Genomic DNA, 55,687 nt, shown 5'->3' with positions numbered 1-55,687 from the left:
CTCGGAAAAATTCCGCCGCTGAAATAGAGCCCCATGAAAAACGGCCGGAACCGCAAGGGTTTCCGGCCGAGTTTCCGTGATGGCAGCGTCTCGCGGAGTCCGCCTCAGCTGTTCTTCTTGTCGACGCCGTGCCGGCCAAAGTCGGCGGTATCGACATCCTGCCCGGCCTCGATGATCGAACGGCGGACCGCTCTGGTGCGGGTGAAAAGATCGAACAGCTTGTCGCCCTCACCCCAGCGGATGGCACGCTGCAGATAGGCCAGATCCTCGGAAAATCGCGCAAGCATTTCCAGGATCGCATCCTTGTTGTGCAGGCAGACATCGCGCCACATGGTCGGGTCGGACGCAGCAATACGGGTGAAATCGCGAAAGCCGGAGGCGGAATACTTGATCACTTCCGACTGGGTCACGGTTTCCAGATCCGCAGCCGTGCCGACGATATTATAGGCAATGATATGCGGCAGATGCGAAACGATTGCCAGAACCTTGTCGTGATGGGCAGGTGGCATGGTGTCGACATTGGAGCCGATCGCCTGCCAGAAGGCCGTCAGCTTTGCAATCGCGCCTTCATCTGCGCCCTCTTCCGGGGTGAGAATGCACCAGCGGCCGCGAAACAGTCCCTCAAATCCGGCATCGGGACCGGATTTCTCCGTGCCTGCGATCGGATGGCCGGCGATGAAATGAACCCCTTCCGGCACATGCGGGCTGATCTGCGAGACCACCGATGTCTTGGTCGAGCCGACATCGGTGAGGATCGCCCCCTGTTTCAGGCCCGGTGCGATGGTCTTCGCAACCGCACCGGAAGCACCGACCGGAACCGAGATGATGATCAGATCGGCACCTTCGACAGCCTCGAGCGCTGATGTGGTGTAGCGATCACCAAGGCCAAGCGCCTGTGCCCGCGCCAGTGTTTCGGCCGAACGGGTGGAGACGATGATTTCATCGGCGAGGCCGAGCGCGCGGATATCGCGTGCCAGAGACGAGCCGATCAGGCCGATGCCGATCAGCGCGACCCTGTCGAAGTGAACTGCATCATTCATGCCGCATCGGCTTTCCGCCCGAGAAAGGCTTCCAGTGCTGTGATGACGCCGAGATTGGCTTCTTCGGTGCCGATGGTCATGCGCAATGCATTGGGGAAGCCATAGCCAGCCACAGCGCGCAGGATGAAGCCCTTCGACGTCAGATAGGCGTCAGCATCGGGTGCACGCTTGCCATCTTCGTCGGGAAAATGGATCAGAATGAAATTGGTGACCGAGGGCGTGACCTTGAGGCCCAGCGCCTCCAGCCGCTCCGTGACCAGAGCACGCCATTTTTCATTGTGATCGGCTGCCTTTGCGGTGAAGGCCGTGTCGTTGAGGGCGGCGGTTGCCGCTGCAATTGCCGGCGCATTCAGGTTGAAGGGGCCACGCACGCGATCAAGGGCCTGAACAATGTCCAGCGGGCCATAAAGCCAGCCGACACGCAAGGCGGCCAGACCGTAGATCTTGGAGAAGGTCCGGGTCATGACCGTGTTGTGGCTTTGCGAAACCAGCTCGATCCCGGCCTCATAATCGTTGCGGCGCACATATTCGGCATAGGCGGCGTCCAGCACGAGAACGACATTTGCCGGGAGCGCGGCCTGCAGGCGGCGGATCTCCGACATCGGCTGATAGGTTCCCGTAGGATTGCCCGGATTGGCCAGGAAGACCATTTTTGTCTTCTCGGTGACGGCGGCAAGAATAGCGTCGACATCGACGGCAGCGTTCTTTTCCTTCACGGTGACGGGCGTTGCGCCATTGGCCATGATCTGGATCTTGTAGACCAGGAAGCCGTGTTCGGTGATGATCGCTTCATCACCTTCGCCGAGATAGACGTGGCAGAGCAGGCCCAGAAGTTCATCCGAGCCATTGCCGCAGATGATGTTGTTGTAGTTGAGGCCGTAATTGCTGCTGATCGCCCGCCGCAGTTCGGAAGCCTGGCCATCCGGATAAAGCTCCAGCTTGCCGGCGATCGCCTTCATCGCTTCGATGGCCTTGGGGCTCGGTCCAAGCGGGGTTTCGTTGGAAGAGAGCTTATGGACCTTTGCGACACCCTCCGCGTGATCCTTGCCCGGAACGTAGATCGCAATGTCCATGATGCCAGGGCGGGGCGTGGGTTTCAAAGTCTCGGTGCTCATCTTTTCAAAAACCTCGAACAAGAAACGGCGATATGCCGGTTTCAACGGAAAAAAGGGTTTAAAGCGGAAGCGGCCGTTTGTCGAGGTGACAATGGTCCGCAACCGCTTATGTTACCGGACCTGTGCGGGTTGTCGGCACGCCCTGCGGGGCAAGGGCCGGTACATAGATGCGTTTTGCCTGGCGTTGTGCCACTGGAAGCCCCTGATAGAGCCGTTTTTGCGCTTCGACGATGATGACGCCGGAAAAGGCTGGCCACAAGGCGTGGCCGAGACGCTCGAAATTGCTGCGCAGCCTGAGGACCCAGCGGATTTTGGCGGGCGGAAAGAACAGCGCCTCGGCAAAGCTTCCGGGGGTGAAATTGGTCTGGCGCAACAGATCGGTGATCTGGCTGCGCGAATAGGGGCGGCCGTTGCCGAACGGCGTATGCTCCAGCCGCGCCCAGACGCCGCGCCGGTTCGGCACCACGATCACCAGCCGCCCGCCGGGTGCCAGCACCCGCCAGATCTCGGCAAGCGTATCGGCCGGGCTTTCGGAAAATTCGAGCGCATGCACCATCAAGAAGCGATCGATCGACGAATCGGGAAGCGGCAGCGCATCTTCCGCAACGAGCGCCGTTGCCGATGGTCCACCCGAGGGCCAGTTGAGAGCACCCTGAGCGGCAGGCATGAAGGACATGGTCCGTTCGGTTCCCTGTCCCAGCCGGTCGAGATAGGGAAGGCAATAGCCGAGGCCGACCAGCCGCTCATCGGGGAGTTTTGGCCAGATGGCCGACATGGCGGCGATGATCGACTGGGCGGCAAGGCGGCCGAGGGTCGAATGATAAAAGGCGCGGAGGTCGACAATGTCTGCGTTCATGACGCGGAGTTAATCGCGAGGTCGGTTGGACTTCAAGGGGGAAGTGACTACATTCAGGTCAAATCAGTGACCACGAGGAAATATCATGGCCCCATTGGAAATCGCCGTCTTCATCTGCCGTTCCGATAATTACGCCGTGCTTTTGCATGATGGCGAGACGGGGCGCACCCTTGCCATTGATGCACCGGATGCAGACGCGATCACAGCTGAGCTTGAGCGTCGTGGATGGCAGCTGACCGATATCTTCACCACCCACCATCACAAGGACCATGTGGAGGGCAATCTCCCGCTCAAGGCGCGTTATGACTGCCGTATCGTTGGCCCGGTGGAAGAAGCGCTTGTTATTCCCGGGCTCGACCTTGCGGTCGGTGAAGGGGACGAACTGGAATTTGCCGGGCGGCCCGTTGCCGTGTTTGAAACGCCTGGCCACACGGCAGGCCATATTTGTTACCATTTCGCTGGCGAGAAGCTGCTGTTTACCGCCGATACGCTTTTTGCCATGGGATGCGGGCGGCTGTTCGAGCGGCCGGCGTCAGACATGTGGCAATCGCTGTCCAAGCTCGTGACCCTTCCGGATGACACCGAGATCTATTTCGGCCACGAATACACGCTTGCCAACGGCTGCTTCGCACTCAGCGTCGATCCGGACAATCCGGTGCTGAAGGAGCGGGTCGAGGCCGTGGCTGCCTTGCGGGAGGCCGGTGAATATACCGCGCCGACAACGCTCGGGCTGGAGAAGAAGACCAATCCGTTCCTGCGTGTTGCCGACCCGGCCATCCGGGCGCATCTTTCCATGGAAACGGCAACGGATGCGGATGTTTTCGGTGAAATGCGAAGGCAGAAAGACAGCTTTTGAGCGGAGTGGCGGCCATGAATGCGCATGAGATCATTGCTATGCTCGGCATGGAGCGGCATCCGGAAGGTGGCTATTACGTGGAAACCTATCGGGATCTGTCCGATGGCAGTAAGCGTGGCGTTTCCAGCCTGATCTACTTTCTGCTGGAGGACGGTGATCGCTCCCACTGGCACCGGCTGCATACGGCCAGCGAAGTCTGGCACTTTTATGCAGGTGCGCCGCTGGTTCTGTCCCGCTTTGCCAAGGGCGGCATCAATGATGATCTCGTGCTGGGCATCGATCTGGCCGCTGGCGAGCGCCCGCAGGCCGTCGTGCCGGCCGGCTGCTGGCAGGCAGCGGAAAGTCTCGGAGACTTCACGCTGGTCGGCTGCACGGTGGCGCCAGGCTTCGATTTCACCGATTTTGAGTTGGCAGAACCCGGCTGGTCGCCGCGCGGGCCAGCCTGAGCGCCCGATCAGATGATCGAGGACTGAAGGCGGAGATTGCCCTTGCGGATTGCATTCGCCCGGATCTTGTCATGGCGTGTGATCACCGATGACAGCGGGCGTTCGCTGCCATACATCAGTTTCATCCGGGCGCTGTCGTCGCTGTCCTGAACGGCCTCTTCCAGAAGAACATGGAGTTCGAGGATTTCCGATTGCAGCCCTCGCAGGCTGGTATCGCAATCGTAGAGGCTGTCTCTTGCTGCCTTGAACAGCGCAAAGACCTCCGGAGGAGCGGTCCCCTTGATTGGTCGCAGCGCCTGTATGACGATGCTCGCCACGGCGGTCCGGGATGCGCCGTTCATGCGCTGTGCCGCATGCGCCAAGGCCATCAGAAGGGCGATCTCGCTCTTGACGTTGCCGCGCATGCGTTCGGTCTGATAAATCGCGTTGGCCGCCCGATGCAGCAACTTCGGTGTCGTCTTGTATTCGGACAGGCTTTCGGCCAGAAAGATGAGCTGATTTCGGATCTTGGCTTCAGGAATAGCGCGGACGGCCTCAAGAAAGCGGTTGAACTGGAGGGTGAATTCCAGTGTCGAGGGGGACCGGGTGTCGTGTCCGCTCGTCCAGGCTTCGACGATTTTCAGGAATGCAGTCTCACAAAGCTCAGCATCCGTCAGCCGGACAACCTCCCGCAGGAGGGCGCGCAAAGGTTCCGAATTCTCGCCGGTGCAAAGATGTCGTGCTGCCCGTGCCAGGGTGTTTTCAACCAGCATGACGCGGCTGGCTTCCGGAAAGCTCTTCATCTTCGACAGGGCCTGGCAGAATTTCCTGGCGATGTCGGCGGAGATGATGCGTTCATGCGCCGACTGTACATCGATGCCCCGGCGATCTCGGAAATCGAGATGGGAGAGGCGGCGCACGAGCATCATGAAGCGCGAGGACGGAGGGGTCGCAGTCTGAGCCGCCGTCTGGGCCGCGGAAAGCTTTCCAGGATTTTTCCGCGGCTTCACGGTCCTTACGATCGGGCTCTTGTGTATACCTGATCCGGAAGTAGATGATAGCGACATTAACTTGCAATCCTTCGGCGTTATTATCAGCGCCCACAGATCACTGCTTCGCTGGTATAGCGAAATTCAAAATTCAAATGTTGCCGTAGGATGACGGTTTTCAGGGTGAGGCGCCGATAGTGTAAGTCTCTGATCGACCGTTCAGATCGCCGATGCGCTAGTCCTGCCCGGTGATGGCGATCTGGATCCGTCCCGGTTCGGATCCGGAAAAGTTTGGGCCAAGCGCCGGATAGGACCATTCGCGACCGGCTGCGGTGAAAACATGCAGCGGTCTTTCGCAGGGTGTCGGGCTCGCAAAGCGCAGCATGTTTGCTGCCTCGGGGCTGCAAGCGTCGCATCTTTTCTGCAGCGCCTTGTTGAGTTCCTGCGCCTTGTCGGGGGAGGAGCCTCGCCGTCTGGCATATTCACTCAGCGACTTGGCGACGGCCCGGTAGGCGTCGAATGCCATCTCGTTACCGTCTATTTTTGTGATGGCTGGCAGTCGCGGAATGAGCTTTTGCAGCGTGTCGACCTGGGCGATGTTTTTTTCGCGGACATTCGCCCTGGCGTTGGGCTCCACAACACATATGGTTTCGGCCAGCCGGCGAATGAAGCCGGCAGAGAAATCTGCGGCTTGACCGGAATTGCTCTTATTGTCCCGGATGCTGTCATGCATCGTCAGCAAGGTGTCGATCGCCTGCTTGAGCTTGATGGGCTGCAGCTTGGTATGACCGAACAGTTCGACCACCGAATTGAGCTGCCGTGTGAGCTTGTCGGCGGGCGTTCCCGAGGCGGCATCAACAAAGCGCGTATAGTGGTTCTCGGACTGGGTTGGCGACAATGATGGCATTCTGTCGGCCGCCGCCCAATGCAGGGCGGCCTTGTCAAATGCACTGGCACTGATCGTCGGGCTCTCAATGTTGCGGATACTGCTCAATACTTGTTGCAGCGGCTTTGTGCTTTTTGCAGCCCGCGTGAGATCCCATGTCGCAGAAGCGAGATCCTGCTCGATCATATTTGGCTTTTCGGAATCCGGTGATTCCGTGAAGGCCCGACAGAGCGTTTCAAACCGGGTCTCGGCGTCGCGCAGCAGGGTGTCGCTCTTGCTCAGTTTGAGATCGCCAACCGGCCCGCGTCGGAAATACTGACCGAGGGAATCGCGGGTGGAAGGATCCAGCGGCGTCAGATTTTGCCGATTTACATTCGGTACCCGTGGCCGGAACAGCTCCGACCGCTGCGACTTCGTGTTTACTGGAGCCCGGTCGTCGATCTGTGCTTTGCTGGGTGTGTGTCTGGTGCCCGAGATGTTGTTATTTGTCATCGGTCGACGCTCCTCATGCTCATTTTTCGGTAAAACAGCATCAATCAGGCGTTATAACCAATTCGAAATTCCCGATATTGTCGCAAAGGGCGGGCCGCGCCGAAAACCGGCGCATAGTCCGTGCGGCGTAACGGTTAGCCCCTGGAAGGGCGTCGGGAGAAAATCATCTCTCGGGCGGCGAGCACGGCGCCGCCGGTGATGAGCGCGCAGGCGACCAGCACCTGCCAGGTGGGGCTGGCAAAACCGAAGGCGATCAGAATCAGGGTCGACAGCAATGGTGCGGCATAGCTGGCTGCGCCAAGGGCCTGAATATTGCCGCGCTTGACGCCGAAATCCCAGGCATAGAAGGCCAGTCCGACTGGAAACAGGCCAAGCCCGGCCACTGCGAGCCACTGGAAGGAGGTTGTCGGCCACACCGTCGTCTCAAACGCCATATGGGCAAGCAATGAGAGCACCGCTGTCGCCAGGCAGAATCCGGTGACAACATCGGTCGAAACCTTGTTGAAAGAGCGGGTTGCCAGTGAATAGCCGGACCATGTGAAGGCGCAGAGAAAGGCGGCGGCATAGCCCAGGAGATAGCTGCTGTCGAGGCTGAGGCCGCCATTGCGGGTGACAAGCAGCCCGGTTCCGGCAAAGCCCAGCAGGGCGCCGGCGATATGGTGCAGACCGAGCTTCTCACCCGGCAGGAGCGCCGAGCCGACCACGATCAGCAGCGGCCACAGATAGGCAATCAGCCCGGCATCGACGGCAGGCGCATTCCGCAGTGCTGTGAAATAGAGGAAATGATAGCCGAACAGCCCCGCAATGCCGGTTATCCAGACCTTGCGCGGCTGGCGCAGATAAGCGCGCCGTTCCGGCCTGAGCAGCAGAACAATGATGCCCGGAAGCGATCCGATGGCGAAGGCCATGGCGGAGAGCTGGAAGGGTGGGGTTGTTCCCGACGCAGCGGTAAACAGCGCCAGGACCGACCACATGATAATTGCGGTGAAACCGACCAGCGTTGCACCCAGTGTCATGAAACGCCGAACTTCGTCGCATAAATGGTGATCCGGCCAATCTTGAGCGGGATATGGGCCAGAACCGGGACGTAGACATTCAGCCTGTCATTGAGGGCGAACCAGACGACGAGCTCGGTCGAATGGGCAAGGAAATCGATATCTTCATCCTTGCGCTCAAAGCCGGCAATCGGGTGGAAGCGCATGGCGCAGCCAACCGCACGGCCGGAAAAGCCATCAGTGGAGAACGGGCGGCTGCCGGCGGGGGCAAGCTTGAGTTCAAGGCGGGTTTCACCATCAAAAATGGCCAGAGAACCCTGGCAGGGATTTGCAGATGCCGGCAGCATCATGGCCGAAAGCGGGTCGATAACGTTGCGCAGATGCCGGCTCGTGACCTCCACCCAGTTGGAATCACGCGGTCCAGGGTCGGGGGAAATGGTCGCTTTCGTGACGCGGCCATTGCGGTAATAGGCCAGATAATCGCGCGCATAGTCGCCGTCGCGATATTTGAGGCTGAAGCTCTTGGAATCGGGCCTGCCGTCTTTCAGGGCGCCTTCAACCTCGGCATCGACCTTGAGGGATGTGATCAATGTCCCGAGTCCGCTGGCCTGCACTAGGCCATCGATGGCGTAGTCATCGCCATTCAAAGTGGTCTTGAATTTGGCGTCAGCGATTTTGATGCCGGAAAATGAGATCGTGTAATCTGTCTGAAGAGCCTCACCCTGTGCCCGTGCCTGAGGCAGGAACAATGAGGAAAATGCAACAATTACAAAAGTATGATATATCGTTTTCAGCATCGCGCCGGCCCGCAAACCTATTCTTTAAAGGTAAGTCCCAATCCTTTATGTCGCAGCTGAAGGCAAAAAAACAGGCGCAAAATGGTCCCGTGCACCGAAAAAGAGATGCATTGCCTTGACCTTTTTTTCGCCTGCGACTATAGAACCGCAACTTTCCAATGACACGCCAATTGGATCGCGGGGCAAGGTTGTCTCGTTTTGAACCATCGGGCGCAGACGAAAATAGGTGAACCCATGTCCCGCACGTGCGAATTGACAGGCAAGGGCGTGCAGTCCGGCAACAATGTCAGCCACGCCAACAACAAGACCCGCCGCAAGTTCCTTCCGAACCTCTGCCAGGTTACGCTGATGTCCGAAGCCACCGGTCAGAGCTATCGTCTGCGTATTTCCGCAGCTGCTCTTCGTTCGGTTGAGCATCGCGGTGGTCTCGATGCCTTCCTTATCAAGGCTGATGAAAAGACCCTTTCGACGCGCGCTCGTCTGCTGCGCCGCGAAATCGTCAAGAAGACTGCTGAACAGGCTGCTGCCTGATCTGATTTCAGTCTTTATCGTGCAGAGGGAGCCGGCCGCTCAAGCGGTGCGGCTCTTTTGCTTTGGTTTCAACTGGTGGCATACCCCAGGATAAAAAAATGCGGCAATCAACGTTCGTTCTGATTTTCGGCCTGCTGATGGCAGGCGTCGTTCTGGCCTCCAACATCCTCGTCCAGTATCCGGTCGAAGGGATGTTTTACGGAATTTCGCTCAGCGATCTTCTGACATGGGGGGCTTTCACCTATCCATTCGCCTTTCTGGTGAATGATCTCACCAATCGCCGTTTCGGCCCTTCAGCGGCGCGCAAGGTGGTGGCCGCCGGCTTTGTTGTCGGTGTTGCCTTCTCCTTCTACGCCTCGGTGCCGCGCATTGCGATTGCCTCCGGCACGGCCTTTCTGGTCGGTCAGCTGCTCGATGTGACGCTGTTCAACCGGCTGCGGCGCGGAAGCTGGTGGCATGCCCCGCTGGTGGGGTCCGTGATCGGCTCCTGCCTTGATACGGTGCTGTTCTTCTCGATCAGCTTTGCCGCCATTTTCGGCTTCCTCGGCGCCAATGATGAATTCGCGCTCGGTTTTGCGCCGCTTTTCGGCGTCTTCCCTGTTGCCGAAATACCGCGCTGGGTGTCGTGGGGGCTGGGCGATCTGTCAGTCAAACTCGCCTTCTCGCTCGTCATGCTGCTGCCCTATGGGGCGCTGATGAGCTTCATTCGCCCGATGCAGCCGGCGACCGCCGGCTAAGCGCAAAAGACTGCCTGTTGAAACCAGATGAAAAGAGCGCCCCTGGAGGCGCTCTTTTTGTCTTCAATATCGCTTCAGGAGCAGCCGCTTGATGCGTGGATTCAACGGGCTAGCGCGTCCTTTGTGCATCCGGATCGATGCACGGCTCTCTAGAGAGCGGCCTCCACGGCGCCGCGCGGGCCTTTGTCCGTGATGGCGTCATAGGCTTCCAGCACCGCCTGTTTGAAGGCGTGGCTTGTGGCAAGCGCCGGCGGGAAAATCTGCTCAATGGCGGCAAGGCGCTCGATCAGAGCGGCGCCGGTATAGTCCCCCGCCAGTGTCAGCAACTGGTCGGCCAGATGGTCGTTTATCTTGGCGCCCTTGTCGGCGGCCTCTTCAAGGAAGTGGCACCAGCCAGCGATGGTGAGCGCCAGAAGCTTCCAGTCCGTGCCGCGTTCCAGGTGGATGACCACCGACTGAAGGATGCGCTGCGGCAGCTTCTGGCTGGTATCCCATGCGATCTGGGCGGTGCGGTGCTTGAGCTCAGGATTCGAGAAGCGCTCGATCAGGCTCGTGGCATAGGCATTGGTGTCGACGCCGGGCAGGTCCGGCAGGGTGGGGCGCTGTTCGGCCAGCATCAGCGTCAGTGCCGCCGTGCGAAACAGGCCGTCTTCCATGCAGGCGGCGATGGTTTCATGGCCGGCAAGCCCGCCCAGCATGGCAAGGAATGTGTGCGAGCCATTCAGCATCCGGAGCTTCATCATCTCAAAGGGCGTGACGTCGTCTACCAGCATCGCCCCGCTTGCCTCATAAGGGGGGACATCGCCGGCGAAGTGATCTTCGATCACCCACTGGCGGAAGGGTTCGCAGACAATGCCGTTCGGATCTTCGACGCCGTCGTTGAGATCCTGAATGAGCTTGCGGCCATGTTCGTCGAGGGCGGGCACGATCCGGTCGACCATGGTGACCGGGAAGGTGCAGTTCTCGCTGATCCACGCGGCAAGTGCCGGATCAAGGCGTTCCGCAAAGGTCAGAATTGCGATCTTTGCCAGCTGGCCATTGTCGGGCAGATTGTCACAGGAAAGGATGGTCAGCCCGCCGAGACCCTTCTGCCGCCTGAGAGCGAGCCCGGCAACGATGACACCGATTGCCGTTTTTGGCTGATCCGGTGTTTCAAGGTCTGCCCGGATGCCCTTGTTGTCGAGATCGAGCGCACCGGAGGAGATGCAATAGCCTTTCTCGGTAATCGTCAGTGCCACGATCGCCATTTTCGCGGCGGCAAAATAGCCAAGCAGGGTGTCGATGCCGTCGCGGCGCGGGTGACAGGTGCCGATAACGGCGCCGATCTTGCGCGCGGTCACGCCGCTGCCATCGACTTCGGCAACCGTGTAAAGACCGTCGGCATCATCAAGGGCTGTCAGTTCTTCCGCGCCCGAATTGAGTCGGACGGCGATCACGCCGAAGTCTCCGCCCGCTTTGTTCATGCCGTCTTCGAGGTAGACAATCGGGTGAGCGCGGCCAAAGGCGCCGAAGCCGAAGTGGAGAATGCGCGGGACGAGCGTCGCGCGATCATAGTCTGAGGCAATTTTCTGAACCGTCATGGTCGGTCTCCGCCGGGTTGATTTGAGGTCCGTCAGGATTGGCGGCTGGTGCAGCTCCGCTGCAGGCGTCCCCGCTATCGGCATAGCTGGACATCAGTCTGCGCTCAGCGGGTGCCAGAAAAACTGACAAATAGCAAGAGCTGGACGCGGCGGGAAGGCCGCGTGGTCCTCAGCCGGGCGAATTTCAGGAAAAACGAATTTATCTTTACACAATACAGCGGAATTATATCAGCCCAGCTGATAGGTGGCGGCGACTAATAAGGGTGTGCTCTGAACCTGAAGCGTAGCAATTTTTAAGGAAGCACCACGATGAATCCTGTCACTACGCAGTCCAGTACTCAGACTGGTGCTTACGATTGGAGCCATAGCCCGGCCCCGTCGGCTCAACCTGCTGCAAACAGGTCTGCGCCAGGGCCAATGCCGGGGCAGCCAGTGACGCTGATCCCGGGACAGCCGGTGACGCTGATACCAGGGCAGCCGGTGACGCTGATGCCAGGGAATCAGCCGGCCTATCTCATTGCGCATCCTGAGCCGGCGCCATCCTTGTGGCGGGGACTTTTGTCGTTCATATGCCCCGAGCTCAGCCTGCTCCATAACCTCTTCTCCCTCCAGCAGATCATTCACCGTCTGTCGATGGAGCTTGAGGCGCTGATTCAGCAGCAAAAGCAGGGTTACGCGCAAGGGCAAGGCGGGGGTGGCCCGTCTGGCCAGGACAGTGTCTTTGCTGAACCTGCACGGCGCCGGTCTCAGGCCGGGCCACAGCCGCCGCAGCGACACGCCGACCCAGCGGCCACGGCGGGGCATTCTGCCCGTCAGCCGCAGCAGGTCGTGGCGGGAAATCCCGATGCCTTGTCTGACCTACTCTTTGAAGAAGATCCAGACAGCACGGATGTGGCGCGCAAGGGCCCCGGGCTCGGCAGTGATGCGGAACGGGCTCAGCAGATGAAGGGCTGGCGCCAGAACATTGCTGAAGACCCCCTAAATGGTGCGCACGAAATGTGCTGCGACATCGAGGAGGAACTCAATTTCGCGGCACAGGACGGGAAGCTCCCGGATGCTTCCATTGCCCATTACGGGCAAGCCCTGTCATTGCTCGATGGCGTCAGGCTTGGCGCGGATGAAGGCGAGCGGCTGGCTCAGCGTGGAATAAAGCTGGTCGGCAAGCTCTTTGCTGTCGGACTTTCGGTGCAGGACCAGGGATTGCGCCAGGCCGATCATGGTGCGGTCGGGCCGAGGGGCATGTCGGGCGTGGATATGGCGACGACAGCCGCAGGTGGTGACGATGATGAGATATATTTTGATGCCAAAGATCACTTCGACGCCGAAACGCCCCTCGACCATGACGGGCAGGGCGCTGCCGCGCACGGAGATTATGATTTCAGTCAGGAGACACCGGTCTTCTGGCGTGATGAGAATGGGCGCATGAATGTCGATCGATGGGGCCCTTCAGGGCGGACATCGGTGCCGGCCTTTCAGCTTGGTGGTGACGTTGACGAGGCTGGCCCTCTGACGCCGTCTGCGCGCGTTGCGGGGACAACAACGGGTCGCGAGGCGCCAATGTCGGCGACGCTGCAGGTAGGGCCCTCAAGCCTGGCGGTGGCGGGCAGGAAGGCGGGCGCTGAGCGTGCTTCTGGATCCGTCTTTGCTGAAGGACAGAGCAATAGCGCGCGAGCGGTTGCCAACAGCAGCACGCAGACTGAACGCCCATCATCGAAGTTTGGCGCGGGAAATATTGGCAAGCTCAAAAAATACCGTAGCAGGATAAATGATAAGATCAATTTGAATAATTTGTTTGGGAAATTAAAATCGTCGATTAAAAATGTGAATGTTAAAAATACGTAAGATTAAATACAAGCGGTATATGAAAATACTATTTCTCTAGAGAGGGCGTTTCTGCGAGATACATATATAACAAAACAACTACGCGAATTGCGTCAGCGGCCGGAAGTCAGCGAATGGCAAGTTTCATTGATGTGGGCGATAATGATTGCAGCCGTCTGGCCCCTTCATCATTGCAGTGCCGGTGTGAAATCGGTGTCCAGCATCAATGCCGGAAGCAGGCCGTGCAGGAGGTATAAGATGGCGACCAGTCTCAACAGTATTTTTACAAGAATCGCCAATACATTGAGTCGTCCCAGCACGAGGGCGCCAACTGTGGCGAAGGTGACCAGCCGGGCTGCCCAAAGCGGGCAGGACGTCGCCAAGCTGAAGCAGAGCCTTGTGGCGCAGAATGCCGTTGCCCGTGATGCGCTGGCCAATCTGCAGCAAAAGCAGCTTGAGATGAAGCAGCAGAGCGCCATTCGGCAGAAGGTGGTTTCCCTGTCGAGCCAGATCGCCAAGGACAGTCCCGGAGAGAGCTATCCGAAAGCCATGCGCTTTACGGAGGCGCTTGTGGCCCGCAGCGAATCCGGCAGGGGCACGATGGGCCCGGCAACCGCCCGGCAGCTCAGCTCTCTCGTCAACAGCATGCATCCGCACCGGCTTCCTGCCGGCGAGCGTGCGATCTTCACCGAGCAGCGCGACCTGATGATGAAAAGACTGGATGCGCTTGCAAAGGGCGGGCTGTCTTCCAGCATGCCCAACCTTCAGCACATCCCCGCTTCGACGGCCTCGGCGGCAAGCCGGCCTCAGCCGGCGATGCAGCGTTCCGCCTCGGAGCCAAATCTGGCCAGCCGGCCGGCGCAGCCAGCGATGACGCGCTCGGCCTCAGCCCCAAATCTGCGCAGCAGCAACGCCGCGGAAGGGCGCGAGATTGCCAATCAGAAAATGACCTGGGCAATTGTCATGCGCAATGACAAGGTTGGCGGCAGCAGGCTGATGCTGAACGAGATGAAAAATGCGCTGGACTTCCCGAAGAATGGCAAGCCGCTGTCGGAAAACCAGCGCCGTCATTTCGAAAGCATGCTGGAAAAGATCCCCTATCAGAAGATGACCGACACCGACCGGGCCAACTGCTTCGATCTCGAAGCGCAGGTCAGGCAGCGTATGCGGGAAAAGTGATCCCGGACCATGATGTCCGGGATCAAGGTGCCACGCTCAAAGGCTGACCGTATCGCCATTGCCAACGGTTTTACCATTGATGCTGATTGCACGCGTCTCACCAGCGGGAAGCAGAATGCGGGCGGTCTCATAGGCCGGCCGGAAATCACCCTGGCTTGCGATTGAAAGCGCAAGGCCGTCTGCGGTGCCGGACAGGCCGAAACGGGTCACCCGCCGGGCCTTGTCCTGCTGCCAGTCGATCGTCCGGCCGTCATCTTCGAAGGCAAGGCTCTCGGCGGCAAAATCGCCTGGTACCGGGAAGATCGCCAGCGTGCGGCTCTTGTCGGCCTCGGTGCTGGCGCGATCGGCGCCATCCGTGAGGGTAATCACCGCGCCGGCGCGGACAAAGAGCGGCATGCTCTCGAGCGTGACGGGCAGGGTGACCTCGGTTCCGGGCCGATGGTAGCTGCCGCTCCAGAAATCCCACCAGCCGGTTTCGTTCTCGGGCAGGTAGACGACCCGTTCGGTGGCACCCTTTTCCACCACATTGGCAACCAGAAGATCGCGGCCGATCATGAAATCATCCGTTTCGGCGAAGGTCTTCGCATCCTGCGGATGATCGAGGAAGGTCGGACGCAGCATTGGTTCATGCGCCGTGGTGGCAAGCCAGGTCAGCGTGTAGAGATAGGGCGTCAGCCGGTAGCGGAATTTCAGCGCGTCGCGGATCAGCGGCAGGATCTCGGGATACATCCACGCCTCATTGGCCGTGCCGTCATCATTCCAGGAATGGATGGTGAAACGCGGATGGAAGATGCCGTTCTGGACCCAGCGGACGAAAAGCTCCGGTTCCGGCTTGGGGCCGGAAAAACCGCCGACATCATGGCCGACATTGTAGATGCCTGAGAGCGACAGCGACAGGCCCATGCGGATATTGTAGCGCACGGTATCCCAGCGGGTGTAATTGTCGCCGGTCCAGGTCTGGACATAGCGCTGAATCCCGGGGCAGCCGGCGCGCGAGATGAGGTAGGGGCGTTCCTCCGGTGCAAAGGCCACCTGTGCATCGCGCGAAGCGCGGCTCATCAGCATGGAATGGAGCGGACGGATCAGCGCGATCGGGATCTCGTTGCCGAAACCGTGGCAGCGGGCGCCGTCGTCCCAGATCTCATATTCGTTATTGTCGTTCCAGGTGCAGGCAATGCCCTTCTTCAGCAATTGCTCGGTCACGCCTTCCTTCCACCAGGCGATGGTGGCCGGATTGGTGAAGTCGAGATGGGCACCGCTGTCGTCCCAGTAGACCGCATCGGCATAGGAATTGGTCTCGCTGTCGGTCACGAACAGGCCGGCATCCAGCGCCTCGGTGAACCGTGGGTGGTCCTGCAGCAGCGCCGGCTTGATATTGGCGATCAGTGTCAGCCCGGCATCGGCGAACTTTTTCGTCATCGCCTCCACGTCAGGAAATTTCTCGTAATTCCAGTTGAAGACATAACGCTTCGCGCCGATCGACGTGTAGCCGGATGACATCTGAAAGCTGTCGCAGGGAATGTCATGCTCGGCAAGCTTGGCGAGGAAGCCTTCAAGCTCTTCCTGTGCATTCGGCCGGTCGGTATAGGCCATGGTCGAGCCGGAATAGCCGAGCGCCCAGCGCGGCATGAAGGCTGAACCGCCGGTGAGCTTGGTATGGCCCTTGACAAGATCGAGTACATCCGGCGCAAAGGCGAAATAATAATCGAGGTCGCCGTCAAGCGCGCGATAGGCGCGGAAGGGCTTGTGATAATTGTCGAGCTCGTTGCCGAGATCGAACCAGCAGGTGGCAAGATTGTCGTAGAAAACCGAGAATGAGCCGGCATCCGGCGTCACGGTGAAGGTGACGGGCAGATGCTTGTAGAGCGGGTCCGTCGACCTGGCATTATAGCCCATGGCGTCGAGATTGCGCATTTCGTAGCGGCGGCCGGAGCGTTCCAGATCACCGGATTTCTCGCCGAGCCCGTAGACGCGTTCGCCCGGCTTGCGCAGCAGGAAATGGCTGGCGCGGTGATCGCGAATGCCGAGCATGTAGGCGCCGGTCGGGCGCTCTTCGGCGAGAAGCGCAAAGCTGCCATCAGCCTGCCTGGCTTCCCAGCGCATGGTCAGCGGATTGGCGATCGACAGCCGCAGCGTTTCGGTTGCAAGCGTCAGGCTCTCGCCGTCTTCCACGGTGAAGTCGGGCAGGGTGAAGCCTGACAGGTCATCACGCGAACGGCCTTCAAAAGCCACATCCTCTTCCGGAGCGACCGACCAGGTCCGGTCGAGACGCCAGTTGCCGTCCTTCTTGAGGCAAACCCGGAAAAGCGCGTCTTCCAGGACGGTGATGACGAGGCTGTGGCGGCCATCGAGGAGGAGCGTGACGCCATGAGCGTCACGCGATGAGAGGGTCCAGTTCTTGAGAGTACGCATTGTCTTTTACCCGGCATATCCGAGGAACAGCCGCGGCAGTGCCAGGCTGATGAACGGGATGAAGGTGACCATCATCAGAACGACGATCAGGGTGATGAAGTAGGGGATCAGCGGCTTGATGACTTTCGGAATTGTCGTTCCGCCAACCGAGCAGCCGATGAACAGGGCCGATCCGACCGGCGGCGTGCAGATGCCGACGCACAGGTTGAGGGTCATCATGACGCCGAACTGAACCGGATCCATGCCCAGCTTCTGAACGACGGGGAAGAAGATCGGCGTGAAGATCAGCAGCGCCGGTGTCATGTCCATGAAGGTGCCGACGATCAGCAGGACGACATTCAGGATGATCAGGATCATGATCGGATTATCCGACAGGCCGAGCATGAAGTCCGAGATCATGTTGGGGATGTTGCCGAAAGCCATGGCGCGCGACATGGCGATCGAGCAGCCGATCATCATCAGCACGACGGCAGTGGTAACGGCCGATTCCAGAATGATTGACGGCAATTGCTTGATCGAGGTTTCGCGATACCAGACGAAGGCGAGCAGCAGCGTGTAGACTACGGCGATGGCCGAGGCTTCGGTTGCCGTGAAGATGCCGCCGATGATGCCGCCCATGACGACGATGACGAGGCCGAGCGGCAGGATGGCATCGAGGCCCTTCTTGATGAACTCAATGACGCTCGGGCGCGGCTGGGTTGGGTAGCCGCGACGCTTGGCGATGACGCCAGCAACGATCATGATGCCGAGACCCATCAGAATGCCGGGGATGTATCCGGCAACGAAGAGCGCTGCAACCGAGGTGCCGCCGGTGATCAGTGAGAAGACGATGAAGGTCGAAGACGGAGGGATCAGCAGACCGGTGGTGCAGGATGCAATATTGACGGCGGCCGAATAGGACGGGTCATAGCCTTCCTTCTTCTGCAGCGGTGCCATGACGCCACCGACAGCGGCGGCAGCCGCAACGGCCGAGCCCGACAGCGAGCCGAACATCATGTTGGCGAGCACGTTCACATGCGCAAGCGAGCCGGGCAGGGCGAAGCCGATGACCTTGGCAAAATCAATGAGGCGCCGGGCAATGCCGCCGCGGTTCATGATATTGCCCGCAAGGATGAAAAAGGGAATGGCGAGCAGTGTGAAACTGTCGAGGCCGGATGCCATCTGCTGGGCGACGATGAAATAGGACTGATCGATGCCGACAAAGAGCATGAAGGTGACGGTGGCGGCAACACCGATCGAGAAGGCGATCGGAACGCCGAGCACCATCAGGATGGCAAAGCTGCCGAACAGCACGAAGGGTGAATAGGCTGCAAACATGAGAGCTCCTCCTCAGTCCAGCGGGCCGCCGGCCTCAGCCGCGGCTTCCCCTGTCGGGGCCTGGCCATGCAGCACCCGAAGGGCCATCTGCACGCAATAAAACAGAATGATCGCGCCGGAGACCGGAATGGCGACATAGATGTAGCCCATCGGTATCTGCAGCGACGGCGAGACCTGACCATGCATCAGTGTGCGGGCCACCAGCGAGCCGCCGCCCTTCATCATGACGAAACCGGCAAACCAGGCGATGATGGCCAGAACCACGATCTGTGCGGTCTGGCGCTTCCAGCCGGAAAGCGCCGGCGCCAGAATGTCGATCGCCAGATGGCGCCCCTGGCCAAAGGTGTAGGCGCCACCGATCAGCGCCAGCCAGATGAAGGAAAAGCGCGCGATCTCGTCAGTGTAGATCGATGGGGACTGAAGGACGTAGCGGCTGAAGACCTGCCACACGACGCAGATGACGAGGGCGGAGAACCCGACAACGATCACGAAGCGAAGGAAAATGTCCACCAGGAATGCGATGCCGTCAATAAGGCGGCTGAATATGTCGGTTTGCCGTGGTTGCTGCATCCGACCCTCCCTTGATTTCTGAATCGGTGCCCGAAGACCTTTCAACGGGAACTGTCAGCCCTAAACATGCCGCAAAGTGAAAAATTGGTCAACCAATTATCTGAATGTGGTTGACAATGGGCGAAAATTGGTCGACCTTTTTCACCAGCCGCCATAACGAGGGCACCCCAAGGCGGTGTTTTTCAAAAGGTCCTGCGGGTGCCGGGAGGAAGGACACATGAAACTGATTTTGAAGCTTGCGCTTGTTTCGGGCGTTGCAGCCATTGCCTTTGCCGCGTCGGCAGAAGCCCGTACCCTGCGTTTGAGCGACAACAACACGCCTGATCACCCGGTCAACAAATCGATCGAAATGATGAGCGACCGTCTTTCGGAGCTGACGGATGGACGCTGGGACATCCAGATCTTCCCGAACGGACAGCTGGGCACCCAGCGTGAATCGATGGAAATGGTGCAGAGCTGCGCGCTCGACATGGCCAAGAGCAATGCGTCTGAAATGGAAGCCTTTGACGAAGCCTATTCCGCGCTGAACCTGCCTTATCTGTTCGTCAATGAGGATCATCAGTTTGACGTGCTGACCGGCGATATCGGTCAGGAAATCCTCGATTCCTCGTACAGCAAGGGCTTTCAGGGCGTTGCATGGCTGATGGAAGGCGCCCGCTCCTTCTATGGCAACAAGGCGATCAACACGCCGGATGACCTGAAGGGCATGAAGATCCGCGTTCAGCCGAGCCCGTCGGCCATTCGCATGGTCGAGCTTCTGGGCGGCAGCCCGACGCCGATCGATTATGGTGAACTCTACAGCGCGCTGCAGCAGGGCGTTGTCGATGGCGCTGAAAACAACCCGACGGCCATGACCGACTCGCGGCACGGCGAAGTGGCGAAGTTCTTCTCGGTCGATGAACACACGATGATCCCCTCCGTGGTGGTGATTTCCTCCTGTGCCTGGGATGCCATGTCGGATGACGACAAGGCTGCCTTCAAGACCGCTGCCAAGGAAGCTGCCAAGTTCCAGCGCGAACAGTGGGATGCGATCGCCAATCAGGCCATGGAAGACATGCAGTCCCAGATGGGTGTGACGGTCAACCAGGTCGACAAGGCGCCGTTCCAGGCTGCGGTGCAGCCGATGTATGACGAGCTTTCGACCAAGTCGCCGAAGGTTGCCGATATGGTCAAGCGCATTCAGGAAGCCGGCAAGGCTTACAGCGCTCAGTAAGCCGCGTCTGCGGCTTGCTACATGAAAAATGGCTGGCGGAGGAAACCATGCTTGAGCGTTCGGCAATTGCGGAAAATGCTCTCCAGGCTTTGCATGATGAGGACTATGACCGTCCCTTCAACCTGCAGAATCTGAACCATGAAACGATGATTTTCATGGGCGGGCGTGATGTGATCTCCCTTGATGGAGAGTGGAATTTCTGCGTCGATCTGCTCGACACGGGCCTCCGCCAGAAATGGTTTGCCATGGACCCTGCCGATCCTTGTGATCGGCAGGAGCCGTGGGACTACGATCCCTATATGGGCGAAACAGTTCCCGTTCCGTCCTGCTGGCAGATGCTGCAGGAGAAATGGTATTTCTTCGAAGGCTCGGCCTGGTACACGCGGGCCGTTGATTTCACGCCGAAGGCGGACAAGCGCTTTTTCCTGCGTGTCGGCGCGGCGCAATATGACTGCAAGGTGTTTCTCAATGGCCAGTTCATCGGCAACCATTATGGCGGCTCGACGCCTTTCTTTGCCGAGCTGACGGATCAGCTGCAGCAAGGGCGCAACTGGCTGATGCTCTGCGTCAACAATGTCCGCACCACCGACCGCGTGCCGATGCGCAATACCGACTGGTTCAATTATGGCGGCGTCTATCGCGAGGTCTCGCTGATCGAGACGCCGAAGACCCTGATCCGCGATCTGTTCGTGCGCCTCAATCCTGATCCGCTGGTCAATGACATCGACGTGTCCATTGCGGCAGAGGGCGCTGACTATGCGCGGTTCGAGATTGCCGAGCTTGGCATTGCCGTCGATATTCCGCTTGAAGGCGGAAAGGGTACGGCTTCGATTCCCGCAGCCCCGCTCTTGTGGTCGCCGGACCGGCCGAAACTTTACGATGTGGTGCTGACGGCAGGTGGTGACCGCGTGTGCGACCGCATCGGCTTCCGCCGTATCGAGCGGCGCGGCCGTGAACTGTTTCTCAATGGCAGGCCCTTGTGGCTGCGTGGCATTTCCGTTCATGAGGATGATGCCGTGCTTGGCAAGGTCGTCACCGAAGACGATCTGAGGCGTCGCTACGCGGATGCCAAACAGCTCGGCTGCAATTATGTGCGGCTCGCCCATTATCCCCATCACGAGCGGGCGGTGGCGCTGGCCGATGAGATCGGGCTTCTGCTCTGGACCGAGATCCCGGTCTACTGGGCGATTGATTTCGACAATCCGGCAACACTGCGCGATGCCGAAAACCAGCTTCTGGAAATGGTGAAGCGTGACCGTAACCGCGCCAGTGTCGTCATCTGGTCGGTCGGCAACGAAAACCCCGATACCGATCAGCGCCTTGCCTTCATGCGCCATCTGGCGGATACGGCGCGGGCCAACGATCCGACACGGCTGATCGCTGCGGCCTGTCTCGTCAACCATCACAAGCTGAAGATCGAGGACCGGCTTGCCGCCCATCTCGATATTATCGGCATCAATGAATATTACGGCTGGTATGACGAGGATTTTTCCGAACTGCCGAAAATCCTTGCCAATTCGCAGCCGGACCGCCCCGTGGTCGTGTCGGAAACCGGTGCAGATGCCGATATCTCCGACAAGGGCCCGAAGGCCGGCCTGTTTTCGGAAACCTATCAGGCAGAAGTCTATCGCAGCCAGATCGCCACATTGAAGGAACTTGATTTCGTTCGTGGCATGTCGCCCTGGATCCTCTACGATTTCAGGACCGAACGCCGCCAGGGCATCTACCAGCGCGGCTTCAACCGCAAGGGCTTGATTGCCGCAGACAAGGCTACCAGAAAGGAAGCCTTTGCAATTCTGGCATCGTTCTATCACGCGATGGCCGAAAGGGAGGCCAAGGAATGGGAGACGCTGTAAAACGCCGCTATCAGGAGGTTGCCGAGGCGATCCGTGCCGAGGTCGCGTCTTCGACGCTGAAGCCCGGCGACCGGCTGAAGACGGAGCGCCAGATGGCCGAGGAAATGGGTGTCAGCCGCTCGCTGGTGCGCGAGGCGGTGATCACGCTGGAGCTGGAGGGTCTGGTCGAAGTGCGGAAAGGGTCAGGCATCTATCTTGCCGAACCGGCCGCCGAACCCGAGCCGGAGGTCGCTGCCGATGACAGCCTGACCGACGATATCGGCCCCTTCGAGCTGTTGCAGGCCCGCCAGCTGCTGGAATCCACCATTGCCGCTTTTGCTGCCGAGATGGTCTCCATGGCCGATATCCGCCGCATGCGTGAGGCGCTCGATATGGAGCGCGAGGCGATCGAGAAGAATTCCGATGATGGCTATGCGGGGGACGAGCTGTTCCACCGGCTGATTGCAGAGGCAACGCAGAACTCCGTCATGGTCGATCTTCTCGACGAGCTCTGGGCCAAGCGCAAGAAGAGCCGCATGTGGGCGCAGCTGCATATGCGTGTGTTCAACAGTGATTATCGCCGCCGCTGGCTGTCTGATCATCGCGCCATATTGCAGGCGCTGCAGATGAAGGATCCGGCGCGGGCGCGCCAGGCCATGTGGCAGCATCTCCAGAATGTACGAGAAACGCTGATGGCGCTTTCCGATGTCGATGATCCGGCCTTTGACGGCTTCGTATTCGGTTCGGATGAAATCGGCCGGATCGTGGGATAGGCGCACAAGCGCGGACTGCAACAAACAGGGAAGTCTTCAGGCAAGGCTTCGGAAGAACAACAGGAGTTGACGATGAAGGAAAGCTGGCGCTGGTTCGGACCCAAGGATCCGATTTCCCTCGAGGAGATCCGCCAGACGGGGGCGAGTGACATCGTCACCGCCCTGCATGAATTGCCGAATGGCGTGCTATGGGAGCCCGAACTGATCGAAAGCCGGCGCGATATGGTCGCAGCCAGCGGTCTCACCTGGTCGGTGACCGAAAGCATTCCTGTTCATGAGAAGATCAAGACGGCCGAGGCCGGCTGGGAACAGCTTGCCGAGACCTGGGGCCGTTCGGCGCAGAACCTGGCCAGGGCCGGTATCAAGACGATCTGCTACAATTTCATGCCGGTGCTCGACTGGACCCGCACCGATCTGTCCTATCGTCTTGAAGATGGCGCGCGTGCTCTGCGTTTCGATTATGCTGCCTATGTCGCCTTCGATCTGTTCATCCTGAAGCGCAAGGGCGCTGAGACCGACTATTCGGCCGCCGATATTGCCCGCGCCGAAGCGGCCTATAAGGCCATGACCGAGGCTGATCAGGAGAAGCTGGTCCGCAACGTGATTGCCGGCCTTCCCGGATCTGAGGAAAGCTATACGCTCGATGATTTCCGCGGCCAGCTCGCCCGCTATGATGCCATCGACGCCGAGGCGCTGGCCGAGCAGCTGACCAACTTCCTCAAGATCGTCGTGCCGATGGCTGAAGAGGCCGGTGCCGTGCTGGCGATCCATCCGGATGATCCGCCGCGTCCGCTGTTCGGCCTGCCGCGTGTCGTCTCGACGGTGGCCGATATGGACCGCATGGTCGCTGACGTGCCGTCGAAAGCCAACGGCTTCACCTTCTGCACCGGTTCCTATGGCGTGCGCGCCGACAATGATCTGCCGGCGATGCTGAAGAAGCACGGCGATCGCGTCTATTTCCTGCATCTGCGCGCCACCAAGCGTGAAGAGGATGGCATGAGCTTCCATGAAGCGCCGCATCTCGACGGCGATGTCGACATGGTTGCCGTCGTCAAGGCCGCCCTCGAGGTGGAAAAGGCGCATGGTCTGCAGATCCCGTTCCGGCCTGATCACGGCCACGCCATCCTCGATGACCAGACCCGCAAGACCAATCCCGGCTACCCGCTGATCGGGCGGCTGCGCGGCCTTGCTGAAGTGCGCGGCATTGCCCGCGCACTCGCGACCCTCTGAGCCACTCCTCCCAGGAGGCCGAAACGCCCCCGGCTCAGCAATAACAACAAACGGGAAGGGTTTCAGCGCCGTGAAACCCTTTCGCTTCTCCCCCCCGAAGCTATTCCGGCCGCCCCAAAAGGGCGGCCTCATTTTTTCGTGCGGCCGGGAAGCGTGCGAAAGGCTGCCTTCATCGTTCCGGCAGGCCAGTCCGGGTGATCCGCTGCCGCCTGTTTCCAGGCTCTTGCCGTGCGGCGATAGGCGCCGGGCGAGGCGATCAGCGGAATATGGGCCAGTTCGAGGTGAAAGCCGTTGACCGGGTCATCGAAGAAGACAGCGTAGTAGCCCGGTGCGTAGAGCGGATATTCGGCTGGCGGATCGGACACGGAAATGCCGCGCGGTAGCAGAAAGTCACGGTGGAACCGGTCAACCTCGCGCCGCCCCGTGGCCCAGAGCGCCAGATGGTGCAGGCCGGTGGCACGGGCTTCATGATCGAGCCTGCCGCCGGAGCGCGCTGGCTGGATGCCGATATAGGAATGCGGGAAGGGAAAGCGCGCCATGTAATAGGTGGAGCGATAGCCGAGATCGAGGGTCCAGAAGCTTTTATAGCCGAGCCAGCCGAACATTTCGTCGAAGAAAGCAACCGATCTTTCGTAGTCGAGGACCGACAATTCGATATGATTGACGCCGCGCCAGCGCATGTCTTTCTCCCTCGTCCGGTGATCGGCGCCGTTGACGCCGCGTGGTTTCAGAGCATATTAGACCAGTGGTCTAAAATTGACAAGGAAGGGTTTTATGGCCGTTGAAAGAGCGATGGCGGAGGGCGATTGTGCAAGGCAGCGGCTTACCGCGCTGAAACCGGCGCGGCGGGCCGCACTTTATGCTGCCGCCCGCAGCGCCTTCCTCGCCGATGGCTTCGAGGCCGCCTCGCTGAACGTGATCCTGAAGACGGCCGGTATCTCGAAAGGGCAGGCCTATTACTATATCGAAGACAAGGCAGATCTGTTCGCTGCCGTGATTGCCGAAGCGCTGGCGGTACTCGGCGCGCGTCTCGGTTCACCGCTGGGCGATGATTTTGATGGCGATGCGGAGGCCTTCTGGGCTGCTCTTGGCGCCTATATGGGGCGGCTGTCCGTCACCCTGACCGACGCGGCTGATCTGGCCACGCTTGGCCGTCGTCTCTATGAGAGCCCGGCGAGCCTTGCCGCCGCCGCCGGTCCGGTTGCAGAGCTTCATGCCGCCGTGGCAGCACTGCTGCGTGAAGGTCAGGCCTGCGCCGCCGTTCGCGATGATCTGCCCGAGGGCCTTCTGGTTGCCGTAGCGCTGGCGGCGGCAACGGCGATCGACCGCTGGTTTGCCGAAAACTGGGCGTCACTCGATGCTCAGGAGGCCTTCAGACTGAACCAGGAAAGCCTGATGATGATCCGCAATCTGGTGGCGCCGGGCGAAAAAACGCAGTCAGGGGGATGACGGCGTCTGCGAACCGCCCGCCAATTTCCGGGCGCTCTCAGCGTTCCAGAGCGAATTCCAGCATCAGGGTTGACTGAAACGGGGAGGCGTTGTCGTCGGAGACGAGGATCAGGCTCAGGGATCCATCAGGGCGGCGGATAAGGTCCATGCCTTCCATATTGTCGATATGGGTCTCGCGGCCGGAGGCCTGCATGATGACCGGCCCGTCGACCAGCGCACCGGGCCGGATGGCGGCTCCGTCAATGCGGCGGATGCGCATGTCGATCCCAGCCAGAAGCGAGAAGCGGCGCTCCAGCAGCAGCACATCGCCGCCGGGCAGGAAAACGGCGTCGGTCACGTCGAAGCCGTTGGTTTTCACCACCTTGAAAATCCCCTTGTCGGGGCCTTCAATGATGGCCGCGAACAGATGTCCGTCGGCATCAACACTTTGCTCGGTGACGGTGATGACCCGGCCCTTGCCATCAGCGGCAAGCGCTTCGAAACTGCCATTCCGGCGCAGTTCCTTCCGCGGGACCAGAAAATTTGGGCCGGGCTTTGCCGTGGCGGTCTCAAAGCCTTTCAGCGGATAACGGTCGATCCGGTGCTCGCCTTCAAAGCCGACAAGCAGCTGGTCGCCATCGATGGCGAGGCTTTCCGAATCCATCGCCGATTTGCCGGCATGGACCCCCTTGCGGTTTTTCATCGGGCTGATGGTCACATCGCGGATACCGGACAGCCGGCCGTCGGCCGAACGGGTGATGGCGCCCGTAATCCAGGTGCCATTATCGGCAACGGCGATGAAATGCTGGCCATCGGGCCGGAAACGGATGGCCGAGAGTGACTGGAACGCGGCATTCGGCGAGGCGAGTTTCAGCCCGCCAAGATAGGTCAGCCGGCCAAACTGGGTCTCGCTGCCCTCAAGGGCAAAATGCGGGATCGGCGTTGCTGCGACCGGGACCGGGCCGGAAAGAGCCGGCGCGGCGGCAACCGCGACGGCAAAGCCGAGACAAAGGACGAAACGGCCGATCAATGTCCGCGTCGTCCGCGGCCCTGGGCCTGCTGTTCCTCGAACAGGGCAGCCAGCTGTTCGGTCATGGCACCGGCAAGCTCGTCAGCATCGACAATGGTCACGGCGCGGCGATAATAGCGCGTCACGTCATGGCCGATACCGATGGCAAGCAGTTCGACCGGTGAACGGGTCTCGATCTCCTCGATTACGGCACGCAGGTGCTTTTCCAAGAAATTGCCGGGATTGACCGAAAGCGTTGAATCATCGACTGGCGCGCCGTCGGAAATCATCATCAGGATGCGGCGCTGTTCGGGACGCCCCATCAGCCGGTCATGTGCCCAGATCAGCGCTTCGCCGTCGATGTTTTCCTTGAGCAGGCCTTCGCGCATCATCAGGCCGAGATTGGTCCGCGACCGGCGATAGGGCTGGTCAGCGGACTTGTAGATGATGTGGCGCAGATCGTTGAGCCGGCCGGGAGCGGCGGGCTTGCCGTCCTCGAGCCATTTCTCGCGCGATTGTCCGCCCTTCCAGGCCTTGGTGGTGAAGCCGAGGATCTCGACCTTGACGCCGCAGCGTTCCAGCGTACGGGCGAGGATATCGCCGCATGTGGCGGCAACCGTGATCGGCCGGCCGCGCATGGAGCCGGAATTGTCGATCAGAAGCGAGACCACGGTATCGCGAAACTGTGTGTCGCGCTCCATCTTGAAGGAGAGCGCCTGCATCGGATCGATGATCATGCGGGTGAGCCTGGCGCTGTCGAGATAGCCTTCCTCGAGATCGAAATCCCAGGAGCGGTTCTGTTTCGCCATCAGCCGGCGCTGCATGCGGTTGGCAAGACGGCCGACCGCACCCTGAAGATGGGCGAGCTGCTTGTCGAGATAGGCGCGCAGGCGCGTCAGCTCTTCCTGATCGCAGAGCTCTTCTGCCGTGACTTCCTCGTCGAACTCGCCGGTGAAGACCCGGTAGTCGAGTTTCTCGTTCAGCTCGTCAAAGGGCGTGTTGGGGCGCTTGGTTTCGCCCGCCACTTCCGAATCGGGATCGGCATCGTCATCGAGATCGGTATCGGCCACTTCCGCGCCGTCGAGCTCGCCCTGATCCATCTCCTCGTCGGCGCTTTCGCTATCTTCTGCGGGACTGGAATCCTGTCCGGCATCTTCCTCGACATTCTCATCGTTCTGGCGGTCTGACCGCGGCTGGTCTTCCTCCGACATTTCTTCAGCGTTGTCGTCGGTTTCCAGATCTTCTTCGGTATAGTCCTCAGCCAGATCCATGGAGGACAGCATCGAACGGACGACGCGGGCAAAGGCATGCTGGTCCTCGATTGCTTCACCGAGGCGGTTGAGGTCGACGCCGGCCTTCTGTTCGATGAAATCGCGCCAGAGGTCGAGCACATGGCCGGCTGATTCCGGCGGCTTTTCACCGGAGAGCTTCTCGCGCACCAGCATGGCAATCGCTTCACTCACCGGAGCGTCATCGCGCTGGTCGATGGCGGCGAAATTCGCCTTGTCATATTTCTCGGCATGCATGGCGGACAGGTTTTTTGCCATGCCGGGCATGCGCCTGGCGCCGATCGATTCCACCCGCGCCTGTTCGACCGCGTCGAAGATCGCCTGGGCATCCGGGCCGCCCGGCGACATCTGCGCATGGGTGACCGGATTGTGGCAGGAACTGCGCAGCGCCATGGAATCGCCGAGCCCGCGGATCACCGCAAGCTCCTGCAATGTCGGCTTCTTGGAGAATTCCGGCAACCGGATCTGGTTGCCGGTCATGCCGGGCCGGTCGTGCGAAAACACGACCTCGGTCTCCTGATCGCCGGAAACCGCGCGCACGCAGCCGGAGATCGAGCGGTGCAACGGCTCGAGGTCCACCGGCGCATACGGATTGGTCTTGTGATTATCGCCGCGTCCGGCCATGGGTTTTACCTCAGGCGCTCATGACGACGTTGGCGGCGCTTTCCTTCAGTTCGGTGCCGAAGGCGCGCTGGTAATGTTCAGCCACCAGGGTGCGCTCCAACTCGTCGCATTTGTTGAGGAAGGTGACGCGGAAGGCAAAGCCGATATCGGTGAAGATCTCGGCATTTTCCGCCCAGTTGATCACCGTACGCGGGCTCATGACGGTCGACAGGTCGCCATTCATGAAGGACGAGCGGGTCATGTCGGCGACGCGGACCATGTTGGAAACGGCCGTGCGGCCTTCCTCCGTGGCGTTGAAGCTCTTCACCTTGGCGAGGATGATGTTCACCTCTTCCTGATGCGGCAGATAGTTCAGCGTCGTGACGATCGACCAGCGGTCCATCTGCGCCTGGTTGATCTGCTGCGTGCCATGGTAGAGGCCGGTCGTATCGCCGAGGCCGACGGTGTTGGCCGTTGCAAACAGACGGAAGGCCGGGTGGGGGCTGATGACGCGGCTCTGATCGAGCAGGGTCAGGCGGCCGGAGGATTCCAGCACGCGCTGGATCACGAACATGACGTCCGGGCGGCCGGCATCATATTCGTCGAAGACGAGCGCGACATTGTGCTGATAGGCCCAGGGCAGAATGCCGTCCTTGAATTCGGTGACCTGCAGGCCATCCTTGACGACGATGGCATCCTTGCCCACCAGGTCGATACGGCTGACGTGGCTGTCGAGGTTGACGCGAACACAGGGCCATTTCAGCCGGGCAGCAACCTGTTCGATATGGGTGGATTTGCCTGTGCCGTGGAAACCGGAGACCATGACGCGGCGATTATGGGCAAAGCCGGCGAGAATGGCGAGCGTGGTGTCGCGGTCAAAGAGATAGTCCGGGTCGATGTCGGGGACATAGGGGTCGTCGGCGCTGTAGGCCGGAACCTCAAGGTCGATATCGATGCCAAAGGTTTCACGAACCGAAACGGTCGTGTCCGGTCCGTTGGAATAATCCAGTTCAATCTTGCTCATCATGTCTCCGTCGCGGCCCAAGCGTGGGGGTCGCCTTCAGTCTTGCCGCAGTTAAGCCATGGGCCTAACAGAAACCGGCCTGCTTCAGCAATTGGTAGGCCTGAATAACGGCGCGAAATCTTTCTTCCGAACCGCGATCGCCGCCATTCGTGTCCGGATGGTGCTTCTTCACAAGCACCTTGTACTGTTTCTTGATATCACTCGCCGTGGCCGATGCGGTCAAGCCCAACGTGTCGAAAGCTTTCGCTTCCAGCGTCTTCAATTTGCGTTCAGGCTTGGAAGACCGTGGAGAAGCGCCGTCACCGTCATGAACGAAGCCGAAAGGATCGCGCATCTTGTTGAAAGAGGCGGCGCTTCCGGAGCGCTTGGAACCGTTCAGCGGCGTCTGGCGCGCCGCACCATTGACGCCGACGGTCCAGGTCGGGCGGTGACCGGTCAGCGCTTCCTTCTGGTAGCGGGCGATTTCGCCGTCGGAAAGGCCTTCAAAATAATTGTAGCCCTTGTTGTATTCCTTCACGTGCTCAAAGCAGAACATGAAGAACTTGCCCTCGGCATTGCGGCCGACGGGTGCACGGTGATTGGCCGGCTTGTCGCATCCGTCCCACTGGCAGATGGGCGCAGACGTCTCTGCCTTGGCTTGAGCCGGGCGTTTGCGCCGCGTACGGAGGCGGTCGAAATATTTGGAGTCGAGATTCATAGCGGCTGATTATGACCCTCAGTGCCTTCGACAACAAGAATTGACAAAGGAGTTTGTTGCTGGCTTTGTGAGCGGTTATCCTGCGGCGCGCAAAGCATGTTCAATCAATGGAGAAAATGATGTCGGCAAAAACCGTGATCGAAGAGAAACTTCAGGGCCTCTTCAACCCGGAACGCCTTATCCTGATGGATGAGAGCGAAAGGCATGCCGGTCATTTTCATGAGCCGAACGCACCTGAGATCACCCATTTGCGCGTTCGGATTGTCTCGTCCCAATTTGAAGGGATGAGCCGCATTGCACGGCATCGTGCCGTCAATGAGGCATTACAAGAAGAAATTGCCGCGGGGCTTCATGCCCTGGCAATCGAAGCGGCTGCCCCCGGAGAGGCAACACGTTGGTAAGCTGACACTGGTGCATTGACCTGAAGACCGTCTCCGATTTTCAGATCAATGCACCAGACAAAAATTCACTGGGCTAAAGCGTTGCGGCCGCCTCGTCGCCGACGGGGCGGATCCTCAGCTTGGTGATGCGGTTCTTTTCCCGCTTCATAACGATAAAACGCTTGCCGTAAAAGGTGAAAGCCTGACGTTCTTCAGGAATTGTCTGGCTTTCATGGATCACCAGGCCGGCAATCGTGGTGGCTTCCTCGTCCGGCAGGTTCCATTCAAGCGCCCGGTTGAGGTCGCGGATCGGAACCGTGCCATCGACGACGATCGAACCGTCTGCCTCCTGCTGCACGCCGGAGATCTCCAGATCGTGCTCGTCGGCGATGTCACCGACGATTTCTTCGAGGATATCTTCCAGCGTGACGATGCCCTGCACCTCGCCATATTCGTCGACGACGACGGCGATATGGACCTTGCGGCGCAGAAAGGCGTTCAGCTGGTCCTTCAGATTGGTGCTGTCGGGCACGAACCAGGGTTTCTGCGCAACCTTGACGATATCGATGTTGAAGGGCGTTGCGCCAGGTTCCGCCAATGCGCGCGACAGGTCCTTGGAGTGAACCATGCCGATGATGTTGTCGATCGAGCCGCGCCAGACGGGCAGGCGCGTATAGGGGCTTTCCAGCACGGTGCGCACGGCAAGCTCCGGCGGATCCTCGGCATTGACCGCACGCATGGCGGTGCGGTGGATCATCACATCGGAGACTTCCAGTTCGCCGAGGTCAAGAACGCCACCGAGCCGGTCACGGTCGGCCTTGATCACCGAACCTTCCTTGTGCAGCAGATCGACAGCGCCGCGCAGCTCATCCTGCGCCGAGAGCATCGAGCCGCTTTTCGACAGCGTGACGCCAAAGGCGCCGAGGATCATGCGGACGATGAAATTGACCGCGCTTGAGAGCGGACCGACCACCAGCACGACAATGCGCACCAGCGGCGCGACGAAGAGCGCGAAGCGGTCGGTGGCCGAAATCGCCCAGCTCTTCGGCAGCACTTCGGCAAAGACAACCAGAAGCGTCGTCATGATCAGCGTGGCGTAGGCCACGCCCGAATCGCCGAAAATTCCGAGAAACAGCGTTGTCGTCAGCGACGATGCGAGGATGTTGACCAGATTGTTGCCGATCAGCAGGGCGCCGATCAGCCGGTCCCGCCGCGTCGTCAGCTGATTGACGGTTGCCGCGCGCTGATCGCCCTTCTCCTCGAGCGAATACATGCGTGCCCGGGAAACCGCCGTCAGCGCCGTTTCCGAGCCGGAAAAGAATGCCGATATCACGATCAGCGCGAAAACGATCGCCAGTGTCGTGCCGTAGTCGGCGAGAAATTGCGTAATGTCACCCATGACCATTGGGATGCTTGTCCGTCAGAAATGCCAGAACTTCAGAGGCCGGAACATCGTCTGCGATGAAGGCTTCGCCGATGCCGCGCGTGAGAATGAAGGTCAGCTTGCCGCCCTTGTTCTTCTTGTCCTGTCCGATTGCCTGCATCAATATATCAGGTGGCGGCAGTGCGCCGTCAATATCACTCATGCGCGTCGGCAGCCCCGCTTCACGCAAATGTTTCGCGATCCGCACGGCATCATCGGGGCTGGCGAGGTTCATGCGGGCTGAAAATTCATGCGCCAGCACCATGCCGATCGCAACGCCCTCGCCATGAACGAGCCGGGCGCTGTCGTAATTGGTCGCCTTTTCCAGCGCATGTCCAAAGGTATGGCCAAGATTGAGCAGCGCCCTTGCGCCGTTTTCGCGCTCATCGGCCGCAACCACGTCCGCCTTTGCCCGGCAGCTGACCGCGATCGCCTCGGCGCGCGCATCGGAGCCCGCAAAGATCCCCTTGCGATTCTTCTCAAGCCAGTGGAAAAAATCAGGCCGGTCGATCAGGCCATATTTGACGACTTCGGCATAGCCAGCGGCAAATTCGCGGTCACTCAGCGTGTTCAATGCACCGGTGTCGGCCAGAACCAGGCCTGGCTGGTGGAATACGCCGATCAGATTCTTGCCCTGGCGGGCGTTGATGCCGGTCTTGCCGCCGACCGATGAATCGACCTGCGCCAGAAGTGAGGTCGGGACCTGAATGAAGTTGACGCCGCGGCGGACAATGCCGGCAGCAAAGCCGGTCAGATCACCGATCACGCCGCCGCCGAGTGCGACCACGGCATCGCCGCGTTCAATTCTGGCGTCCAGCACTTCGTCGACGACGGTCTGGAGATTGTCGAAGCTCTTGGTCTTTTCGCCGGCTGGCAGGGTCACCGAAAAGGTTTCGATGCCATCGGTCTGCAGGCTCTCGCTCAACCGGTCGAGATAAAGCGGCGCGACATTTTCATCGGTGATGATCGCGACCTTGCGGCATTTCAGCCGCGCGAGAATTTCGCCGCCGGCATTTTCGATCAGTCCCGTGCCGATCAGAATGTCGTAGCTGCGCACGCCAAGATCCACGCGCACAATCTTCCTGTCGTCGAGCATGTCACTCACGATTTTGTCTCCGGCTTTTCATTATAGAGTGCAGCGAGCGCCTTCAGCACGTCACGCATCACGGTTTCCTTGCGAACATTGCGCGACATGACGGTGATCTCGGCGAGCCCATAGACCGGATAACGGCTCTCCATCAGCGCCCGCAGCGTTTCCTTCGGATTTTCGGTCTTCAGCAGCGGGCGGGTCGAACGGCGTCTGACACGGTCCCACAGTGTTTCCAGATCTGCCTTCAGCCACATCGACAGACCCGCGCTGGCGATCATCTCGCGATTGACGGGATTGATGAAGGCGCCGCCGCCGGTTGAGACGATGGCCGGACCTTCCGTCAGGATGCGTTCGATGACGCGTGTTTCAAGCGCGCGGAATTCCGGTTCGCCGTATTTTTCGAACAGTTCCGAAATCGACATCCGCGCGGCCTTTTCAATTTCCGCATCGGTGTCGATATAGGGAATGGCGAGCGCATCGGCGACCATCTTGCCGATGGCGGACTTGCCGGCGCCCATCAGCCCGACGAGAATCAGATTACGCCCATCAAGGCCGCGCAATGCCTTCTGGCGAAGATTCAGAGGACCGGTTTCTTGTATTGCGTTCATCTCGCGCCCATTCTTTTGGCTCACCTATCGGCAAATGCACGGTAAGCGTCAAGGGATTGCGGCACATATTGCCATCTGGATACGGGAAAAGGGTAAATGGCGGCAGATTTGTCGGGCGCCCATGTGGAAGCCTTCATCGAAATGCTGAGTGCCGAGCGCGGCGCGGCGGTCAACACGCTGGAAGCCTATCAGCGCGATCTTGATGATCTGCGCGATTTTCTGACCGATCGCGGCGTCGTGCTGGACAAGGCAACCTCCGATGATGTGCTGGCCTATCTCTCCGATATGGCAAAGCGCGGTTTCGCCGCCACGTCACAGGCAAGGCGCTTGTCGGCCATCCGTCAGTTCTACCGCTTTCTCTATGCCGAAGGGATGCGCGGTGACGATCCGACGGGCATTGTCGATACCCCGAAAAAGGGCTGGGCGCTGCCGAAAACCATGTCGGTGGCGGATGTCGACCGGCTCCTCGACCAGGCGCAGCGCGAGGCCGCTGAAGCGGGGGATGCGGGCGAGCGACTGGCACGGCTGCGCATGGCCGCGCTGATGGAAACGCTTTATGCCAGCGGTATGCGGGTCAGCGAACTGGTGACGCTGCCCGCCTCCGTCTTGATGCGCAAGGGACGTTTCCTCACCATCCGCGGCAAGGGCAACAAGGAACGGATGGTGCCGCTTTCGGCGCGGGCGATTTCAGCGCTTGAGACCTATGGTGCCGCGCTTCGGGCCGCCATTGCTTGCGGCGATCTTGCGGAAAGCGAATATCTGTTTCCCTCCGCCGGTCAGGAAGGCTATCTTTCGCGCCAGGTTTTCGCGCGCGAACTGAAAGGGCTGGCAGCCCGCGCCGGGTTGAAGGCATCAGGCATATCGCCACATGTGCTTCGCCATGCGTTTGCCAGTCATCTTTTGCAAAATGGCGCGGACCTGCGTGCGGTGCAGGAACTGCTTGGTCATGCTGATATTTCTACCACGCAGATCTACACCCATGTGCTGGAGGAAAGGTTGCGGGAACTTGTGGAAACTCATCACCCCCTTGCAAAAAGTGCAAAAAAACGGGATTAAGCGGCAATCTGTATGTAAATGAGAGTAAGGGATGCTCTCCCGGACGGCCCTTGGGAGACAGCAGAAAGCGTAAACGAATGTACAGCTATCTCGATTTCGAACGACCCATCTCCGATCTGGAAGCCAAGATCATTGAGCTGAAAAAGATCGCGGGGGAAGACGAAAGCATCGACACCGCCGACGAGGTTCGGCGCCTGGAAGGGCGCGTCACCGAGGCGATGAGCGACATCTACTCGAAGCTTACTCCCTGGCAGAAGGCGCAGGTTGCCCGTCATCCGCAGCGGCCGCACTTTATCGATTATGCCAGGCGTCTGTTCACCGAATTCACACCGTTGTCGGGTGACCGCAATTTTGGCGATGATGCCGCGATCCAGACAGGGCTTGCCCGCTTCCGTGGTCGCCCGGTTGCGGTGATCGGCCAGGAGAAGGGCCACGACACAAAGACCCGAATCAAGCACAATTTCGGCATGCCGAAGCCAGAAGGCTATCGCAAGGCGATCCGGGTCATGGATCTCGCTGACCGCTACAATCTGCCGGTGATATCGCTGGTGGATACGGCCGGCGCCTATCCTGGCATCGGCGCCGAAGAGCGCGGCCAGGCGGAGGCGATCGCCAAGTCCACGGCAAAATGCCTGTCGCTCGGCGTTCCGATGACCTGTGTCGTCATCGGGGAAGGCGGCTCCGGCGGGGCAATTGCCATCGCCGCAGGCAACCGTGTCTACATGCTTGAGCATTCGATCTATTCGGTGATCTCGCCGGAAGGGGCCGCTTCGATCCTGTGGCGTGATTCCGCCCGCGCCAAGGAAGCCGCGACCAATATGAAGATCACCGCTCAGGATCTGCGGGCGCTCGGCGTCATCGACAATATCGTGCCCGAGCCCGTCGGCGGCGCGCATCGCCATTCCGAGACCGTCATCGATTCCACCGGCGATCAGATCGCCGAGGCGCTTTCGTCGATGGACGGCATGTCGCCGGATGAACTGCGCAATGACCGTCGCGAGAAATTCCTGGCGATCGGCCGCAATCTCTGAACGATCAGCTGTTCAAACATGACAAAGGCCACGCCGATTGCGTGGCCTTTCTTGTTTTGGCGTGCAGGCCTGCGCAATTTCCGTTCTCTTTTGCGTGAGCCGGGTCATTCTGACACGTATGACGCTAGCGGCGCACCGGAAAACACGATAAATGGGGCATGCGATTTGTTGCCGCGGGTGGGGACGCGGCGGCCAGGCGCTGAAATGTCATTTGTCAAAACCGATCGGTGAACATGACTGCATTGAAGAAAAATTTGATTGCGGTTAACGATTTTTGAACATTGGCAGTGCATAAGAAAGGACCCAGGCAGGCACGATGCATTGCACTGAGGGCGAAATTCCGGCAGGTTTCTGTTATGCGACTTAACCCACTCATCCCTCTGCTCTTTGCCACCGTAGCATTGACGGGATGCAACAGTTTCTTCGATAGTTCCGCCTTCTCCTCCGTTCAGGAGAAGATGAACTATCCGTTGCCGACCAAGATCGAGGCGCGGATGCGCGCCAGCGATATGGACAGGAATGCGCCGATCACCATCCGCATCTTCAAGGAAGAAGGCGTGCTGGAGATCTGGAAGCAGAAGCGCGACGGTACCTATGGCAAGCTCGAATCCTATGAGATCTGCGCCTGGTCCGGCAAGCTCGGCCCGAAGAAGAAGGAAGGCGACCGTCAGGCGCCGGAAGGCTTCTATCCGCTGACGACCGGGCTGATGAACCCTTATTCGAAATATTTCCTGGCCATCAATACCGGTTATCCCAACCGCTATGACAGTGCCAACGCCCTGACCGGCAGCAATCTGATGATCCATGGCGCCTGCTCTTCGGCCGGCTGCTATTCGATGACGGATGAACAGATTCTGGAGATCTTTGCCTTTGCGCGTGACGCCTTCAAGGGCGGCCAGCAGTCGATCATGCTGCAGGCCTATCCCTTCCGCATGACCGCGGCCAATATGGTGCGTCACCGCTATAATGAGAATTACGATTTCTGGGAAATGCTGAAGCCCGGCTATGACTATTTCGAGGTCACGCAAAAGCCGGCCAAGGTGGATGTCTGCGACCGAAGCTACGTCTTCAACGAAAAGCCGACCGATGCGGGAACCTTTGTTTCGTCCGCGCAGTGCCCGGCCATGGTGACAACGGTTTCGGCGGATGATCAGGCCAAGCTCGACGCCTATGAGGCTGATTACCAGAAAGACTATGACAAGGCACTGAAGAAGAATGCCGATATGGTCTGGATCGATCCGACGGAAGCTCAGCGCAAGGCGCTGGTTGCCGATACGCGTCCCGATCCGACCGATGCGCTCTATCAGCCGACCGGTCCCTCGCTTGAAGCCGGGCGCTATCTGACGGTCGAGCAGTACCAGGTTGCCCTTGCCCAAGATGGCGGGAAGACCATTCCGACGATTGATGTCCTGACCCGGACGGCGGCGATTCCTGATGGTCCCGACGCTGAAAGCGCACAGGATGCTGCCGTCGTAACCGCACTTGGCGATGCTGCCGCACCGGAAAAGGATAGCGGCTGGCTTGCCCGCCTGCTGCAGATGGCGCAGGGGAACAATCAGGCCGATGATACTCCGTCGCTGCGCGACAGTATCCCTGCAGGTCTGGCGACCGGTGACACGGTGGCGGCCCCGACCGACGTCGCTTCGGCCGAAGCACCCTTGCCGCCGGTTCCCGATGTTCCGGTTTCCTCGGCGGTTCCCATTCCGGAGCCAAGCCCGCTTGCCGCCTATGCGCAGGTGGATGCCAACAAGGGTGACCGCGAGAAGAAGCCCTTCTGGAAGTTCTGGTGACGCCGGGCTCCGGCGCGGCTGAAACACTGGATCTTCGCGGGCTGAAATGCCCGCTTCCCGCTCTCAAGACGAAAAAGCGCCTTGCCGGCCTTGAGCCCGGCGCTTTGCTCGTTGTGCTCACCAGCGATCCGCTGGCCGTCATCGATATCCCGCATCTTTGCCGTGAGGATGGTCACGCGCTGGTGCAGCAGGAGCGCGCTGAAGGCTATGACCGCTTCACGATAAGGCGCGACGTCAGCCGGGTTTGAAACCGAAGGCTGAAAGCGGGTTCTCGGTAAGTGCCGTCCGGTCCGGCCGATCAATGACCGGTCTGCCGAGAAAGGCGTCAAACAGATCCCGGACCACATCTTCCTTCAGATCGGCGGTGATCAGCACCAGCCGGCTCGTCGGTTTTTCACCGGGCGGCCAGGCTTTCAGCCGCACGGGCGGATAGATGATCTCCTGGACGCCGTGAATGGCGACGGGCAGCGCCTCGCCCTCAAGCGCCACAACACCCTTCATCCGCAGGATGGACGGGCCGTGACGGGCGGCCAGCATATCGAAAAAGGCCATCAGATCGGCACGGGCGATCGGACGCTCGCAGTTAAGCGCGAAAGACCGGATATGGTCGCCATGGCGGTTGACGTCGTGGTGATGATGATGGTGCGCAGCATCGGCTTCGCTCAGCCATTGGCCGACCTCAGGCTGGCGCCGCGCTGCATCGAACAGGCCGGCGGCGAGAAGCGCAGCCTGCGGATTGCTCAGCTCTGCATTGTCGAGCAGTTCTGCATTGGGGTTCAGCGCGGCAAGACGCTGTCTCAGTGCCAGTGTCTTTTCCGACGCTGCAAGATCGGTCTTGGTGATGATCAGCCGGTCGGCGACCATGGCCTGACGCACGGCTTCTTCGTGGTTCTCGAGCGTGGCGAGCCCGTTTTGCGCATCGGCGAGCGTGATCACACCATCAATGGCAAAGGCTGCGGCGATGGCCGGATGGGCGATCACGGCCTTGAGCACCGGTACCGGGTCGGCAAGGCCCGTTGTCTCGATCACGACACGGCTGATGGGGCGGATCTTCTCGGTCTGCATCCGGTCCAGCAGATCGGCAAGCGTATTGATCAATTCGCCGCGTACACTGCAGCACAGGCAGCCATTCGACAATTCAACGATGTTCTCGCCGGATTGCTCGACAAGCAGGTGGTCGATGCCGATCTCGCCGAACTCATTGATGATGATGGCTGCATCCGACAATGCCGGATCGGTGAGAAGCCGGTTGAGCAGTGTGGACTTGCCGGCACCGAGGAAGCCGGTGATGATGGAAACGGGTATGGGACTGGTAATCTGGTACATGGTGCCAAGCTTTACTGCGCTGGCCGTGCATAGGGAAGGGGGATCGTCTTCAACTGGTCGAGTTCGGCGGCGGCCATGTCGGTATCATTCGGAAGCCGCTTGGCCGGTACAGTGGTGTAATCCTCAGGCAACGGCTTCAGATAGGGCGAATTGAGCGGATAATTGCCATCTTCATCAATCACGCCGATCCGCGCCTGAATGGCCTCGGGCGTGCACATGGTGGATGAAATGTCGGCGACGGTCTTGTCGACATCGGGGCCGGGACGGAATGCACTCAGCAACGGGCCGTTCTCGCTTGCGACCGTCAGGCCGGACTGAAGCAGCCTGGCGGACGTCTCGGTCCGATCAGGGATTGAAGAGGCACCGAGGACGACGCTGACGACGCTATGGCCGTCCCGCTGCGCCGTGGAGACCTGATTGTAACCGGCGGCACAGATATAGCCCGTCTTCATGCCGGTCGCGCCATCGAAGGTCGACAGCAGAAGATTGGTATTGCGGTAGCGGCCGCTATCGGCTGAGATGCCGGGTATGTCGAAGAAATAGGCAAATTGCGGGAAGTTTTTCTGCAGCGCCATGGCCAGCGCGGCCATGTCACGTGCCGTGGTATACTGACCGTCCTTCGGCATGCCATTGGCATTGACGAAATGGGTGCTGTTCATGCCGAGTGAAGCGGCCGTGGCGTTCATGCGCGCGACGAAGGCCTGTTCGCCACCCGGTTCGTTTTCGGCCACGGCCTTGGCCGCATCATTTGCGGAGTGGACGAGCATCATTTTCAGCGCGCTGTCGAGGGTGATCCTTGTGCCGGGCGAAAAGTACATTTTCGACGGCGCTTCATTGGCCGCAGCTGCCGAGACAGTGATGGGCGTGTCGAGGCGCAGCCGTCCGGCCACCAGATCCTCAAAGACGAGATAGGTGGTCATCAGCTTGGTCAGTGATGCCGGATACCATCGCTTGAAGGCTTCATCGGCAAACAGGACGCGCTGGGTCTTGGCATCGACGACGATATAGGGATTGGCGCTTGCGCCGGCTGCCGGCAACTGGGCCATGACAGTCAGCGCCAACAGGGTCAGGGGAAGACGCCGCAGCATCCGCGCTATTCTGCCTGTCATGGGTTTTCCGCCGCTCAATGTCACTGGCCCCTCTTGCGATGGTTTTCTTTATACATCAACTCGGCAGATGCGAAAGCATGTTGCATGTTCGGCTCTGGCGTCCCACATTGCCGCTTTGGACTGAACGATTTCAAATTCGGGTTTCCCTATGCCTTTGCTCAATTCTGCTGCCGCCATCGCCAGTGAGGCAACCGCCTGGCGCCGTCACCTGCACCGGAATCCGGAATTGCTTTACGAAGTTGGCGACACTGCGGCCTTCATTGTCGAAAAGCTGACGGAATTCGGTGTTGACGAGATTGTCGAAGGGATTGGCAGGAGCGGCGTGGTCGGCGTTATTCACGGCAAGGGCGCAGGCGGAAGAGCGATCGGTCTGCGCGCTGATATGGATGCCCTGCCGCTCGAGGAGAAGACCGGCCTCGACTGGGCGTCGCAGCGGCCTGGCCAGATGCATGCCTGCGGCCATGACGGACATATGGCGATGCTTCTGGGGGCTGCACGGCTGCTGGCCGATCGCCGGAATTTTTCCGGGACAGTGGTGCTGATCTTCCAGCCGGCTGAAGAAGGCGGGGCCGGTGGCAAGGCGATGATCGATGACGGGCTGATGGAGCGCTTCAACATCGCCGAAGTTTATGGCATGCACAATTACCCGGGGATCCCGCTTGGCCAGTTCGCAATCCGCTCTGGCCCGATCATGGCGGCAACCGATGAGTTTCAGATCATTGTCACCGGGCGCGGCGGCCATGCCGCCCAGCCGCACAAGGCGATCGATCCGGTGGTGATTGGCAGCCAGATCGTGCTTGCCGCGCAGACGATCGCCTCGCGCATGGTGAGCCCGATCGATGCGCTGGTGGTCTCGATCACCGAATTTCACGCGGGCTCGACCCACAACATCATTCCCGATCAGGCAAGGCTGGGCGGAACCGTGCGTTCCTTCACACCGGAAAACCGCGATCTTGCCGAAGAGCGTCTGAAGGCAATCGCAACGGGGATTGCCGCAGCCCAAGGGGCAAAGGCGGAACTGCGCTACAAGCGCAACTATCCGGCGACCGTCAATCACGCGGAGGAAGCCGTTCACGCCGCGGATGCGGCCATTGCGGTTGCCGGGACGGATGCGGTTGACACGGATTTTGGTCCCTGGACGGCGGCCGAGGATTTCTCCTATATGCTCGAGAGCCGGCCCGGTGCGTTTATCATGATCGGCAATGGCGACAGCGCCGGCCTCCATAACGCCGGCTATGATTTCAATGACGATGCCCTGCCTTATGGCATCTCCTATTGGGTCACGCTTGCCGAGCGCCGGCTGCGGGCCTGATCCCGGGTGCTGCAGGTCGAGATGAAGCACATCGGATTTTCTCCCGGCGGGGCTTTCCTTCGCCATTAAGCTTTTGTATGGAGAAGGTCGAGTGGTCCCGTAGCTCAGCAGGATAGAGCATCAGATTCCTAATCTGAGGGTCACGCGTTCGAATCGCGTCGGGATCACCAAAGATTTCAATCAGATAGTCTATCATGCGTTCCTACACGTTCCGAAAGGCGTTCCTACACGTCTGTTTTCGGTGTGTTCACGGTCTTTCTGCGGGCGACGCGAAGCTCCGCGACATGGCGAGTTTTCTCCAGCGTTTTGCGGTTGTAGCGAGTCGTTGTCTGGATGTTTTTATGGTTCGCATGGTGCCGCAGGTGTTCGATATCGGCACCTGCATCGGATCCCTCCGTCACGCCACCAGCGCGGCTATCTCGGTTCCAAACGTCTTTCGGAACGCCTGCTTCCGTCGCTACCTCGCGCCAGATCTTGTAGAAATAGCGATAGCGATAGGGAAGTCCGGTTGTCTCTGATTTTATGACTGGCCCGACTTTTTCATCTTGCGGGATCATATCTAGCAGTTGGCCAAGCATTGGGTAGGCGCGGGTGTCGTGTTCGGCTGTCTGGCCGGTTTTGCTTGTTGGCTTCGAAAGTACGCCATTGGCGTCGATGTGCGACCATAGCAAACCGTCGACCCATCGCTGGCCGCGATCGACGATACCTCCAGCCACCGGGCCATGGGCCTTTTCCCAACGACCAATCACATCGATCTGCCGGAGCGTTAGGTCGAACTGGAGAGCTTGAGCTATAGCTATCGATAGAAGTCCTTTTTTGGCGGCAGTTTCGCAGATGGCTTGTGCTTGATCATAGGTGATCGACTTAGTGCGCGCCGCTGGGGCAGTGAACTCCATGCCGGAAAGAATTGTCGACAGTCGAAAGCAGTCGGCGATGTTCATAACTACGCCGAACTTGATAACGATACGGAGTAGCTGCATGGCTTTGTATGCTCGGCGTTGGCGTTCCGGCTTTCCTGAACTCGTAGGAAGTTTGAAATTATTATACCAGCGAATGAAATCGAGTCCGGTTAGTTTTCCCAGGCGGCGTGCGCCGACTGATTTTTCCAGAAGTCCAAGACTCTCATCGTACATTGCACGCGTATTCGCCTTTACACGATTGTAAGGGCTCTCTGGTGTTGTTTGGTAAAGACGGATTAATGACTTTAGCGTGCCATCATATCGTTTGTTTTGCCCTTTGTCCTGTTGCGACAGCCACTCTTTCAGTTCTGCGGTTAGGATAGTGCAACGATGCCTGATTTCGTCTTCATCGCCGTGAACGCGAACGGTCTTGAGCGGATAGCCTGCAGTGTCGCGGGACACTGCCGACGCAACCCAATAATATGCGACCGTTCCATTTCCTCTTCGCCTTACTTTGAGGCCAGTTGCTTTCAGTTCCATGTTTCTTCTCCATCCAGGCCGGGAGTGGCCTGCATTGCAGATTCTATCAGTCCGTAACGACGATTGAGAAAGGCTTCGCATGCGGGCCAGTAGCGGCGGTTGAGGAAGAGTGGATCCGGCGTTGGAAAGCCGGACTTCGTAAGCGCGGGAAGTGCTGCCTTCAATTGGCTAGTGGAAAGCCCCATCCTGGCGGCGATCTGCGCTTCCGTTAAGAAAATCGCATTTGAACCGAGCGTTCGCTGCCCCGTGGTTGTCATCTAGTTTTTCTCCAAATTTCAAATTGATTGACCATCTGCCTCCAACGATGAGCGGCATCAGGATCGGTGTTCAACTGACTGCGGCTCCCAATCGAGAGTATCGACCGCACCCGCGTCGCGGCTGTCTTCTCCGTCGCTGGATGCGGCAGGTCGTGCTGTTCGATCAAAAATCGCATGAAGGCTGGCTCGGCGCATTTCATGGCGCATTCGGCGGCATAGTCCTTTGCGGGCTTTCCGCCTTTGGCCTCAAGCGCCTGCTTTAGTCGTTCGATTTCCTGTCTGCGCTCGGCGTCGCGCCTTGCGGCTGCATCAAGCATGCCGATCAGATCAGCCGGGATCTCGATATGTCTGCGGATCAGTTCGCTGTTGTCTGCGGGGCAGGTCGCGGGGAGAGAGCAGATGATCTCCGGCTCGTCCGGACCTCTGACCTCAAGATGCATGCCGGCGGTATCGGCCAGAATATCCGCCAGTGGGACGGCCCGTGATATCAGTGCACGGTATCTGTCGAGACGGTCCCGCGCCGGAAGGCGGTTAGCCATTGTTGTTCGCCTCATTCAGAAGATGTGCCGGGATAGTCTTGAACGCGCTGACCAGCGGACGCGAAACAGGACCTACCGAGTTTTCACCTGACCGACCGTGGAGAGCGCCTGTGAGAGCATCATGTTTCGTCACAGCTACACCCCCGAAGCTGCTGCAAGTGCCGTTTCAAGAGCGGCGAGCTCGCGGACGATGAGAAAGAGAGCAAGACCACAGCCAGCAATGACCGAAGACAGAGCCACTCGACGCAGGAAGATGCAGTCTTCCATGGTGAGGGGATGGGTATGAGCGATGAAGTGGAGGTTCATGCTTCACCGCCTTTCCGGGCGTCGACTGCAGCGCAGATACGGGAAACGAGACCATGTTTGCCGAGCGTGTCATCGAAGCGCCGCCAGCGCAGGCCGTCGGGATAGACAAGGGCGTCGAAGGTCAGCTCCGAGGGCGCGAGATGGGGCGGCAGATATCCGCCATTCGGCAAGGCCGGTGCCTCCGGGCTATCGGTCTCATCAATAACGCGCGGTGCTATTCCTTTTGCCGAGAACATGCCGCCGGGGCCGAGTTTCGCAAACTCGAAGTCTTCGGGCTCGATCGCCTCATCAACGACATCCCAGATCTGGTCCAGATTGCCCCAGACAATGCCGTGCAGGTGTTTGGTTGTTGAGGATCTTACCAGGTAGACGCTCATTGCATCCTCCGTTCCGTCTCATGGTTACGGCAGATCGATTGGCGCAGTTAGTTGGCCGTTCAGTCTGTAGGAGAACGGTACAATGGGATATATCCCGCAGTCAACACAAATTAAGGGATATATCCCTCAAAGAGAATTGGACTCATTGAACTCTTGCAAGCTGGTTCACTGCAAGGGTGGGCATTTTTGTCTGAGTGATGGAGGAATCAGGCCGGGAAGGTGAAGAGGGTATGTCTTACCCTGCCGATTATGGTCAGTGGATTTGTCGGGTAGATAGTCTTGTGTTCGCGATTGGTCGACTCTGGCTCGAGCCTGTCGGGATCCTGGCGGAAGCGTTTATAAGTTGCGTCTCCGTCGTCCGTCGCGAAGACATAAAAGCCGCCGTCAATTGCTTCGCATTCATTGCGGTTCACAAAAATGATGGATCCGGGCGGAGAGTAAAGATCCATCGAATCCCCTTCGACCCGCAAGGCTATCCAGTTTCCATTTCGCAGACTGTTTTCTGGAAGCTCAATATATTCTTGTGACCTTACTGTTGCCCCATTGGGTTCCGCCAGTTTTCCGGCACTAATAAAGGAAACTACGGGCACGAGTATTTTTCGACCGGGGGAGGGTTCGCCATATGCCAGCCAACCTGCACTGCATCCCAGAATATTCGCGATACGACCAATAGTGTCCAGGCTGGGCATGTTCGCTTTTCCACGCTTCCAGTCGCGGAAAAGGTCTGGTCCAAAATCTGCACGCAAGGCGAGTTGCCGGAGGCTTATCTTCTTAGCTCTTGCCTCGGCCTGAATTCGCTCAAGTATTTTGTCGAGTGTGCTAACCATGTACGGGATTTATCCCGTAAATTGCGCATATACAAAAGCGGGACATACCCCTTGACAAAATCGGGATATGTCCCGCATTTTGTATCCATGGAAAGCATTGCTTCATTTCTTCTGCTCATAGAGCGCTTTTGCGGGACAGCCCATATTGCTGAGGCGACGTTGTCGTCTCGGCTGTTTAATGACGGCAAACGAATACCAGCGCTTCGTAACGGTAGTGATATCGGCGTGTTGAGGCTGGACCGGGCTGTCGAATGGCTTTCGGTTAATTGGCCAGCCGGGGCAGTTTGGCCCGAAGAGGTGGGGCGTCCTGCGTTCGGAACGCGGGAGGACTTTGTATGATTTCCTTTTCCCTTCGCGCGCACCGGGCAGTGATATCTTCGGCCTGTTGCTGCACGCGGCATCGGACCGGCATTTTCCTCCCGGCCGGTCGATGCGGGGTGCGCCGGAGCAGGCGACAGTCTGGTCTGCTCCGGCGCTGGTTCCTGGCTCTGGCTTTATTCGCCGGTCCGTCACCCTCGTGTCCTTTCCGGCTCCGCCCGCCCTAGGGGCACTGCCTGACTGAGCAGACCCTAAACCACGATCCATCGTCCCGCCATGGGAAACGACGCCGGGTGTTCCCCGGCGCGCATGGCTTTTTGCTGCTTTCGAAAGGGAGAGACATGGCCGAAGAGCCCTCCATCGATCCGTTCATCCTCGCCATCCGCTGCGCCCAGCGCGACCTGATCAAACGGGCAGGGGGGATTGAGCGCGTTGCCCTCATCACCAACCGCTCCACCAGTGCCGTCGGCCGCTGGAACGGCAAGCGCGATACCGACATCATGCCGATCCCGGTGGTGCGGATCCTTGAAGAGGATACCGATGCCCCGCTGGTGACGGAGGCAATGGCGGCTGCCGCGGGACGCAGGCTGACGGAAGCGGATGAACGCAGCCGGGTGGCGTTGTCGCTGATCCAGTGCATGGCGGGCGACCAGGCAAACGAAAGCGAACTGATGAGCACCATCCTCGAGGCGCTGGCCGACGGCCATGTGACGCCTGCGGAGGCGCATCTCTGCCTGCAGAAACTCTCCGACAAGGAAATCAGCGAGGACCGGCTCAAGCGCTGCCTGATCGGCGCGATTGCCGGCGGTGGTCTTTCTGTGGCCGGCGGGAGGGCCGCGCGATGAAGGGCAGCTTTCCCTTTGCCGAACCACCAACCCACCGGGTTGTGCGTGACGAGATCCGGCCCCGGACAGATGCCTGCAGGCCAGAGATCGGACTATCTCAGCCGCAGCCAGGCACAGCAAAGGTGCAGGCGGCACATGATGCACACGCTGCACACGATGCACTGAGCGAAGAGGCACTGGACGCGCTGTGCATGAAGGAGATCGAAGCGGCGACGGACTGGCGTCGTCGCTTCCGCAGCTGACCCCCGTTCCGCTCCGGTGTCCCGCCTTAAGATTTGGGCGGGCATCCCGAACGGAAAGGAGAGGTCTTGTGAAGTACTGGGACCGACAGGAAATCGAGGCGATGTCGGCAATGCGCCGGGATGGCAGGACGCTGACGGCGATTGCCGGGGCGTGGGGTGTCTCACGCATGGTCATTGCCGGTATTGCCCGCCGCAATCCGGACCTGTTTCCGGTGCGGCAGAAGATGTCCGCGGAGGAAAAGGCTGCCGCCGCCGCCGCTGCCGCTGCCGCGCGCAGATCGAAGGCCGCAAAGCTGCTGGTGAAGCGGAAGCGGAAGCCGAAGAAGCCAGCACCAGTGGCAGAAGCGCGGTTACGCAAGCTGATCCCGGTTGAGGCCTATGACACACAGCATATGCAGCTTCCCGGTCAACCGACGGTACGGTTTATCGACTGCGGCGAATTCCAGTGCCGGCTGGTGCTGACACCGGGCGGTGAGCGGCTCGGACCGGATGCCCCATGCTGCGGAAGGCCGGTGGCTGAGGGCGCCGCCTACTGCCCGGAGCATCAGAAGCTGATGTACCGGCCTTATGAGAAGCGAAAGGTGCCGGCCGGCCGCGGACAATGGGGCGGCTATGCCGGGGCTGTCACGCGGGAGACTTCCGCATGAGTGCCACAGCCGGACCGAAAGGCGCTCCCATCCGCCACTTCGAACGCACCACCGTCAGCCATGGTGCGGGGCTTGCCGGAGCGCTGCGGATTGTCTGCGGCTGCTGTGAGGCCAGTGGCTACGCGATCCTCAGCACCGCTCTTCGGCAGGATGAGCCGGACACCATCAGGGATCACTTCCGCGCCGGCGGCTGGAGGGTCGGTGCGACACCGGCTGAAGACCGGTGCCCGGCCTGCCGGCGCAGACCACCCGTCACAAACCGCATGAAAGGACAGGATATGGCAGCAGTAAAACCGCGTAAGGCAGCAATGACCACAAAGGCCTTTGCCGTCAGACCGACAGCACCGCCTGAGGCCGCCACCGCACCGCAGGCCGATCCGCCGCCGGCCATGGACCGGGAAGACCGGCGGATCATCACCGAGAAGCTGGATGATGTTTACGGAGACCGCGGCTATCAGGGATCATGGACGGATACGACGCTGGCCCGGGATCTGAATGTGCCCCGGGCATGGGTGAGTGAGGTCCGCGAGGCCTTCTTCGGCCCGGAGGGAAGCAATCCTCTGCTCGATGAATATACGGAAGCAAAGGCCGGCTTTGACCGGCTCCATGCCGGCTTCATGGCGGCGCGCAAGACCCATTGCGAAGAGCATGACCGGCTGCTGAAGCTGGCCATGGATCTCTCCGGCAAGGCCGATGAGATCGTCCGGATCGGCAGGCGGATCGAACGGGAACTCGGCTGATGTCGGATCCCTGGCTGAAGTTCTTCACGACGGACTGGCGGGCCGATCCGGCGCTCAGAATGTGCAGCATGGCAGCGCGCGGTCTGTGGATCGAGCTGATCTGCCTGATGCATGAGGCCACCCCTTACGGACATCTTCTCGTCAGCGGCCGTTGCCCGGCAGACGCGCAGATCGCCGTGCTGGCAGGCACAACGCCCGACCAGGTCACCGCATTGCTCGGCGAACTGGAAACGGCCGGTGTGTTCTCCCGCACGAAAGATGGCACGATCTACTCGCGCAAAATGGCACGCATGGCGAAGAAGGCGGCAACGGCGCGCAGGAATGGCCGCAGGGGTGGTAATCCAAGTCTTTCAAAAGACACGGATAATCAGCCGTCGGATAACCCCCGGCTTAAGGGTGGGGATAAGCCCCAGAAGCCAGAAGCCAGAAGCCAGATTAAGAATACCGTTCCTGACGGAACGGACGCAGGGGCGTCTCAGCCGGAGCGGGTCGACTACCGGGACCGGCTCTGGGGAGAGGGGGTGGCGTCACTGATGCGCCAGACCGGTCTGACCGAGGCACGCGCCCGTCCGCTGATCGGCAAATGGTGCCGCACAGCCCGTGACGACTGCCGGCTGATCTTCGAGCGGATCGTCAGGGCTGAGGCCGAGCGGATCGGGGATCCGGTTGCGTGGATTGAGCAATCGGTCCGCCGTGCCGCCCAGCCACCGCCGGGCCAATCCGCTCCGTCACGCTCCGATCATCTCCGAGAACACAACAGGCGGGTGCAGGAAACCCTCCGCAAGCGCATGAGGCAGGACAATGGCACAAGAGATGCAGACGTCATCGACATCGACAGAAGCGACTGGACGGTTGAGAGCAGCGCTTGAACCGGCAGGCGAACATCGCGCTGACCTGATGCTGGCCAGGCTGATGCAATACGGCTTCGTCGTGCCGGACAGCATCGCTGCGGAACTGGCACCGGAGCTTTATGCCGGTGTGCTCCGTGACAAGCCCGTCGGGGCGATGCGGCGTGTGTTCGAGAACCTCCGGCTCGGCCGCTATGAGCGCTTCCGCTCCTTCCTGCCAAAGCCGGCAGAACTCTCCGCCCTGATCGATGATGCCGCCCGCCATGACCGGGATATGCTCCGGATCGAACGCGAACGGCTGAGGGGTATCGAAGAACGGCGCCAGCTGTCGGTCACGATCTCGCCGGAAGAGCGGCAGCGCCGCCGGCAGAAGGCGGCAGAGGTCCGGGCGATGATGGCAGGCATTGCCGCCAGCCGGACAGTGCAAGCGGCAGGAGAGCATGATGACCAGCGCTGAGGGCGATGACCGCAGGACGGTGCGCCGGGCCTTCCTGAAGTTCTACAGGCAATGGCCGACCTTCGGCGATGACAGTGACGAGCGGGCCTTTGCCGAGTGGCAGGGGCTGTCTGTCGAAGACAGGGAGAGGGCCTCCTCGCTTCTGCCGGCCTTCCTCACCCTGTCTGCGATGGAGGGCAGGACGGTGAAGTTTGCCGCCAGCACCTATCTCAGGGGCAAACGCTGGCAGGAGGTTCCAGACGGGATGGAAGCGCCGGCGACCGGTCCTGCCATTGCTGCCACTTTCGGCAAGGCTTGGATGGCTGAACGCTTCATCCGGCTTGCAGAGCCCTGCACACCGCTGCCACCGCTGACCCGGTTCCAGGAGCATGAGATTGCATCCGGTCGGGCGGATCGTGATGCCCTCCGGCATGAGCGGATGCAGAAGATGGGCTGGCCATCGGTGAATGCGATGCACGAGCAGGCACTGCGTTATCCGGGCCGGGGTGTCCGGGTGTCTCCGGAGACCGTGCTGCTTGGCGCGGACTTTGAGCAGGTCCGGGTCGGAAGCGCTCTCTGGCGGGCATGGGAGGCTGAGCACAGGGGACGGGGTTATCCGTGGCTGCCGGGCACGGGCAGGGCGGAATGGGTCTACTTCCCGCCGCTGAACGCGGCAACGCCAGAGGCAGCGCTCAACGGCTTCTTCGGCAGGCTTCAGCGGATCGGGCAGAGCGGGGTGGCGGCACAATGAGGATGGCAGCAATGATGACGGCAGCGGCAACGATCAGGACGACGGGCAGCATTGAAGCGGAACTGGGTGAGCGCAGCCTGCGCAGGCTGGAGCGGGATGAGGCGGCCCGGCAGATCCGGCGGGACGAGCAGGGGGCGCTTGCTGCAGACACGGCGAGCGATACGGCATGCTGGTATGTGGCCGCAGTTCATCCGGGACACGAGCAGGAGACGGAAGCTGCCCTGACGGCAATCGGAGCTGAGGCGCTGGTGCCGATGCGGCGGGGCAAGCGACGCAAGCGGCGTGGCAGGATCTTACCGCCGCAGGACGAAGTGCTGATGACGGGCTATGTCCTTGTCCGCTTTGTCAGCACGGCAAAGGCTTTGAGGGGATTGCTCAGGCAGGAACATGTCACGGCAATCCTCGGCGGGTGGGAGACGCCCTATGCCATATCTGCCGATGCGATCTCGGCGCTGATGCGCAAGGCTGACAACGGTGCCTTTGACTATGAGCGGCTAAGTGATGTGCAGGTTGCTGCAGGCGAGCAGGTCACAGTCGAAGAGGGGATCTTTGCCGGGCAGGTGGGGACGGTGGTGACAGCCAATATGACAGGCAAGGGCGATGTCGTCATCGAGGTGGATCTGTTCGGACGGATGACGCCGATGGTCGTGCCGCTTGCTGTGATCAGCAAGGTCTGAGGCGGCCAGCTGCAGACGGCTGGCCTCAACAGCCAGCGACGACAATTGCGAAGAGCGGGTCGCTTTGGTGATCCGCCCTGTCTCACCCCGAAAGCCGCCTCACAGGAAAACCGCGGGTCCTTCCCCGGGCCGGTGGCCATGCGGGTATTTGGCACCGCGCGGTCTGCCCAGTCTGAGGCTAAATTCAAAGCCTAAAGTCAGGGCTAAAGTTTAGCGCAGGCTAAAGTCAGTCGGACAGGCCGAAGGCGGGAAGGGGGCCGGAACCGGTCTGGCGGCTTTTGGCTTCCAAGATGGCGGTAGCGGGCGTTCTCCATGCACGTTTAGGAGCGAGATGAAACTGCTCAAAAAGTCACAGAACCAGCGGCACTTAGACAGGGTTAACCTTCCGCCGATTCGTTGTTTTTAAACTGTGGGTGACGGAGTTGTCCAAGTTGTAGGGCGCCGCTGGCCTCGCTATCTTTAGTATAAAATGAGGGTGTTATGACTGACGACGATTTTTACGCATCGCTGAACGACGATAACGAGATTGCTTTCACTCAGGTCGTCGAAATGTTGGACTCCAAGCTGAGAGAAAACATAGCATCCCTCGATGACCGTGATGATCCTAGGTATTTTCAGCAGGACTACATGAATAAAGTTGTCGCAGCCGCTGGGGCGCTGGAGGTTGACGAGATAGCCAATTTCGATGTGCCCCCAATACAGCACGATTTCTCCGGAGCTTACGACGAATTCTCTCTCGCGTTGCAGCGCTTTGTTATGAAGGTTTCACTTCGAAAAGTTCGAACGGGGAAGGTCTATTCGGTGGAACTGTCAGCGGCCGATAAAGAGCGTGTCCATGGGTATGTCAAGAAAATCCGAAACATACTTGAGGGCGCAGACCTGGACGAAAGAAAGAGGAACTCTCTTTACGCAAAGCTGAATGCGTTCGACGCTGATGTTGACAGGGCACGGACACCGTTCAACAACGCTATGCTCATGGCACTTGACGTCGCGTATGTCGCGAAGGCTTATGGTGAAGCCCTAAACCCGCTCAGCGACCTTGTTAAGCGAATTAATGACCTTTTGGCATCTGCGAAGAGCAAGGAGCCGGAGGCGGCTCAGTTGCCGCCTCCGGAGCAAAAGAAGAAACTCCCTCCACCGCCCAAACAGATCGAAGGACCAAAACTCTCACGAGACCTTGATGACGATATCCCGTTTTGAGCATAGTTCATCCCCGCATCGTCTAATGGAGTCTTTAGGCTTACAGCGGTCGGGCGCCTTGCCAGTTCGTGCCGCAGTTCAGCTTCACTAAACAGACCATTTGTCGCGCGTAGGAGGAAAAATCCTACACTTCCAGCGGTCGTAGCGCTGCGCTAAAGTTCAAGGATGATTAACACGTTTCAGAGCCAGACAACCGATAGCGGCAAGGATCTTTACGATCTTCTTTGGGATATTGCCTACGTCATTCCTGTTGAGGATGGCGACCCATATGAGGCCAGCCTTTTGCAAGGTTTTGCCCGCAGCCTGATGGACAATGCCGGCATCATCCATCTCATAAACACATTGCCAAGCGACATTTGGGAGTTGACGCCGGAGGGGCAAAAAATCCGGCTCCCACGGAGAATGTCTGGCCAAGCTCCAGTGATATGGCGTGGCCAGTCACCGCGAGCGCTAAAGAGCATGATTACGCCTCCGGTCGTTCCGTTCTTGGTCCTCTTTCTCGGACGTGAGCATAACATCGAGACGTATCGCGATTGGATAGACGCTCACTCATTTCCTCTTACGGTCGTCGCCGAAAAAGGGGGCACTATAACATACGAAGAGTTCAGTCTAGAAAAGCTCAAGGAAGCATTCCTTAACATCTGCGATGCCTTGAAAGGACAGGTTAAACCCGATGCTCTGGAGATCGCTCGGACGCATCTTGGAAATTGGCGCGAACCGGAAGAACGCGATCTTGGATACAAAGTCGGTGGCCATAACGCAATAGCCCCCAATCTGTCTGCGCTTTACGCGGCGGGATATCACAACACAATCGACGGTAGATTTACCCAAATTGACGAAGGGATCGCTCCTTACGTCGAACTAATCGTTCAAACCACACGTTCAGTTCTGATGGAAAGGGAGCGCATCGGCGAACGAGCTGCCAATAAATATTTCCGTCGACCACCAAGTGTTAACTTGTTTGCCCCCGCTGTATACCCGCATTTTCATGAAGCAAACTTAACTAATGCGCCGTTGTTAACAGAAGAAAAGAGACGTTTTCTTGCTGTGAGACGTGTTTTTCAACGTCAGGATGGCTATGGCCTTGAAGCCAGTACACAGGCCCAAGCGAAGGCTATACTCGGGGCAGAGGACGGCGAAGAAACCAGACTACATCCGCTCATTTCTGAGCGCGCCGCCGAGCTAAGACTTGCGACAGAATGCGTAAGTACTCTATCTGCTTCGGAAGTGTCGGCTGTCATCAGGCTGCCGAATTCAGTCAACCGAACATCTGGTCAGGTCCGGCAATTTGCTCAACACTACCACGCAAAGCGGACCACAGACAAGAAGAGGCTGGACGCGTTCAAAAAGGCCCAGAGCGCAATCACGGCGTCTGTGCCAACAGAATTTTTCGAGTTTGTCGAAGAGGCCGAAGATGGAATCCGCCTGATTGCGGATGCCCACCTTGAATGGATGAATGTTCGCGGGCTTCCACTCTGCGTCCAGAAAGATATCTCAAGAATCCCCGTCACGCCTGGAAATCTCTTCATCGAGCAAGTCTTGCCGAAAGAAAACCTACACCTGACGACATCGGATTTTGAAGAAATCTTGATATTGAGCGCGCTTAGGAATGACGACCCCATAAGCATGTATTTTGATAAAGCATTTGCTATCTTCGAGCCTCATTTCGCGGATAAAGTTTGTGTCCGGACAGAGCGAATTCGGAACGAGGAAGACTTGGTTGCTGCACTGAACTCCTACAATGGCTCTTTAGTCATCTTTGATGGACACGGCGGGCATGCGAAAGGCAAACCTGCCGAGCTTCAACTTTTAGAAGAGAGTATCGATATCTGGCAGTTGCAACGTAAGCGGCTTCGGGTCCCACCGATTGTAATTCTTAGTGCTTGCGATACGCATGCAGCCGACCGAAACCACGCCTCGACGGCCAATGGGTTCCTCGCGATTGGTGCGCGCACGGTTCTGGGCTCCGTTTTTCCCATCGATGCGCGGGATGCGGCGTCCTTTATTGCCAGATTACTCTATCGCGTTGCTGAATTTGTTCCGGCATCCCACAAAGTGTTCAATCAATCTTTGACCTGGATGGAGATCATGGGCGGTATGATCCGGATGCAATTGCTGACTGACTTTTGCCGACGACTGAAAAGTAAGGGTCTGATTGACCAAGAAACCTATAGAGCTGTTCATCTAGCAGGTAACTTGGCTATTAATGGTGGCGACCAGTGGCCGTACGAAACGGTCGTCGCGGAATTGTCCGATCGTGGTATTGATGAGAAGCGGGCGTGGCACGAGTTGCGCTCGGCGATCGCTAATTCGACTGCGATTAGTTATCTACAGATGGGGTGTCCCGAAACCATTATCGTTCATCCAGACGACGGCTTCAGGGATGAGGCACGGGCTGAGACAGACACAAATCAATAGTACAAGCGCGGACCAAGTCCGCTCCCGTAGAGGGCTTAAGGTGCAGCGAACTACCGCTATTCGCCCTCAACGAAAGTTCGCACGTCGCGCAACGAATGGCAGCTTTTAGGATCGGGCCGAGAGCCGCTGACCGACCAAAACGGCGGCGCAATGCAGAAAGGCTGCAACAGGGCAGACTGCTGACTGGCAGGTTTGCCTTACATATTAGCGAAGCGGACACTAGTGCACACAATACGCGCCGATGCTTTTCGGATGTAACACGGAACATGTATAGCTCAGACCGTTGTTCGGCCAAGCAGAGAGATCAGGCCTCTACCAGCTTCAGGCGTAGCCTTACGCTCCTCCTAACCTCCGCGTAGCATAGTCCCGAAATTCTTCCGTTTTTCTCCGATTCTTTGGTACCAGAAGCCGCCTCACTCTTCCATTGATTTACGCCAACCGCCGATCGTCTCCTTCAAGCCCTATCTATCGAGGCTGACCCCGCTGATGCAGCAGCAATGAGCTGCGTGTGCCTGACTAACTTTTTGCGGCATCGTTGGGTGAGAAATTCGCTATCGCCCCGGCGAATATTTTTCGCCTCTTAAGCTCATCCTTTTTCTTTTTGTCATCTTCGAGAATGATGATGATCGACTGCTTCATGGCGTCGAACCAGGACAAGCAAGTCTTGTCGTCGAGCGCGTGCACACCAACGCTCAGGATCGAGTAAATCTTCCTGTTATCCACTAGAAATTCCGGCAGATGTTCTTTCATAAGGTTTATCTTGTCTTCCATCCGTGCTGCGTGAAATTGAGCATCTTGCCAGCCTTCTTCATCTTTAGACTCCTCAAAGCGCCTCTCGATCAGGCGCTCGAAGACTCGACGTAAGTAGACGAATGAACCTACACCTACTCCATGGGCAGCAAGACCGATGGCTTTGTGAAATTCTTGTGCGTCCAGCCTTTCCATATCTTTCCGATAGATCGCGACTTCATCATTGGCGATGTCTGCCAAGGAAGGGTACTGGCCAATCTTTTGGACGACCAATTCTTCAATACGGAAGAAGTAGTAGATACAGTGAAATCTGTTACGGCTGCAAAGCACGGCCATTCTATCGTTTGAAACACGGTAGGCGATCTTGTTGCGAGCGTCGCCGAGGGGTATCTGCTGGAAGCTAACACTAAATGTTGTTTGACGGTTGCAGTAGGGGCAATGCCCGTCAATTTTTATCTCGTGTTCGTGCGTCTGTTTACTCCAACCATAAAGTTGCGAGTGGCCAAACTCTTCATTCAGACTGTAGGGAGCGTAAAGAGGGACCTCAAAGAGGAAATGTTCAAGGCTTTTCAGCGACGGAATTTCTTTGGTCATTTGTTGCTTCCTGCCGTTCTCTAAATGATCACCATCTTTTATCTCTCGGTTCTATCACCGGGATCAAGGGAGGCCACAAGCGTTTCACCAAGATAATGTGAAAGTCTACGAGTTATGAGAAGTATTGCGGAGCGGTACTCCGCAAGTGTTTATTCAAGACTTTCTGATAGGGTGCAGGAAAAAGATGAGATCGGCGGTGGGACGGAACATCATTCAATTGATTGACACGCCAGTGGTTGCAAAGTCCCTTCTTGCCTGGCGCCACGGTCAGCTTTAGGTCACAGCAAACGACTGCTTACGGGGGTTCCGCCCAAGATCGCGAACGTCCGATATTGGGGCGCCTTCCGGACCGGCAGAAATGGGGCCGTGAACGGACTGGCAGGTTTTGGCGTGTTTCGAGGGAATATCTGCCCTTGGGGAAGTGTCGGCCACTCGGATTGGGCTCTGCCCCGCTTTAGTTTTTCATGGTCAAGCAGCAGAAGTGGTGCCGAAAACCACTTGAGAGCACGTGCCGGCTTGCTCAAAAAGACCGAGCCACTTCAATTTATGTCTTGTCGCGAAGCAGAATTGACCTTTGTCGTGAAATGGCAGGGCAAGTTCGCATTTTTCCAATAGAGACAAAAGTGAGCGGGGTTTCGCGACGCTTTTTAGT

At 59.1% G+C, this 55,687-nt stretch carries 57 protein-coding genes and 1 tRNA gene (1 of these 58 cut by a window edge); 29 read left to right on the top strand and 29 right to left on the bottom strand.

Annotation, left to right across the window (positions count from 1 at the left end):
* Positions 1-27 carry the end of a DUF2125 domain-containing protein gene (locus tag HCK86_RS20335; protein ID WP_176086324.1) on the top strand. Its footprint begins 972 nt before the window's first position, so only the last 27 of its 999 coding nucleotides appear in the window; its start codon lies off the left edge, out of view; the stop codon is at positions 25-27.
* 77 nt (positions 28-104) lie between these two features.
* Here HCK86_RS20335 and HCK86_RS20330 read toward each other — a convergent pair whose 3' ends face one another.
* The 3 genes from HCK86_RS20330 to HCK86_RS20320 form a co-directional block, all read right to left on the bottom strand.
* Positions 105-1,040 (bottom strand): prephenate/arogenate dehydrogenase family protein, encoded by a 936-nt coding sequence (locus tag HCK86_RS20330; protein ID WP_176086323.1) that lies wholly within the window; start codon positions 1,038-1,040, stop codon positions 105-107.
* A complete protein-coding gene (gene hisC, locus HCK86_RS20325) occupies positions 1,037-2,155 on the bottom strand; it encodes a histidinol-phosphate transaminase (protein ID WP_176086322.1) in 1,119 nt (372 codons plus the stop codon). Before hisC ends, HCK86_RS20330 begins: the two co-directional genes overlap by 4 nt.
* Positions 2,156-2,261: 106 nt before the next feature.
* Positions 2,262-3,011, bottom strand: a complete 750-nt coding sequence (locus HCK86_RS20320; RefSeq protein WP_176086321.1) for a class I SAM-dependent methyltransferase — start codon at positions 3,009-3,011, stop codon at positions 2,262-2,264.
* Positions 3,012-3,096: 85 nt separating this feature from the next.
* Between HCK86_RS20320 and gloB the strand changes: the two genes are divergently transcribed.
* Positions 3,097-3,867 (top strand): hydroxyacylglutathione hydrolase, encoded by a 771-nt coding sequence (gene gloB / locus HCK86_RS20315; RefSeq protein ID WP_176086320.1) that lies wholly within the window; start codon positions 3,097-3,099, stop codon positions 3,865-3,867.
* Positions 3,868-3,881: 14 nt separating this feature from the next.
* Positions 3,882-4,313: a cupin domain-containing protein gene (locus HCK86_RS20310; RefSeq protein WP_176086319.1), complete on the top strand. Its 432-nt coding sequence runs from the start codon at positions 3,882-3,884 to the stop codon at positions 4,311-4,313.
* A gap of 8 nt (positions 4,314-4,321) precedes the next feature.
* Here the strand turns inward: HCK86_RS20310 and HCK86_RS20305 are convergent, their stop codons facing one another.
* The 4 genes from HCK86_RS20305 to HCK86_RS20290 all read right to left on the bottom strand — a co-directional run bounded on the left by HCK86_RS20305 (position 4,322) and on the right by HCK86_RS20290 (position 8,451).
* Complete coding sequence (locus HCK86_RS20305) at positions 4,322-5,302, bottom strand: hypothetical protein (RefSeq protein WP_176086318.1); 981 nt, start codon at positions 5,300-5,302, stop codon at positions 4,322-4,324.
* Between the two features lie 214 nt (positions 5,303-5,516).
* Positions 5,517-6,659, bottom strand: a complete 1,143-nt coding sequence (locus tag HCK86_RS20300; RefSeq protein WP_176086317.1) for a hypothetical protein — start codon at positions 6,657-6,659, stop codon at positions 5,517-5,519.
* A 134-nt stretch (positions 6,660-6,793) separates the two neighbouring features.
* Entirely contained in the window at positions 6,794-7,675 is an 882-nt protein-coding gene (locus HCK86_RS20295) for an EamA family transporter (RefSeq protein WP_176086316.1), read from the bottom strand.
* Positions 7,672-8,451: a DUF3108 domain-containing protein gene (locus tag HCK86_RS20290; RefSeq protein ID WP_176086315.1), complete on the bottom strand. Its 780-nt coding sequence runs from the start codon at positions 8,449-8,451 to the stop codon at positions 7,672-7,674. Before HCK86_RS20290 ends, HCK86_RS20295 begins: the two co-directional genes overlap by 4 nt.
* Positions 8,452-8,685: 234 nt before the next feature.
* Here HCK86_RS20290 and rpmB point away from each other — a divergent pair, with 234 nt between their 5' ends.
* Together rpmB and HCK86_RS20280 are read left to right on the top strand one after the other, a co-directional pair.
* Positions 8,686-8,982 carry a 50S ribosomal protein L28 gene (gene rpmB / locus HCK86_RS20285; RefSeq protein WP_176086314.1) on the top strand — a complete coding sequence of 99 codons (297 nt, stop codon included), beginning with the start codon at positions 8,686-8,688 and terminating at the stop codon, positions 8,980-8,982.
* A gap of 98 nt (positions 8,983-9,080) precedes the next feature.
* The gene (locus HCK86_RS20280) at positions 9,081-9,719 is read left to right on the top strand and encodes a VUT family protein (RefSeq protein ID WP_176086313.1); all 639 of its coding nucleotides are present in this window, start codon (positions 9,081-9,083) and stop codon (positions 9,717-9,719) included.
* Positions 9,720-9,868: 149 nt separating this feature from the next.
* Here the strand turns inward: HCK86_RS20280 and HCK86_RS20275 are convergent, their stop codons facing one another.
* A complete protein-coding gene (locus HCK86_RS20275; RefSeq protein WP_176086312.1) occupies positions 9,869-11,299 on the bottom strand; it encodes a mannitol dehydrogenase family protein in 1,431 nt (476 codons plus the stop codon).
* Between the two features lie 432 nt (positions 11,300-11,731).
* Between HCK86_RS20275 and HCK86_RS20270 the strand changes: the two genes are divergently transcribed.
* A complete protein-coding gene (locus tag HCK86_RS20270; protein WP_176086311.1) occupies positions 11,732-13,141 on the top strand; it encodes a hypothetical protein in 1,410 nt (469 codons plus the stop codon).
* 312 nt (positions 13,142-13,453) lie between these two features.
* Positions 13,454-14,299: a hypothetical protein gene (locus HCK86_RS20265; protein ID WP_176086310.1), complete on the top strand. Its 846-nt coding sequence runs from the start codon at positions 13,454-13,456 to the stop codon at positions 14,297-14,299.
* 36 nt (positions 14,300-14,335) lie between these two features.
* On the opposite strand, the gene HCK86_RS20260 is transcribed toward HCK86_RS20265, so the two are convergent.
* The 3 genes from HCK86_RS20260 to HCK86_RS20250 are packed head-to-tail and all read right to left on the bottom strand — an operon-like array spanning position 14,336 to position 18,598.
* A complete protein-coding gene (locus HCK86_RS20260) occupies positions 14,336-16,711 on the bottom strand; it encodes a glycoside hydrolase family 31 protein (RefSeq protein WP_176086309.1) in 2,376 nt (791 codons plus the stop codon).
* Positions 16,712-16,717: 6 nt separating this feature from the next.
* Entirely contained in the window at positions 16,718-18,028 is a 1,311-nt protein-coding gene (locus HCK86_RS20255; RefSeq protein WP_176086308.1) for a TRAP transporter large permease, read from the bottom strand.
* A 12-nt stretch (positions 18,029-18,040) separates the two neighbouring features.
* The gene (locus tag HCK86_RS20250) at positions 18,041-18,598 is read right to left on the bottom strand and encodes a TRAP transporter small permease (protein ID WP_176086307.1); all 558 of its coding nucleotides are present in this window, start codon (positions 18,596-18,598) and stop codon (positions 18,041-18,043) included.
* Between the two features lie 217 nt (positions 18,599-18,815).
* Here HCK86_RS20250 and HCK86_RS20245 point away from each other — a divergent pair, with 217 nt between their 5' ends.
* The 4 genes from HCK86_RS20245 (at position 18,816) to uxuA (ending at position 23,649) form a co-directional block, all read left to right on the top strand.
* On the top strand, positions 18,816-19,811 hold the full coding sequence (locus tag HCK86_RS20245; protein WP_176086306.1) for a TRAP transporter substrate-binding protein: 996 nt from the start codon (positions 18,816-18,818) through the stop codon (positions 19,809-19,811).
* Between the two features lie 47 nt (positions 19,812-19,858).
* Positions 19,859-21,667: a glycoside hydrolase family 2 TIM barrel-domain containing protein gene (locus HCK86_RS20240; protein ID WP_176086305.1), complete on the top strand. Its 1,809-nt coding sequence runs from the start codon at positions 19,859-19,861 to the stop codon at positions 21,665-21,667.
* On the top strand, positions 21,652-22,419 hold the full coding sequence (locus HCK86_RS20235) for an FCD domain-containing protein (protein ID WP_176086304.1): 768 nt from the start codon (positions 21,652-21,654) through the stop codon (positions 22,417-22,419). The genes HCK86_RS20240 and HCK86_RS20235 overlap by 16 nt, the downstream gene beginning before the upstream one ends.
* A gap of 72 nt (positions 22,420-22,491) precedes the next feature.
* Entirely contained in the window at positions 22,492-23,649 is a 1,158-nt protein-coding gene (gene uxuA / locus HCK86_RS20230) for a mannonate dehydratase (RefSeq protein WP_176086303.1), read from the top strand.
* Between the two features lie 128 nt (positions 23,650-23,777).
* Here the strand turns inward: uxuA and HCK86_RS20225 are convergent, their stop codons facing one another.
* Positions 23,778-24,329 carry a VOC family protein gene (locus HCK86_RS20225; RefSeq protein ID WP_176086302.1) on the bottom strand — a complete coding sequence of 184 codons (552 nt, stop codon included), beginning with the start codon at positions 24,327-24,329 and terminating at the stop codon, positions 23,778-23,780.
* 94 nt (positions 24,330-24,423) lie between these two features.
* On the opposite strand from HCK86_RS20225, the gene HCK86_RS20220 reads away from it, so the two are divergent.
* Positions 24,424-25,098, top strand: a complete 675-nt coding sequence (locus tag HCK86_RS20220; protein ID WP_176086301.1) for a TetR/AcrR family transcriptional regulator — start codon at positions 24,424-24,426, stop codon at positions 25,096-25,098.
* Between the two features lie 37 nt (positions 25,099-25,135).
* Here the strand turns inward: HCK86_RS20220 and HCK86_RS20215 are convergent, their stop codons facing one another.
* The 4 genes from HCK86_RS20215 to HCK86_RS20200 all read right to left on the bottom strand — a co-directional run bounded on the left by HCK86_RS20215 (position 25,136) and on the right by HCK86_RS20200 (position 29,699).
* Positions 25,136-26,107, bottom strand: coding sequence for an esterase-like activity of phytase family protein (locus tag HCK86_RS20215; protein WP_176086300.1), 972 nt, complete (start codon positions 26,105-26,107; stop codon positions 25,136-25,138).
* Entirely contained in the window at positions 26,104-27,999 is a 1,896-nt protein-coding gene (gene cobT / locus HCK86_RS20210) for a cobaltochelatase subunit CobT (RefSeq protein WP_176086299.1), read from the bottom strand. The genes HCK86_RS20215 and cobT overlap by 4 nt, the downstream gene beginning before the upstream one ends.
* 10 nt (positions 28,000-28,009) lie before the next feature.
* Positions 28,010-29,002, bottom strand: a complete 993-nt coding sequence (cobS, locus tag HCK86_RS20205) for a cobaltochelatase subunit CobS (RefSeq protein WP_176086298.1) — start codon at positions 29,000-29,002, stop codon at positions 28,010-28,012.
* Between the two features lie 64 nt (positions 29,003-29,066).
* On the bottom strand, positions 29,067-29,699 hold the full coding sequence (locus tag HCK86_RS20200) for a J domain-containing protein (RefSeq protein WP_176086297.1): 633 nt from the start codon (positions 29,697-29,699) through the stop codon (positions 29,067-29,069).
* Between the two features lie 119 nt (positions 29,700-29,818).
* Between HCK86_RS20200 and HCK86_RS20195 the strand changes: the two genes are divergently transcribed.
* Positions 29,819-30,100 carry a BolA family protein gene (locus HCK86_RS20195; RefSeq protein WP_176086296.1) on the top strand — a complete coding sequence of 94 codons (282 nt, stop codon included), beginning with the start codon at positions 29,819-29,821 and terminating at the stop codon, positions 30,098-30,100.
* A 73-nt stretch (positions 30,101-30,173) separates the two neighbouring features.
* On the opposite strand, the gene HCK86_RS20190 is transcribed toward HCK86_RS20195, so the two are convergent.
* From HCK86_RS20190 to HCK86_RS20180, 3 genes are read right to left on the bottom strand one after another with little or no spacing between them, the layout of a single operon-like run.
* Positions 30,174-31,478 (bottom strand): HlyC/CorC family transporter, encoded by a 1,305-nt coding sequence (locus HCK86_RS20190; protein ID WP_176086295.1) that lies wholly within the window; start codon positions 31,476-31,478, stop codon positions 30,174-30,176.
* Positions 31,471-32,598, bottom strand: a complete 1,128-nt coding sequence (gene aroB, locus HCK86_RS20185) for a 3-dehydroquinate synthase (protein WP_176086403.1) — start codon at positions 32,596-32,598, stop codon at positions 31,471-31,473. The genes HCK86_RS20190 and aroB overlap by 8 nt, the downstream gene beginning before the upstream one ends.
* Before the next feature lie 5 nt (positions 32,599-32,603).
* On the bottom strand, positions 32,604-33,200 hold the full coding sequence (locus tag HCK86_RS20180; RefSeq protein ID WP_176086294.1) for a shikimate kinase: 597 nt from the start codon (positions 33,198-33,200) through the stop codon (positions 32,604-32,606).
* 96 nt (positions 33,201-33,296) lie between these two features.
* Between HCK86_RS20180 and xerD the strand changes: the two genes are divergently transcribed.
* The 4 genes from xerD (at position 33,297) to HCK86_RS20160 (ending at position 37,325) form a co-directional block, all read left to right on the top strand.
* Positions 33,297-34,256, top strand: coding sequence for a site-specific tyrosine recombinase XerD (gene xerD, locus HCK86_RS20175; RefSeq protein ID WP_176086293.1), 960 nt, complete (start codon positions 33,297-33,299; stop codon positions 34,254-34,256).
* A 77-nt stretch (positions 34,257-34,333) separates the two neighbouring features.
* Entirely contained in the window at positions 34,334-35,287 is a 954-nt protein-coding gene (locus HCK86_RS20170; protein WP_176086292.1) for an acetyl-CoA carboxylase carboxyltransferase subunit alpha, read from the top strand.
* A gap of 356 nt (positions 35,288-35,643) precedes the next feature.
* Positions 35,644-37,077: a murein L,D-transpeptidase family protein gene (locus HCK86_RS20165; RefSeq protein ID WP_176086291.1), complete on the top strand. Its 1,434-nt coding sequence runs from the start codon at positions 35,644-35,646 to the stop codon at positions 37,075-37,077.
* Positions 37,074-37,325, top strand: coding sequence for a sulfurtransferase TusA family protein (locus tag HCK86_RS20160; RefSeq protein ID WP_176086290.1), 252 nt, complete (start codon positions 37,074-37,076; stop codon positions 37,323-37,325). Before HCK86_RS20165 ends, HCK86_RS20160 begins: the two co-directional genes overlap by 4 nt.
* Here the strand turns inward: HCK86_RS20160 and HCK86_RS20155 are convergent.
* Both HCK86_RS20155 and HCK86_RS20150 read right to left on the bottom strand, forming a co-directional pair.
* A complete protein-coding gene (locus tag HCK86_RS20155; RefSeq protein WP_176086402.1) occupies positions 37,312-38,394 on the bottom strand; it encodes a GTP-binding protein in 1,083 nt (360 codons plus the stop codon). The two genes, HCK86_RS20160 and HCK86_RS20155, sit on opposite strands and share 14 nt — an antisense overlap.
* Positions 38,395-38,414: 20 nt before the next feature.
* Positions 38,415-39,512, bottom strand: a complete 1,098-nt coding sequence (locus HCK86_RS20150; protein WP_176086289.1) for a D-alanyl-D-alanine carboxypeptidase family protein — start codon at positions 39,510-39,512, stop codon at positions 38,415-38,417.
* A 148-nt stretch (positions 39,513-39,660) separates the two neighbouring features.
* On the opposite strand from HCK86_RS20150, the gene HCK86_RS20145 reads away from it, so the two are divergent.
* The gene (locus HCK86_RS20145; RefSeq protein WP_176086288.1) at positions 39,661-40,824 is read left to right on the top strand and encodes a M20 aminoacylase family protein; all 1,164 of its coding nucleotides are present in this window, start codon (positions 39,661-39,663) and stop codon (positions 40,822-40,824) included.
* A 93-nt stretch (positions 40,825-40,917) separates the two neighbouring features.
* Positions 40,918-40,994 (top strand) — tRNA-Arg (locus HCK86_RS20140).
* A gap of 54 nt (positions 40,995-41,048) precedes the next feature.
* Here the strand turns inward: HCK86_RS20140 and HCK86_RS20135 are convergent.
* The 6 genes from HCK86_RS20135 to HCK86_RS20110 form a co-directional block, all read right to left on the bottom strand.
* The gene (locus HCK86_RS20135) at positions 41,049-42,263 is read right to left on the bottom strand and encodes a site-specific integrase (protein WP_176086287.1); all 1,215 of its coding nucleotides are present in this window, start codon (positions 42,261-42,263) and stop codon (positions 41,049-41,051) included.
* Complete coding sequence (locus HCK86_RS20130; RefSeq protein ID WP_176086286.1) at positions 42,254-42,520, bottom strand: winged helix-turn-helix domain-containing protein; 267 nt, start codon at positions 42,518-42,520, stop codon at positions 42,254-42,256. Before HCK86_RS20130 ends, HCK86_RS20135 begins: the two co-directional genes overlap by 10 nt.
* Complete coding sequence (locus tag HCK86_RS20125) at positions 42,517-43,059, bottom strand: hypothetical protein (RefSeq protein WP_176086285.1); 543 nt, start codon at positions 43,057-43,059, stop codon at positions 42,517-42,519. Before HCK86_RS20125 ends, HCK86_RS20130 begins: the two co-directional genes overlap by 4 nt.
* 135 nt (positions 43,060-43,194) lie before the next feature.
* Complete coding sequence (locus tag HCK86_RS20120) at positions 43,195-43,365, bottom strand: hypothetical protein (RefSeq protein ID WP_176086284.1); 171 nt, start codon at positions 43,363-43,365, stop codon at positions 43,195-43,197.
* Positions 43,362-43,742: a hypothetical protein gene (locus HCK86_RS20115; protein ID WP_176086283.1), complete on the bottom strand. Its 381-nt coding sequence runs from the start codon at positions 43,740-43,742 to the stop codon at positions 43,362-43,364. Before HCK86_RS20115 ends, HCK86_RS20120 begins: the two co-directional genes overlap by 4 nt.
* Before the next feature lie 206 nt (positions 43,743-43,948).
* Entirely contained in the window at positions 43,949-44,569 is a 621-nt protein-coding gene (locus HCK86_RS20110) for an XRE family transcriptional regulator (RefSeq protein ID WP_176086282.1), read from the bottom strand.
* 659 nt (positions 44,570-45,228) lie between these two features.
* Here HCK86_RS20110 and HCK86_RS20105 point away from each other — a divergent pair.
* The 10 genes from HCK86_RS20105 (at position 45,229) to HCK86_RS20060 (ending at position 53,691) form a co-directional block, all read left to right on the top strand.
* Entirely contained in the window at positions 45,229-45,732 is a 504-nt protein-coding gene (locus HCK86_RS20105) for a hypothetical protein (RefSeq protein WP_176086281.1), read from the top strand.
* Positions 45,729-45,974 (top strand): hypothetical protein, encoded by a 246-nt coding sequence (locus HCK86_RS20100; RefSeq protein ID WP_176086280.1) that lies wholly within the window; start codon positions 45,729-45,731, stop codon positions 45,972-45,974. The genes HCK86_RS20105 and HCK86_RS20100 overlap by 4 nt, the downstream gene beginning before the upstream one ends.
* A 68-nt stretch (positions 45,975-46,042) precedes the next feature.
* Positions 46,043-46,621 (top strand): GcrA family cell cycle regulator, encoded by a 579-nt coding sequence (locus HCK86_RS20095; protein WP_176086279.1) that lies wholly within the window; start codon positions 46,043-46,045, stop codon positions 46,619-46,621.
* The gene (locus tag HCK86_RS20090; protein WP_176086278.1) at positions 46,618-47,361 is read left to right on the top strand and encodes a hypothetical protein; all 744 of its coding nucleotides are present in this window, start codon (positions 46,618-46,620) and stop codon (positions 47,359-47,361) included. Before HCK86_RS20095 ends, HCK86_RS20090 begins: the two co-directional genes overlap by 4 nt.
* Positions 47,361-48,230, top strand: a complete 870-nt coding sequence (locus HCK86_RS20085) for a hypothetical protein (protein WP_176086277.1) — start codon at positions 47,361-47,363, stop codon at positions 48,228-48,230. Before HCK86_RS20090 ends, HCK86_RS20085 begins: the two co-directional genes overlap by 1 nt.
* Positions 48,214-48,666 (top strand): hypothetical protein, encoded by a 453-nt coding sequence (locus HCK86_RS20080; RefSeq protein ID WP_176086276.1) that lies wholly within the window; start codon positions 48,214-48,216, stop codon positions 48,664-48,666. The genes HCK86_RS20085 and HCK86_RS20080 overlap by 17 nt, the downstream gene beginning before the upstream one ends.
* Positions 48,653-49,396: a hypothetical protein gene (locus HCK86_RS20075; protein ID WP_176086275.1), complete on the top strand. Its 744-nt coding sequence runs from the start codon at positions 48,653-48,655 to the stop codon at positions 49,394-49,396. The genes HCK86_RS20080 and HCK86_RS20075 overlap by 14 nt, the downstream gene beginning before the upstream one ends.
* Before the next feature lie 11 nt (positions 49,397-49,407).
* On the top strand, positions 49,408-50,073 hold the full coding sequence (locus HCK86_RS20070; protein WP_176086274.1) for a transcription termination/antitermination NusG family protein: 666 nt from the start codon (positions 49,408-49,410) through the stop codon (positions 50,071-50,073).
* Positions 50,074-50,553: 480 nt separating this feature from the next.
* On the top strand, positions 50,554-51,273 hold the full coding sequence (locus HCK86_RS20065; protein ID WP_176086273.1) for a hypothetical protein: 720 nt from the start codon (positions 50,554-50,556) through the stop codon (positions 51,271-51,273).
* Positions 51,274-51,438: 165 nt separating this feature from the next.
* Complete coding sequence (locus HCK86_RS20060; RefSeq protein ID WP_176086272.1) at positions 51,439-53,691, top strand: CHAT domain-containing protein; 2,253 nt, start codon at positions 51,439-51,441, stop codon at positions 53,689-53,691.
* A gap of 516 nt (positions 53,692-54,207) precedes the next feature.
* Here HCK86_RS20060 and HCK86_RS20055 read toward each other — a convergent pair.
* Positions 54,208-55,035 (bottom strand): hypothetical protein, encoded by an 828-nt coding sequence (locus HCK86_RS20055; protein ID WP_176086271.1) that lies wholly within the window; start codon positions 55,033-55,035, stop codon positions 54,208-54,210.
* Between the two features lie 468 nt (positions 55,036-55,503).
* A partial coding sequence (locus tag HCK86_RS23975) for a hypothetical protein (RefSeq protein WP_210259981.1) occupies positions 55,504-55,687 on the bottom strand: 184 nt, incomplete at its 5' end.

This window comes from Martelella sp. HB161492, assembly GCF_013184775.1.
Taxonomy (GTDB): Bacteria; Pseudomonadota; Alphaproteobacteria; order Rhizobiales; family Rhizobiaceae; genus Martelella.
Note: the sequence above shows the minus strand (reverse complement) of the source record. Positions and strands in the feature narration are given on the sequence as shown.

What these genes read in the sequence shown, in the direction of transcription:
- HCK86_RS20190 (WP_176086295.1), bottom strand. Translation starts at nt 31,478, where the DNA reads ATGGGTGACATTACGCAATTTCTCGCCGACTACGGCACGACACTGGCG.
- HCK86_RS20225 (WP_176086302.1), bottom strand. Translation starts at nt 24,329, where the DNA reads ATGCGCTGGCGCGGCGTCAATCATATCGAATTGTCGGTCCTCGACTAC.
- HCK86_RS20300 (WP_176086317.1), bottom strand. Translation starts at nt 6,659, where the DNA reads ATGACAAATAACAACATCTCGGGCACCAGACACACACCCAGCAAAGCA.
- HCK86_RS20220 (WP_176086301.1), top strand. Translation starts at nt 24,424, where the DNA reads ATGGCCGTTGAAAGAGCGATGGCGGAGGGCGATTGTGCAAGGCAGCGG.
- HCK86_RS20105 (WP_176086281.1), top strand. Translation starts at nt 45,229, where the DNA reads ATGGCCGAAGAGCCCTCCATCGATCCGTTCATCCTCGCCATCCGCTGC.
- HCK86_RS20130 (WP_176086286.1), bottom strand. Translation starts at nt 42,520, where the DNA reads ATGACAACCACGGGGCAGCGAACGCTCGGTTCAAATGCGATTTTCTTA.
- gloB (WP_176086320.1), top strand. Translation starts at nt 3,097, where the DNA reads ATGGCCCCATTGGAAATCGCCGTCTTCATCTGCCGTTCCGATAATTAC.
- HCK86_RS20150 (WP_176086289.1), bottom strand. Translation starts at nt 39,512, where the DNA reads ATGACAGGCAGAATAGCGCGGATGCTGCGGCGTCTTCCCCTGACCCTG.
- HCK86_RS20290 (WP_176086315.1), bottom strand. Translation starts at nt 8,451, where the DNA reads ATGCTGAAAACGATATATCATACTTTTGTAATTGTTGCATTTTCCTCA.
- HCK86_RS20250 (WP_176086307.1), bottom strand. Translation starts at nt 18,598, where the DNA reads ATGCAGCAACCACGGCAAACCGACATATTCAGCCGCCTTATTGACGGC.
- HCK86_RS20165 (WP_176086291.1), top strand. Translation starts at nt 35,644, where the DNA reads ATGCGACTTAACCCACTCATCCCTCTGCTCTTTGCCACCGTAGCATTG.
- HCK86_RS20065 (WP_176086273.1), top strand. Translation starts at nt 50,554, where the DNA reads ATGACTGACGACGATTTTTACGCATCGCTGAACGACGATAACGAGATT.
- HCK86_RS20245 (WP_176086306.1), top strand. Translation starts at nt 18,816, where the DNA reads ATGAAACTGATTTTGAAGCTTGCGCTTGTTTCGGGCGTTGCAGCCATT.
- HCK86_RS20275 (WP_176086312.1), bottom strand. Translation starts at nt 11,299, where the DNA reads ATGACGGTTCAGAAAATTGCCTCAGACTATGATCGCGCGACGCTCGTC.
- HCK86_RS20255 (WP_176086308.1), bottom strand. Translation starts at nt 18,028, where the DNA reads ATGTTTGCAGCCTATTCACCCTTCGTGCTGTTCGGCAGCTTTGCCATC.
- uxuA (WP_176086303.1), top strand. Translation starts at nt 22,492, where the DNA reads ATGAAGGAAAGCTGGCGCTGGTTCGGACCCAAGGATCCGATTTCCCTC.
- HCK86_RS20125 (WP_176086285.1), bottom strand. Translation starts at nt 43,059, where the DNA reads ATGGCTAACCGCCTTCCGGCGCGGGACCGTCTCGACAGATACCGTGCA.
- HCK86_RS20120 (WP_176086284.1), bottom strand. Translation starts at nt 43,365, where the DNA reads ATGAACCTCCACTTCATCGCTCATACCCATCCCCTCACCATGGAAGAC.
- xerD (WP_176086293.1), top strand. Translation starts at nt 33,297, where the DNA reads ATGGCGGCAGATTTGTCGGGCGCCCATGTGGAAGCCTTCATCGAAATG.
- HCK86_RS20070 (WP_176086274.1), top strand. Translation starts at nt 49,408, where the DNA reads ATGATGACGGCAGCGGCAACGATCAGGACGACGGGCAGCATTGAAGCG.
- HCK86_RS20195 (WP_176086296.1), top strand. Translation starts at nt 29,819, where the DNA reads ATGTCGGCAAAAACCGTGATCGAAGAGAAACTTCAGGGCCTCTTCAAC.
- HCK86_RS20295 (WP_176086316.1), bottom strand. Translation starts at nt 7,675, where the DNA reads ATGACACTGGGTGCAACGCTGGTCGGTTTCACCGCAATTATCATGTGG.
- HCK86_RS20170 (WP_176086292.1), top strand. Translation starts at nt 34,334, where the DNA reads ATGTACAGCTATCTCGATTTCGAACGACCCATCTCCGATCTGGAAGCC.
- HCK86_RS20260 (WP_176086309.1), bottom strand. Translation starts at nt 16,711, where the DNA reads ATGCGTACTCTCAAGAACTGGACCCTCTCATCGCGTGACGCTCATGGC.
- HCK86_RS20330 (WP_176086323.1), bottom strand. Translation starts at nt 1,040, where the DNA reads ATGAATGATGCAGTTCACTTCGACAGGGTCGCGCTGATCGGCATCGGC.
- HCK86_RS20135 (WP_176086287.1), bottom strand. Translation starts at nt 42,263, where the DNA reads ATGGAACTGAAAGCAACTGGCCTCAAAGTAAGGCGAAGAGGAAATGGA.
- HCK86_RS20100 (WP_176086280.1), top strand. Translation starts at nt 45,729, where the DNA reads ATGAAGGGCAGCTTTCCCTTTGCCGAACCACCAACCCACCGGGTTGTG.
- HCK86_RS20090 (WP_176086278.1), top strand. Translation starts at nt 46,618, where the DNA reads ATGAGTGCCACAGCCGGACCGAAAGGCGCTCCCATCCGCCACTTCGAA.
- cobT (WP_176086299.1), bottom strand. Translation starts at nt 27,999, where the DNA reads ATGGCCGGACGCGGCGATAATCACAAGACCAATCCGTATGCGCCGGTG.
- aroB (WP_176086403.1), bottom strand. Translation starts at nt 32,598, where the DNA reads ATGCTCGACGACAGGAAGATTGTGCGCGTGGATCTTGGCGTGCGCAGC.
- HCK86_RS20110 (WP_176086282.1), bottom strand. Translation starts at nt 44,569, where the DNA reads ATGGTTAGCACACTCGACAAAATACTTGAGCGAATTCAGGCCGAGGCA.
- hisC (WP_176086322.1), bottom strand. Translation starts at nt 2,155, where the DNA reads ATGAGCACCGAGACTTTGAAACCCACGCCCCGCCCTGGCATCATGGAC.
- HCK86_RS20320 (WP_176086321.1), bottom strand. Translation starts at nt 3,011, where the DNA reads ATGAACGCAGACATTGTCGACCTCCGCGCCTTTTATCATTCGACCCTC.
- HCK86_RS20055 (WP_176086271.1), bottom strand. Translation starts at nt 55,035, where the DNA reads ATGACCAAAGAAATTCCGTCGCTGAAAAGCCTTGAACATTTCCTCTTT.
- cobS (WP_176086298.1), bottom strand. Translation starts at nt 29,002, where the DNA reads ATGAGCAAGATTGAACTGGATTATTCCAACGGACCGGACACGACCGTT.
- HCK86_RS20240 (WP_176086305.1), top strand. Translation starts at nt 19,859, where the DNA reads ATGCTTGAGCGTTCGGCAATTGCGGAAAATGCTCTCCAGGCTTTGCAT.
- HCK86_RS20060 (WP_176086272.1), top strand. Translation starts at nt 51,439, where the DNA reads ATGATTAACACGTTTCAGAGCCAGACAACCGATAGCGGCAAGGATCTT.
- HCK86_RS20200 (WP_176086297.1), bottom strand. Translation starts at nt 29,699, where the DNA reads ATGAATCTCGACTCCAAATATTTCGACCGCCTCCGTACGCGGCGCAAA.
- HCK86_RS20115 (WP_176086283.1), bottom strand. Translation starts at nt 43,742, where the DNA reads ATGAGCGTCTACCTGGTAAGATCCTCAACAACCAAACACCTGCACGGC.
- HCK86_RS20085 (WP_176086277.1), top strand. Translation starts at nt 47,361, where the DNA reads ATGTCGGATCCCTGGCTGAAGTTCTTCACGACGGACTGGCGGGCCGAT.
- rpmB (WP_176086314.1), top strand. Translation starts at nt 8,686, where the DNA reads ATGTCCCGCACGTGCGAATTGACAGGCAAGGGCGTGCAGTCCGGCAAC.
- HCK86_RS20075 (WP_176086275.1), top strand. Translation starts at nt 48,653, where the DNA reads ATGACCAGCGCTGAGGGCGATGACCGCAGGACGGTGCGCCGGGCCTTC.
- HCK86_RS20280 (WP_176086313.1), top strand. Translation starts at nt 9,081, where the DNA reads ATGCGGCAATCAACGTTCGTTCTGATTTTCGGCCTGCTGATGGCAGGC.
- HCK86_RS20145 (WP_176086288.1), top strand. Translation starts at nt 39,661, where the DNA reads ATGCCTTTGCTCAATTCTGCTGCCGCCATCGCCAGTGAGGCAACCGCC.
- HCK86_RS20235 (WP_176086304.1), top strand. Translation starts at nt 21,652, where the DNA reads ATGGGAGACGCTGTAAAACGCCGCTATCAGGAGGTTGCCGAGGCGATC.
- HCK86_RS20180 (WP_176086294.1), bottom strand. Translation starts at nt 33,200, where the DNA reads ATGAACGCAATACAAGAAACCGGTCCTCTGAATCTTCGCCAGAAGGCA.
- HCK86_RS20310 (WP_176086319.1), top strand. Translation starts at nt 3,882, where the DNA reads ATGAATGCGCATGAGATCATTGCTATGCTCGGCATGGAGCGGCATCCG.